Source organism: Blastococcus saxobsidens (assembly GCF_002938435.1).
GTDB lineage: Bacteria > Actinomycetota > Actinomycetes > Mycobacteriales > Geodermatophilaceae > Blastococcus > Blastococcus saxobsidens.
Map to the genome: position 1 here is coordinate 1 of NZ_POQT01000025.1, position 56,841 is coordinate 56,841.

A 56,841-nucleotide genomic window follows, 5' to 3' on the forward strand; every position below is an offset into this window, starting at 1 on the left:
GCCTCCTCTGGTGGCGGAGCGGTTCCTCGACAGCTCCACTCCACACCGGGAGGCCTTCGCCCATCTACAGCTCAGACACTGTGATCGCAGGTCCTCGACCAACGTGCCTGGGCATCACAGCTAGGGCGTGCCTCCCACCGGCGGTCCGGACGGGGTCCGGGCGTGCAGCTGCAGCTTGGCGAACAGGTCCTCGACCATCAGCCGGCAGTCGAGCTGGGTGTAGACGCGCATCGGCCGCGCACCGGGAGCGGGGGTGTACTGCCCGTCCGCGGAGATCCCCGGCGTCTCCCGGACGACGTGCCGGCTCGAGCTGGGATCCGGCTCGAACGCCGACTGCAGCGCGGTGAGCAGCACCAGCGGGTTGTCCCCGAGGATGTAGGTCTCGCCGAGGTCGAACCCATGCCGGAGGGCCTGCGTGCGAAGGCCGTCCAGCGCGGCGAACAGCCGGGCTCCCAGCGGCCCCTGCTCGGCCATCCGCAGCTGCAGCTCGGCGAAGGTGACCAGGGTCTGCCGGTAGGCGTCGCGCGGCACCTGCCAGATCGGGACGGCGGCGTCGCCGAACACGACGGATCCGGCCAGCACGTCGATGAGCAGGTTGTACTCGATCGGCATCGCGCCGGGCGGCGGCTCGGCCAGGCCGGCGTGCTCGGGGCCGCCGATCCAGACCAGCGTGAGCCGCTCGGCGATCCGCGGCTCGATCAGCCAGGCACTGGCGATCTCGGTGAGCCCGGCGCCCGCGCAGACGTACAGCGGGCTGTCGACGTCGGTGCGCATGGCCTCGGCCACCAGCGCCTCGGCGGCCGCGGACCGGATCGGCGTCGCGCGGTCGGCGAGGCCGACGTCGGAGCCGGCGAGGACCGGGACGTCGGTGCGGCCGGCCAGCGCCAGCACCTCGCGGGCGAGCTCGGCGGCGTTGTCGGCGGTGGTGTCGGAGGGGTCGAAGTGGTCGCCGGGCCGCAGGTGCGAGCCGATGACCAGCCGCAGGTCGACCGACGGGGAGAGCGCGTGGTGCGCCAGCTGGACGAGGCCGTCGGGGTCGCCGCTGAAGTCGTTGTCGACGACGACGCGGATCCGGGGTCGGCTCATCGGTCAGTTCTCCTCGGTGGGCAGGGACCGGGCGTAGTGGCGCACCTCGGCGCCTGGTCCCGGGCGCGGGTCGTCCCGGTCGTTCCCCGGCACCACGTCCTCCAGCACCACGGCGTCCTCGACGGTGGCCGCCGGCTTCGACAGCGCGGCCAGCTCCTCCTCGGAGTTGACCGCCTCGCCGCGGGCCACCATGCCGGCGAAGTCGGACAGCGGGATCTCCTTGAGGAACAGCGCCAGCAGCAGGGCGACCGCCAGGATCGGCACCAGGTACCAGAACACCGGGGCCAGGCTGCCGGCGTAGGCGTCGACGATCGCCGACTTCAGCGGGTCGCCGGCCGCCTGCACGGCGGTCGGCACCAGCGTGTCCGGCGAGGTGATGCCCGCCTGGGCCGCCTGCTCGGCGTTGCTGCCCAGGGCGCCGGTGAGGTTCTCGGCCAGCCGGCTGGTGAACAGCGTGCCGAAGACCGCGACGCCCAGGGTGGCGCCGACCTCGCGGAAGTAGTTGTTCGTCGAGGTGGCGGTGCCGATCTGGTCGGCGGGCACGGCGTTCTGCGCCGCGAGGACGACGTTCTGCATGATCAGCCCGAGCCCGGCGCCGAGCAGGAAGAACATCGCGCCGATGGTCCAGAGCGAGGAGGCACCGGTCAGCGACGTCATCCAGATCATCGCGGCCATGATCACCGCGACGCCGGCGACGGTGAAGATCTTGTACCGGCCGGTCCTGGCGATGTAGACCGCCGAGCTCTGGATCGTGACGATGATGCCGGCGGTCATCGGCAGCATGAGCAGCCCCGAGTTGGCCGCCGAGAGCCCGGAGGCCATCTGCAGGAACGTGGGCATGAAGGCGATCGCCGAGAACATGCCCAGGCCCACCGCCATGCCGAGCGCCGTGGCGACGACGAAGGTGGGGTTGCGGAACAGCGTCATCGGGATGATCGGCTCGGCCGCCCGCAGCTCGACGGCCACGAAGGCGACCGCGGAGACGACGAGCGCGGCGAGCAGCGCGAGCGCCTGCCACGAGCCCCAGCCGTCCCGGCCGCCGACGTCGGTGAAGAGGACCAGCGACGTCGTGGCGGCCGACAGGGTGACGATCCCGGCGACGTCGACCGGCGTCGTGCTGCGCTTGCGCGGGAGGGTCAGGGCGAACCAGCCGATGCCCAGGACCGCGATGCCGACCGGGACGTTGATCCAGAACGCCCACTCCCAGCCGAGCGACTCGTGGTCGGTGAAGAAGCCTCCGACCAGCGGGCCGACGATCGCCGCGAGACCGAACAGCGCACCGATCGGGCCCATGTACTTCGCCCGCTCACGGGCCGGGACGATGTCGGCGATGATCGCCTGCGACAGGATCATCAGCCCGCCGCCGCCGAGGCCCTGGATCCCGCGCCAGGCCACGAGCCAGCCGAAGCTCGGGGCCATCGCCGCACCGATGCTCGCGACGGTGAACAGGCCGATGGCGACCAGGAACAGCGTCCGGCGCCCCCACAGGTCGCCGAACTTGCCGTAGATCGGCATGACCAGCGTGGTGGCGAGCAGGTAGGCGGTCGTCATCCACGCCATGTGCGCGACGCCGCCGAGCTCGCCGACGATGGTGGGCATCGCCGTCGAGACGATGGTCTGGTCCAGTGCGGCCATGAGCATGCCGGCCAGCAGGGCGCCGAAGATCGTGTTGATCCGGCGCCGGGTGAGGACGATGGGGGCACTGCCGGAATCGCGGCCGGGACCGGTGGACTCCGCGGTGGGGGCGAGCAACTGCACTCCTCGAGGGCGTTTGACGCTGCGGCTGCAGCGCGGGACGTCCGGACGGCCCGGGGGGCCGTACGGGTGGTTCGTGCGGACGGCGGTGTCCGCCGGGGTCAGGTGGCCGCGCGGGGCGGGGCGGGCAGCCCGGCGGCGAGCGCGTCCCAGGCCTCGTCGACCAGGTCGGGCAGCGATGCGGTGAAGTCGGTGGCCACCCAGCGCTGCAGCGAGATGCGCATCGCACAGCCCTGCACCGCGGCCAGCAGGGTGGGGTAGACGTCGACGCCCACCCGGGTGCCGGTGCGCTCGGCGATGGCCTCGGCCAGGGCGAGCTCGGCCTCGCCGAACGCGGCGATCAGGCGCTGGACCAGCGACGGGTGCGCGTCGATGACGGTCATCCGCAGCGGCCAGAGCTCCTCCTCCTCCGCCATCTCCTGCGCCCGCGCCCGCTGGACGGCCCGCAGGGCCTGCACCGGCGACTCGGTCGCGGGCCGGGCGCTGAAGTCCGAGGACACCTGGAACGGCGTGGTCGGGTCGAGGCCGACGACGGCGTCGACCTTCGAGGGGAAGTAGTTGAAGAACGTCCGGGAGGAGACCTGGGCGCGCTCGGCGATGTCGTCCACCGACACCGCATCCAGCCCTCGCTCGGCGACGAGCTGGAGGGCGGCGAGGTGCAGCGCCTGCCGGGTCGCCAGCTTCTTGCGCTCGCGCAGGCCTTCGGTCACCGGTGCAGCATGGCGGAATGTTGCACGCTCTGCAAGTTTGCATCGAGTGCACGGCGCGTCGGTTCGGGGTGGCGTTACCGTGCCGGCATGACCTCCGCCCCCCGTACGGCAGCCCGCCTGCTCCTCGGCGCGGCCATGGTCGGGGCGGGCGTGCTGCACCTGACGGTCGCCCGGGACGAGTTCCGGGCCCAGGTTCCCGCCTGGTTCCCGCTCGACGAGGACCTCACCGTGCTGGGGTCGGGGGTCGCCGAGATCGCGCTGGGGGCGACCTTCCTCGCGTTGCCGCGGAGGCGACGGCTGGTCGGTGCGCTGCTGGCGGCGTTCTTCGTGGCGATCTTCCCCGGCAACGTCGCCCAGTACGCCGAGGGCGTCGACGCGTTCGGCCTCGACACCGACCGCGAGCGCCTGCTCCGGCTGTTCTTCCAGCCCGTGCTCGTGCTCTGGGCGCTGTACGGCGGCGGCTGGCTGCACCGCACCCGCGCGGCGGAGGTGCCTCCTGCCGTCGGCCGGGGACCCGGCCCGACGGGGCCCCGGTGAGCGCCGCGCCGGCGCAGGACCCCGGACCTCCCGTCCCCTCTGGCTCCGCGTGGCGGCGCGAGCGGCGAGCGGGAGGCGCCGGCCCTACTGACCGGTAGGCGGTGTGACCTGGGACCACGGGATAGGTTCGACCGGACACCGGGTCGTCGGCGCAGGGGAGTGGCACGTGGGCAGATCGGTTCTGGTGACCGGGGGCAACCGGGGGATCGGACTGGCCATCGCCCGCTCGTTCGCCGAGCTGGGTGACTCCGTGGCCGTCACCCACCGTGGCAGCGGTGCTCCTGACGGGCTGTTCGGCGTGCGGTGCGACGTCACCAGCACCGAGGACGTCGACCGCGCGTTCAGCGAGGTGGAGGAGCACCAGGGCCCGGTGGAGGTGCTCGTCAGCAACGCCGGCATCACCCGCGACGGGCTCCTGATGAGGATGAAGGAAGCGGACTTCACCGACGTCGTCGACGCCAACCTCACCGCCGCCTACCGGGTCGCCAAGCGCGCTACGGCGAAGATGGTGCGCGCGCGCACCGGGCGGATGGTCTTCGTCTCCTCGGTCGTGGGCCTGCTGGGCTCCGCGGGCCAGGCGAACTACGCGGCCAGCAAGTCGGGGCTGGTGGGCCTGGCGCGGTCGATCGCCCGCGAGCTGGGCAGCCGGAACATCACCGCGAACGTGGTCGCGCCGGGTTTCGTGACCACGGACATGACCGCGGAGCTGCCGGAGGCGCGGCAGAAGGAGATCCTGGGGCAGGTGCCGCTGGGCCGGTACGCCTCGGCGGAGGAGATCGCCGGCGTCGTGCGCTTCCTGGCGAGCGACGCGGCCGGCTACATCACCGGGGCGGTCGTCCCGGTCGACGGCGGACTGGGGATGGGTCACTGATGAGCGGCATTCTCGAGGGCAAGAAGGTCCTGATCACCGGCGTGCTGACCGAGGCGTCGATCGCCTTCGCCACGGCGCGCCTGGCCCAGGAGCAGGGCGCCACCGTCGTCCTCTCCAACTTCGGCCGCGCCCTGTCGCTGTGCCAGCGGATCGCCAAGCGGCTCCCGCAGGAGGCGGCGGTCGTCGAGCTCGACGTCACGGACACCGGGCACCTGTCGACGCTCGCCGACCGCCTGCGCGAGCAGGGCTTCGACCGCCTCGACGGCGTCGTCCACTCCATCGGGTTCGCTCCGCAGGAGGCGATGGGCGAGGGCTTCCCGGAGGTCGCCTGGGAGCACGCCGCGACCGCGTTCCAGGTGTCGTCCTGGTCCTACGCCTCGTTGACCCAGGCCTGCCGGCCGCTGCTGGCGAACCCGTCGTCGGTCGTCGGGCTGACCTTCGACGCCTCCGTCGCCTGGCCGGTCTACGGCTGGATGGGGGCGGCCAAGGCCGCCCTGGAGTCGGTCAGCCGCTACGTCGCCCGCGAGCTCGGGCCCGACGGCGTGCGGTCCAACATCGTCGCCGCCGGTCCGCTGCGCAGCATGGCCATGAAATCCATCCCCGGCAGCAAGCAGTTCGAGGAGGCCTGGGAGGGCCGCGCCCCGCTGGGCTGGTCGGTCACCGACACCGAGCCCGCCGGCAAGGCCGTGGTCGCCCTGCTGTCGGAGTGGTTCCCCGCCACCACCGGGGAGATCGTCCACGTCGACGGGGGCTTCCACGCCGTAGGCGTGTGAAAGTCATAGAGCCACGCCGTCGGCGTGCGAGTGCATCCGCCGACGCCCCGCAAGAAGAAAGAGCACACGTGCCCCGCGCCATCGTCGACATCACCCCTGCCGGTCAGCGTCCCGACGAGGACCCCTCGCTGGCCGTCCGCAACAACGGCGGCGCGCAGCCGTCGTCCGCTCCGGCCCCGGCCGGCCGCCGGGAGGCGCTGCTGCTGCTCTCCTTCGGCGGCCCCGAGGGCCACGACGACGTGATGCCGTTCCTGGAGAACGTCACCCGTGGTCGCGGCATCCCGCGGGAACGCCTGGAGGAGGTCGCCGAGCACTACCACCACTTCGGCGGCGTCAGCCCGATCAACGACCAGAACAAGGCGCTGATCGCCGCCCTCGAGGGCGGGCTCAGGGCAGCCGGCGTCGACCTGCCGGTCTACTGGGGCAACCGCAACTGGGCGCCCTACGTCGAGGACGTCTGGCAGCAGATGGCCGACGACGGCATCGAGCACGCCTACGTCCTGGCGACGTCGGCGTACGCGTCCTTCTCCGGGTGCCGGCAGTACCACGAGGACATCGCCCGCGCCCGCGCCGCCATGACCGGCGACGCCGCGGCGCCGGGTGGGCCGACGGCGGAGAAGCTGCCGCACTACTTCGATGCCGAGGGCTTCGTGCGGGCGAACGCCGACGCCTTGGCCGCCGCGCTCGCCGAGCTGCCCACCGACGTGCGCGACCCGGCCCGGCTCGTCGCGACGGCGCACAGCATCCCGGACTCCATGGCCGCCGTCGCCGGGCCCGAAGGCCACGCCTACGAGACCGAGCTGCAGGCCGCCGCGCGTCTCGTCGTCGACCTCGTGGCACCCGGCCGGGCCTTCGACCTGGTGTGGCAGAGCCGCAGCGGCCCGCCGTCGGTGCCGTGGCTGGAGCCGGACGTCAACGACCACCTCGAGGCGCTGGCCGGGGCCGGGGAGAAGGCCGTCGTCCTCTTCCCGGTCGGGTTCGTCAGCGACCACCTCGAGGTCATCTGGGACCTGGACAACGAGGCCAGGGAGACCGCCGAGAAGGTGGGCCTGGCCTTCGCCCGCGCGGCGACGGCCGGCACGCACCCGGAGTTCGTGCGGTCGCTGGTCGAGCTGCTGGTGGAGCGCCGGGCCGGGGGAGAGCCGCGGCTGGGCACCAACTGCCCGGCGTCGTGCTGCTTCACCCCGCCACGTCCGGCCCGGCCCACCGCCTGACCCGCGCTCCGGGAGCCGAACCCGTCCTCCGGCCGTCCTGCGGGACTCGCGGAGGGTGCGTCCGGCTCCCGGAGCAGGTGGCGGTACGGCCGGGTCAGCCCGTCCCGGCCGCCTGGTGCGTGGCGACCCCACCGGCCACGGTCCGGACCACCCGCGCCTCCAGCAGGGAGTCCACGCCCTCGGTGAACGGGTCGCGGTCGATCACCGTGAAGTCCGCCAACCGGCCGGGGGAGAGCGCGCCCCGTTCCTCCTCGGCGCAGCACGACCAGGCCGCGTCGTAGGTCGCGTGCTGCAGGGCGTCGGCCAGCGGCAGCGCGAAGGCCGGCACGTTCGCCGGGAGCGAGCGGTCCAGGGCGGACCTGCGGGTCGTCGCCACGTACAGGTTGGGCAGCGGCGAGTGCGGTGCCGTGGGGGCATCGGTGCCGAAGGCGAGCCGCGCGCCCGTCGCGGAGTACTCCGGCCAGGCATAGCCGCGCTCCACCCGCGAGTCGCCCAGCATCGCCCGCCAGTTGTCCTGCACGGCGGGGTCGGCGTGCACCGGCTGCATGGACGCCGTGACCCCCAGGCGACCCAGCCGCGGCACGTCGGCTGGGTCCACGTACTCCAGGTGCTCGATGCGGTGCCGCCGAGGGCGCGGGCCGTTCGTCGCCACCGCGTGCTCGAGGGCGTCGAGCGTGATCCGGGCCGCCTGGTCCCCGATGGCGTGCACGGCGATCTGCAGACCGGCGGCGTCGGCCGCGGCGACCGCCGGTGCCAGGGTGTCGAGGTCCCAGATCGGGCCCGGCAGCGCACCGTTGGCGTACGGCGCCGTCAGGGCGGCCGTGCAGCCGTCGATCACCCCGTCCACCACGAACTTGACGCCCGTCATGCGCAGCCACGGTGAGCGGTGCTCCCGGGCCAGCCGGGCCGCCGTCTCGACCTGCGCCAGGTGGGCCGCGGTGTCCCCGGCGCGCTCCATGAACCAGTGGCCCACGATCCGGACGGGCAGGTCGCCGGCGCGGTGGGCTCGGTCCATCGCGGCCAGGCCGAGCTCGTCCACCGCCATGTCCACGACCCCGGTGATCCCGGCCTCGGCGTACGCCGTGACGGCGGCGGACAGGTGGTGGTCGCGGTCGGCGTCGGTCCGCCGCGCGGCGAGGAACGGCCAGACGATGTCCTGCATGGCCGTCTCGTCGATGAAGCCGGTGGCCTCGCCGGTCCGGGGGTCGCGCGCGATGGTGCCCCCGACCGGGTCCGGGGTGTCGCGGCCGATCCCGAGCTCCTCGAGCGCGCGGCTGTTGACCCACACGGAGTGGTAGTCGTTGGCGTCCAGGTAGACCGGTCGGTCGGGGCAGACGGCGTCGAGCATCTCGCGCGTCGGCCGGCCCCCGGGCACCGCGGAGAAGAGCCACCCCGTCCCCAGGACCCGTGGCGCATCCGGGTGGGCCGTGGTCCAGTCGCGGATCCGGCGCTGGATCTCGCCCAGGTCGCGGGCGTCGCGCAGGTGCACCCGGGTGAGCGCGTCCCCGGTCATGAGCACGTGCGTGTGCGCGTCGACGAAGCCGGGGACCACCAGGCCGCCGTCGAGGTCCACGACGTCGGCACCGCTGCCGGCCACCTCGACCGCCTCGGCGGCGCTGCCGACGTGGACGAGCCGGTCCCCGCGGACGGCCAGCGCCTCCGCGGGAGGGGAGCCGGGACCGGTGAAGACGGCGGCGCCGCGGTACAGCGTCGTCCGGTCAGCGGGCCGCGGGTTCGACATATCCACCCTTTCCGGCAGGGATGACGACCAGGCGCGTCAACACGTAGTAGAGAACGCCGGCCACGAGGAAGGCCGGGAGTGTGGCGGTGGTGTAGCGGAAGAAGGCCGCCGACTCGAAGGTGAGGGGGTCGAGGATGAAGTAGTAGGTCAGGCCACCGGCCGCCACCGAGAGGAAGGCGACGGGGTTGAACCCGCCCCAGAAGCTGTAGCGGGAGACGCCCTCCGGCTCGTAGAGGCCGCGCACGTGCAGTGTCCGCCTCCGCAGCAGGTAGAAGTCGACGAAGTAGACGGCGCACAGGGGCGCCAGGATCAGCGACACCCACGCGAGGAACTTGAAGTAGTTGTCGTAGATCGTCCCCGGCCAGAAGACGACCACCGCGGCGGGCGCGAACAGCAGGGCCGACAGCACCGGCCAGGCCATCCGTCGGGTCGGTGCACCACCCGCGCGCCGGATGGCCAGGCTGCCGGAGTACGTCTGGCCGACCATGCTGGTCACGTTGGCGAATCCGACGAAGACCAGGGCGAGGACGCCCAGCACGGCCCCACCGAGCGGCACCATCCAGACCGTCGGGTCGGCATCAGCCAGGACGAGGGCGGCGAACGAGCCGACGACGCCGGCCACGACGCTGCACAGGAACAGCCCGATCATGTTGGGCCAGAAGGCCGCGCGCTGCGTGGTCGTCAGGCGGGCGAGGTTGCCCATGATCGTCCACCAGGAGAACCCGACGCCGAGGCTCAGCTCGACGGCGATCGCCCAGTCGAGGCCCGGGTCACCGAACGGCGCCAGCGGCTCGGCGGCGAGCAGCTCGGACCAGGAGCGCTCGGTGAAGATCGCGGCCAGCATGACGAGGATGACCACGATCAGCGCGGGAGCCACGAACTTGTTGACCCACTCGATGGACACCGGCCCCTTCACCAGCACGGCCCAGGAGATCAGGATCGCGAACAGCGCCGCGGTGATGACCATCGCGCCGTTCGGGCCGAAGTCCGTGCCCAGCGCGGAGTTGCTGACGTTCACGATGGCCCGGCCGAACATGATGGCGAGGATCGCGTTCCAGCCGGCCGCCGCGAGCGGGAACAGCACGAGGACGAGGGCCCGCGAGCCGTTGCTGCCGAAGACCGTGCGCAGGACGGTGTACTGCTCGACGCCGTACTTCGCCGACGGGATGCACACCGTCAGGGAGACCAGGACGACCCCGAGCAGGTTGCCGATGACGCTGGCGGCGATGGCCGTCTCGGCGCCCACGAACACGGCGAGGACGCCGCCGCTGAGGAAGGCCCAGGTGGCGATCGCCAGGCCGATGTTGACCGACGTGAACGACCAGAAGCCCCAGATGCGCTCGGAGGAGAGGGTGGGCAGGTCGCTGGTCCCGGCGTCACCGGTGGCTCCCGCGGCCGGCGCCGCCGCCGTGCTGCCCGTCAGCTCGCTCATGCCGGGTAGCTCCAGACGATCATCGCGACGATCGTGAGGACGCCGAGGACGGCCAGGACGACCAGGTCCCGCGCCGGCAGGTCCGCGCGGGCCGGGTCGTCGTAGGTCGGGTCCTCGATCACCGCTAGCCGCGCCTGCAGCTCTCGTTCGAAGTCGTCGGGCATCCTGCGTCCTCTCGAAGGGCGGAGCGGCTCCGGCACCGTTAACTAGCAGCGCTAGTTAGGCGGGGAGGTTAGCGTCACATCGGCCTCGGGGGAAGAGGCAGCAGGATGTCGGTGCGGGACGCGGCAGGGGAGGTGGACGTGGGACGGCGGTCGGAGCTCGCGCTGAGCCGCGAGGTCATCGCCCGGACGGCGCTGGCCATCCTGGACGAGGAGGGCGTGCGAGGACTGACCGTGCGAGGCATCGCCGGTCGCCTCGGCGTCCAGTCACCGTCGCTGTACAACCACGTGGCCTCCAAGGACGAGATCCTCGACGCGGTCACCGAGCTGATCGGCCGGGAGATCGACGTCAGCGGTCTCGACGACCCCGACTGGCGACGCGGGATGAGCGCCTTCGCCCGCAGCTACCGCCAGGCCTTCCGCGCCCACCCGGACGCTCTCGCCCTGATCGCTCGCCGCGCGGTCGAGACGCAGCCCGCACTCGCGACGTACGACGCCGCGCTCCGCGCCCTGCTCCGTGCCGGGTGGCCGTCGGCGGAGGCGCTGCAGCTGCTGGCGGCGATCGACTACCTGGTCCTCGGGTCGGTGCTGGTGCCGTTCACCGGCGGCTTCGTGCGCCGGCCGGCCGAGTACGCCGACGGCTACCCCTCGCTGGCGGCGGCCCTGGCCGGAGCCCCGGACCTGGCCGAGCTCGACGACAGCGGCTTCGAGCGCGGCCTGGCCGCCCTGCTGCGCGCGGGCCCCGCGGGCTGAGCGTCGTCGAGCGCGGTTCGTCGCTCAGTCGGTGCCGGCCTCCATCGCGGCGCGGTCGAGCAGCTCGTCGTGCTCGGAGACCGTGCCGCGGGACGCGATCGCCTCGGCGCCGCCGGCCTGGGAGGCGTCGATGAGGCCGGTGGACGCCGCCTGAGCGGCACCGATCGCGGCCTGGGTGGCGCCGCCGACCATGCCGATCCGCGCGTACAGCTCCAGCCGCGCGCGGGAGTCGGCGATGTCGAGGTTGCGCATGGTGAGCTGGCCGATCCGGTCGACCGGGCCGAACGCGGAGTCCTGCGTGCGCTCCATCGACAGCTTGTCCGGGTGGTAGCTGAACGCCGGGCCGGCGGTGTCGAGGATCGAGTAGTCCTCGCCGCGGCGCAGCCTGACGGTCACCTCGCCGGTGACCGCCATGCCCACCCAGCGCTGCAGCGACTCCCTGAGCATGAGCGCCTGGGGGTCCAGCCAGCGGCCCTCGTACATCAGCCGGCCCAGGCGGCGGCCCTCGCTGTGGTAGGACGCGAGGGTGTCCTCGTTGTGGATCGCGTTGACCAGCCGCTCGTAGGCGATGTGCAGCAGCGCCATGCCCGGCGCCTCGTAGATGCCGCGGCTCTTGGCCTCGATGATCCGGTTCTCGATCTGGTCGGACATGCCCAGGCCGTGCCGCCCGCCGATGGCGTTGGCCTCGTTCACCAGCTCGACGGCGGAATCGAACTCCCGGCCGTCGATGCTGACGGGCCGGCCCTGCGAGAAGCCGATGGTCACGTCCTCGGCGGCGATCTCCACCGACGGGTCCCAGAACCGCACGCCCATGATCGGGTCGACGGTCTCGATGCCGGTGTCGAGGTGCTCCAACGTCTTGGCCTCGTGGGTGGCGCCCCAGATGTTGGCGTCGGTGGAGTAGGCCTTCTCGGCGCTGTCGCGGTAGGGGAGGCCGTGGGCGACCAGCCACTCCGACATCTCCTTGCGCCCACCGAGCTCGGTGACGAAGTCGGCGTCCAGCCACGGCTTGTAGATGCGCAGTCCCGGGTTGGCCAGCAGGCCGTACCGGTAGAAGCGCTCGATGTCGTTGCCCTTGTAGGTGGACCCGTCACCCCAGATCTGGACGTCGTCCTCGAGCATCGCCCGCACCAGCAGCGTGCCGGTGACGGCCCGGCCCAGTGGCGTGGTGTTGAAGTAGCTGCGCCCACCGGAACGGATGTGGAAGGCGCCGCACGTCAGTGCGGCGAGGCCCTCCTCGACCAGCGCGGCCCGGCAGTCGACCAGCCGGGCGAGCTCCGCGCCGTAGGCGGTGGCGCGTCCGGGCACCGAGCCGATGTCCGGCTCGTCGTACTGCCCGATGTCAGCGGTGTAGGTGCAGGGCACCGCCCCCTTGTCGCGCATCCACGCGACCGCCACCGACGTGTCGAGACCGCCGGAGAACGCGATGCCGACGCGTTCGCCGACCGGGAGGGAAGTGAGCACCTTGGACACGAGCACAAGTATTCATGACGATGCATGACCATGCAGCACCGGGGTGCGACGCCTCAGCGGGGGACGGCGTTGTACGCCGCCGTCACCGCCTCCCGGACCGCGGTGCCCAGCGGCCGCAGGGCGGCGTCCCGCCGTGCCGCCTGCGCGTGGTTGACCGCTGCGCCCGGCGCGTCGGCCATCGCCAGGTCCAGGACGGCGGCCACGCGCAGCGCCCGGCCGAGGATCGCCAGCGCGGTCGGGTCGTGGTCGTCCGGGAGCCCGGGGGCCGGCCGTGGGCGGGCGAGTCCGGCCAGCAGCTCGGGCACCTCCGGGTGCCAGCGGGCCAGGTCCAGCTCGACCAGGGTGCGGGCGGCGTCGGTGATCGCCAGGTCCAGCGCTCCCGACGCCGCCCGCAGGGTCCCCTCGACCGGCGGCGGCGGGGGCGCGACGCCGTCGAGCGCGACCGCCGTCCACTGCAGCACCTCCGGGCCGAGCGGCTCGGGCACGAGGACCACCCGCTCGCCCACGGCGGCCTGCCCCGCCTCCAGGGCCACCGGCGCCAGCCCGGGGACCGCCGGAAGACCGCGGACGTCGCCGGGCGCGGGCAGCACGAGGCGCAGCCGGCCCTCACCGAGGCCGCGCAGCGCCGCCAGCGCCTCGCCCAGGGGAACGGCGCCGTCGGTGCCCGGCAGCCCGCTCACCCGGTGGGCGGTGTCGCCGGTGATGCCGTCCAGGGCGTCGTCGAAGGAGGCGCGTCCGGTGAGCCAGGCGGTGGCCCAGACCGCGAGCCGGCCGGCGGGGAAGTCGTGCACGGCAGCGAGGCTACGACCGCGCCCTGGGTGCTCGGGGATCTCCGTCACCGTTTCCGCAGGTCGGCGCGCTCCGGGTGAGACGAGGACCACCCGTCTGCCAGACTCCGCGCATGGCTGCCTGGCTGCTCTGGCTGATCGGTGCGGGTCTGCTCGCCGTCGGGGAGGTGCTGACCCTCGACCTGATGCTGCTCATGCTCGCCGGCGGTGCGCTGGGGGGCATGACCGTCGCCCTGCTGGGCGGGGCCGCGATCCTGCAGATCGTCACGTTCATCGTCGTCTCCGGGCTGCTGCTCGTGCTGGTCCGGCCCATCGCCACCAAGCACCTGACCAACCGGACGCCGCTGCAGCTCGACGGCGTCGACACGCTGGTCGGCCGCACGGCGAAGGTCACCCGGGACGTCGACGTGAACGGTGGCCGCATCCAGCTCGGCGCCGATGAGTGGACCGCCCGCAGCCAGCAGGGCGGGGAAACCTTCGCGGTCGGCACGACCGTCCGCATCCTGCAGGTCGACGGCGCGACGGCGGTCGTGGGCGACGCGCTGGAGTGAACGACGGGCGGGGGTGCTGACCGCGGCGGACCCGGCAGGGCAGGATCGGTCCCGACCCTCGAGGAAGGGAGCCTGCCGTGGAACCGGCGCTCATCGCACTGCTCGTCATCGCCGTCCTGGTGATCATCGTGATCGCCAAGAGCGTGACCATCGTTCCCCAGGCCCAGGCGAAGGTCGTGGAACGGCTGGGCCGCTACAGCCGCACGCTGTCGCCGGGCCTGTCGATCCTCGTCCCGTTCATCGACCGCGTGCGCGCGACGATCGACCTGCGCGAGCAGGTCATCTCCTTCCCGCCGCAGCCGGTGATCACCGCCGACAACCTGCAGGTGGGCATCGACACCGTCGTCTACTTCCAGGTGACCGACCCGCGGCTGGCCGTCTACGGCATCGCGAACTACATCACCGGCATGGAGCAGCTGACCACCACGACGCTGCGCAACGTCGTCGGCGGCCTGAACCTGGAGGGTGCGCTCACCGGCCGCGACGGGATCAACAGCCAGCTGCGCTCGGTGCTCGACGGCACCACCGGCCCCTGGGGGTTGCGGGTGGCCCGCGTGGAGATCAAGGCCATCGACCCGCCGCCGTCCATCCAGGACTCGATGGAGAAGCAGATGCGCGCCGACCGCGACAAGCGCGCCATCATCCTGACCGCCGAGGGCGCCCGGCAGTCGGCGATCACCACGGCCGAGGGTGAGAAGGCCGCGGCCATCCTCTCCGCGGAGGGCAAGAAGCAGGCGGCGATCCTCGAGGCGGAGGCGGAGCGGCAGAGCCGGATCCTGCGCGCCGAGGGTGAGCGCGCCGCGCTCTTCCTGCAGGCGCAGGGTCAGGCGAAGTCGATCGAGACCGTCTTCCAGGCGATCCACGACGGCAAGCCCGACCAGGGGCTGCTGGCCTACCAGTACCTGCAGACGCTGCCGCAGATCGCGCAGGGCGACGCCAACAAGATGTGGATCGTGCCCAGCGAGTTCAGCAAGGCGCTGGAAGGGCTGGCCAACCTCGGCGGGGCCGAGGGCGGCAAGTCCTGGATGGACGTCGAGCCCTCCGAGAACGGCCGGACGGGGCCCAGGGACGGCGGGCTGGACACCAGCAGCTGGTTCGAGTCGCAGCTCCCGCGGGCGGCCGACCAGCCGGAGGCCAAGATCGAGCTGTCGAGCATCACCGACACCGCACCGGCGGTCCCGAGCCCGCCGCCGCTCTCGCAGGTCAAGGAGGACGTCCTGGACAGCGGGCCGGCGGCCGATCCGCGCAACCGGTCCGGCAGCGATGACCCGGACGCCCCGGACGGCCCGCGGCAGCTGCCCGCGCAGTAGTGACCGCTGAACGGCGCTGGCCCAGAACCCTCGCGGTTCTGGGCCGGCTCCGTTCAACGGTCCTGCCGGGCCCTACCGCGAGCGTGCGAGCGGTGGGGGCAGGGAGGTCCTTCCTCAGTCCTTGAGCAGGCCCTCGCGCAGCTTGGCCAGCGTCTGGCTGAGCAGGCGGGAGACGTGCATCTGCGAGATGCCGATGTCGGCGGCGATCTGCGACTGGGTCATGTTGCCGAAGAACCGCAGGATGAGGATGCGGCGCTCGCGGGCCGGGATGGTGGCCAGCAGCGGCTGCAGCGACTCGCGGTACTCCACGCCCTCCAGCGCGGCGTCCTCCTCGCCCAGCGTCGCCGCCAGGGTGGGGGAGTCGTCCTCGCCCGAGAGCCGCTCGTCCAGCGAGCTGCTCCGGTAGGCGTTGGCCACGGCCAGGCCCTCGAGCACCTCCGCGCGGGGGATGCCCAGGTGCTCGGCCAGCTCCGACGGGGTCGGCGCGCGGCCGTTCTTCTGGGCCAGCTCACCGACGGCCGCGTTGAGCGACAGGTGCAGCTCCTGCAGCCGCCGCGGCACCCGCACCGACCAGCCCTGGTCGCGGAAGTGCCGCTTGATCTCGCCGGTGATGGTGGGCACGGCGAAGGACAGGAACTCCACGCCCCGGGTCGGGTCGAACCGGTCGATCGCGGCGATCAGGCCGAGCGTGCCCACCTGCAGCAGGTCGTCGAACGGCTCCCCGCGGTTGCTGAACCGGCGGGCGAAGTGCCGCACGAGGGGCAGGTGCTCCTCGACGAGGATCTCGCGCAGCCGCTCCCGCCGGGGGTCGTCCTTCTCCAGCGTCGCCAGCTCGGCGAACAGCGGCGCCGTGCGCTCGGCCCGCTTCCGGTTCTCCGACAGCGGCGGGGCGTCGGGCTCGACCACCGGTGCGGCCGGGGGCGGTACCAGGGGGACGTCGTCGCCGGCTGCTGCCGGCGACGACGGCCCGCCGCCCGCGGGGGCGTCGAGCGGCTCCTCCACCGAGTCGGTGGCAGCCGACCGGCTCACCGGGCCACCGAGAGGTTCTCGTCGGAGCCGCTGCCCACCTCGACCGGGTGCTGGCCGGGGAGGTACTTGGCCATGGAGATGACAGCGACCGGCGCGCCGCTGCCGTCGCCGGCCGGCACCTCGCCCTGCGTCGCGCGGCGGCCCTCGACGGAGTCGACGAGCGCGGCCAGCACCGCCCAGCCGAACCCGTCGGTGGGCACCTCGGTGCCGTCGGAGGTCGGCACCCAGGCGTCGATGTGCAGACCCGATCGGGTGGTCTCGAAGACGACGGTCAGCGGGGCGTCCCCGTCGGCGATCGTCGTCAGCGTCGCGCAGGCCTCGTCGACGGCCAGGCGGAGGTCCTCCACGGCATCGAGGTCGTAGTCCATGCGCATGGCCAGGTCACCGGCCATCGCGCGGACCGCGGGCAGCTGGGTCGCCGTGGTGGGCACGCGCAGCTCCAGTCGTTCCGGCCGTCGCCCGTCCTGCGCGAGGGTGCCCCTCGAGTCGACCATCCGTCGTCCGCTCCTTCGTTGCCGGCGCGCTCGGCTCTCGAGACGCGGCGGTGCTCCGTGTCGGGTGGCCCGGCCACCCGGGCCGGACCCGCCGTGGGCGAGCCCTGCCCAAGGAGGCTGGTTACCCGCCCCGCCCACCTCGGGAAACGTTGGCCGCACCACGGGGCCGACGACCCCGCTGCGCGGTTGCCGCGACCAGGAGCCTGCTGTTTCCTGGCCCGAGATGAGCACCGTTCCCGGCAGTCTGCCACCCGCCCCCGACGGCGCCCTGGACGAGGGTTCCGCCGTCCTCGTGCGTGCGCTGGAGTCGGCACCGCAGGCCATCTTCTGCCTGCAGGTGTCGTCACCGGAGCCCCTGTGGCTCAACGCCCGGGCCCGGGAGCTGCGGGGCGAGGGGCCGGCGCTGCCGGAGGTCGCGGGCCGGCCCCTGGGGGAGCTCGTCGAGACCGCGGTGCGCAGCGGCCGTGCCGAGACGTTGTTCGGCGCCCTCGGCCGCGGCGGCCCGACGACGGCGGCCACCGCGCGCCCGATGACGGTGGGCGGGGAACCCGGGGCGATCGTGGTCGTCGAGGTGGTCGGCGCCGAGGGCGCCGACGACCTGCACCGCGCCCAGCTGGCCCTGCTGCCGGCCTCGCTGCCGATGCTGCCGGACCTGCGGCTGTCGGGCAGTTACCACCGGGCCACGGACGGCTCGGTGGCGGGCGGCGACTGGTACGACGCCGTCCCGCTGGGCAAGGGGCGGCTCGCGCTGGTCGTCGGCGACGCCGTCGGGCACGGCGTGGCGGCGGCCGGCGCCATGAGCCGGCTGCGCGGGGCCATGCGCTCCACGCTGCTGCGGGAGAGCGAGCCCGCGGCCGTGCTCGCCACCCTCGACGCCTTCGCCGCCGAGATGGACGACGTGGAGGGCACGTCGGTCTTCTTCGGCGTGCTGGACGCCGCGACCGGGCGGCTGGTGTACAGCGCTGCCGGGCACCCCGCACCGCTCGTCGTCCGTGCCGACGGGAGCACCGCCTGGCTGCAGGTCACCCCGCGGCCGCCCCTGGGCAGCCTGCCCGGTGCGCCCGCCCCCGTGCACGAGGACGTGCTGCCCGCGGGCGGCACCCTGGTCCTGTTCTCCAACGGGGCGGTCGTCGGTGCCGACGAGGCGCCGTCGGCGTCGCTGGAGCGGCTGGAGGAGGTCTCGCGCTCGGTCCTGGCCGACCCCGCCGGCTCCGACCAGGGGAGCGCCCTCGCCGACGCCGTCGCCGAGGGCGTGCGCCGTCCGCACGGCTGGCTGGACGACGTCGCCGTCCTCGTCGCGCACCGCCGGGCCAGGACCCAGGAGGCGCTGCGGCTGGACCTCACCGCGGTGCCCCAGGCGCTCCCCGGGGTGCGGCGGCGGCTCAACGCCTGGCTGACCGAGCTGGGCATGGGGGAGCAGGACCGCGTCGGCGTCATGGTCGCCGTCGGCGAGGCCTGCGCCAACGCGGCCGAGCACGCCTACCGGGGGACCGAACCCGGGCCGATGTCGGTGACCGCGCAGGTGGACGTCGACGGCGTCCTCACCGTCGCCGTCCACGACCAGGGCACCTGGCGGCCGCCGGACCGCGACCCGGGTGATCGCGGACGGGGCCTGCTCATCATGCGCCAGCTGGTGGACGGCGTGACGCTCCTGGAGGACCACGGCACGACCGTCACGCTCAGCTTCCGGCTCCGGGCGACACCCGACGCCGACCTGGACGCGCCGCGGTCGACCGAGAACGTCGACGTGGTCGTCGACCGGGAGGGTGACCGCCCGGTCGTCCGGGCACGGGGCGCGGTCGACGGGTTGTGCGCCGAGCAGCTGCGGATCCGGCTGCTGGAGGCCAGCCACGGCGGGGCAGCGCCCATGGAGCTGGACCTGGCGGAGGTCAGCCTCTTCAGCAGCGCAGCCGTCCGGGTGGTCCTGGCGATGGCGCGCATCGCCCGGGACGAGAACTGGCGGCTGGTGGTCCACGCGCCCGAGGGGGGCGTGACCCGGCACGTGCTGGAGATCAGCGGGCTCGACGGGCTGGTGGACCTGCGCTGAGGTGTCACCGGGTGCCGCCGAGCGTTTGCGGAACACCCCTGGTGCCCATCCAAGGGCGGTGAGACTGCGGCGGAGCGACGTGCACGGCCCCGGCTACGGGCGGCGGCGGGCCGGACGGGGCTTCGCCTACTACGACCTCGACGGCTCGCTCATCAGGGACGAGCGGCTCGACCGGATCCGGGCGCTCGCCATCCCGCCGGCGTGGAAGGACGTCTGGATCTGCCCCTGGCCGAACGGCCACATCCAGGCCACGGGCGTCGACGCCGCCGGTCGCCGGCAGTACCGCTACCACGACCAGTGGCGGGCACGCCGGGACGCCGAGAAGCACGAGCGCGTGCTGGAGATCGCCCGGCAGCTGCCCGACGTGCGCGACGCGGTCAAGGCCGGGCTGCGGACCCGCGGGCTGAACCGGGACCGGGTGCTCGCCACCGCCATCCGGTTGCTCGACCTCGGTGCTTTCCGCGTCGGCAGCGAGCAGTACGAGGAGGAGAACGGCACGTACGGCCTGGCCACGCTGAAGCGCTCGCACGTCTCGGTGCGCGGCGAGCGGACGTTCTACTCCTACACCGCGAAGGGTGGCATCGAGCGCGAGGTGGAGATCACCGACCGGCCGACGGCGACCGTCGTCCGGCAGCTGCTCGAGCGGCCCGCGGACACCGGCGAGGACCTGCTGGCCTACCAGACCGACGACGGCGAGTGGCGGGACGTGACCAGCACCGAGATCAACGCCTACCTCAAGGAGATCAGCGGGGCGGAGATCTCGGCGAAGGACTTCCGCACCTGGACGGCGACCGTGCTCATGGCCGCCGCGCTGGCCGAGGCGCCCCCGCCGGCGTCGAGGACGGCACGGAAGAGGGTCGTCAGCGCCGCCTACAAGCAGGTGAGCGAGCAGCTCGGCAACACGCCGGCGGTCTGCAAGGCCAGCTACGTCGACCCGCGCGTGGTGGACCGGTTCGAGCACGGGGAGACGGTGGCGCACGTGCTGCGCGACGCCGACGAGGCCGACGCCGACCGGGACACGCAGAAGGTGCTGGAGTCGGCCGTCTGCCGGCTCCTGTCGGCCTGAACGACGACGAAGGCCCCGCCGGGTGACCGGCGAGGCCTTCTGCGTCAGCGACCCCGGAACGGGGCCCGTCCTCAGCGGGCGGGGCTGTCGGCGATCGTGAAGAGATCGATCAGGCCGGTGACCTCCAGCGGCCGGGTGACGGCGCGGGTCGTGGCGATCAGGCGCAGCGCCACCTCGCGGCTGCGGGCGGACTTCTGCGTCTCCACCAGCACGGCGAGGCCGGCCGAGCCCAGGAACTGGACACCGGACAGGTCGATCACGAGCTCGCTCGGCTGCTGCTCGAGCTGGCTGTCGAGCGTCGAACGGAGCACCGGCGCGGTGAAGGTGTCCACCTCGCCGACGACCGTGACCGTGACCGCGCCGTTCTCGCCGGTGGAGGTCGAGAGAGTGATCACGTCGTCGAAGGGTGCCTCAGTGTTCTCGGTCGACACGTCGGGCTGCCCCTCGGCGGGCAAGTCGGAAGTGGTCACGGACAGTGGCTCCTCTCGGCGGCACCCGGACGGCGGGCCGCCCGGTCAATCTACCGCTGGTGCGCTCCGGGGGTTGAGCCCCCGGTGCGCGGGTGGTCGAACGTGTCGCGCGCCGGACCTACCGGTCCAGCACGGTGCGGCTGCCTGCTGAACCGCTGACCCAACGTAGACAACCTCCCGCGCGCGCGCCAACCCGCCCCCCGGACGCCACCCCGGCGGGGGTGTCGTGGGGAGCGGGTCGGTGGCCTGTCCGGCGGTCAGCCGTCGGTGATGTGGACAGCGCTCTCCTCGGGGCCCTCGCCGCCGACCGGCAGGTCGGCGGTGGCCTCGACGTCGTCGGACGTGCGGTTGGTGCCGGAGTCGCTGACCGGGGTGGTGGAGGTGTCCTGCTCCAGCTGGGCGTCGGCCCGCTGCGGGTCCTCCGCCGGCCGGACGTCCGGCGTGTCGTCGGGGAGCTCGCGCTCGAGGCGCCCGGTCAGCGACTCGCCCTCGGACTGCTCGAAGGCGGTCGTGCCGAAGTCGGTGCTGGCGCCGGGCCGCTCGTTGGGCAGGGCCTCGAACTGCGGGTCCTCGGCGCGTTCCATGGTGGGCGAGTCGTCCTGCGCGGTCTCCGGGATGCCCTCGTCCTCGGGGAAGACGTCGCGCGCGGTCTGGCCTTCGGGCTGCGTCATGCGGTGCCTCTCGTCTCTGCGCGTCGTGCGCGTGTGCCGCTCGTGGCGTCCCTTCCGGGGCGCCGGAGCCGGTCGGGGGGACCGGCGTCGGACCACCGCCCTACCCGGGTGCCGCGCTGCCATGCGCCGGTGTGGGTCGCCGCACCCCGGCGTCGCGGCATGGCCGGGCGCTGCGCGGGTAGCGGGGGGCCATGGCGATCGCAGACGAGGTGCAGCGCGTCGGGGCACCCCTCTTCCGGTGGGCTCGGACCCAGAAGCGCGAGTACACGAACGGCGAGGCGCGGCCGCTGGGCAGCGACCTGGGTGCCATGGGGGTGTACTCCAGCCTGGTGGCCGCGGGTGCCGTCGCGGTGCGCGCGTCGGGACGGCAGCTGCCCGAGCGCATCCCGTTCGGCGACGCCGCGCTGCTCACGATCGCCACGTTCCGGTTGGCCCGGCGGCTGGCGAAGGACCCGGTGACCGCGCCCCTGCGGGCGCCGTTCACCTCGTTCCAGGGGCCCTCCGGGCACGCCGAGGTGGCCGAGGAGGTCCGCGAGCACGGCGGCGTCAAGCACGCCGTCGGGGAGCTGCTCACCTGCCCGTTCTGCCTGGCCCAGTGGGTCGGCACCGCGTTCGTCTTCGGCTACGTCTCCGCGCCGCGGGCGACCCGGCTGGCGGCGCTCACGATGACGACGGTGGCGGGCTCCGACGTCCTGCAGTTCGTGTACGACGCGATCCAGAACGGCGCCCTGGTGCCGGCGGAGCCCGCGGAGGACGAGGCGGGCGTGCAGACCTGAGCGCGGGCGCTGTCCTCCCTCGGGGGGACGGGGCGCGTCGTTCCGGCTGCCGCGAGTGCCGCTCCGGACCTATTCTGCGATCTTGGCCCGGCATCGGGTCCGGGACCGCCCGGATGGCCGGGTGCGAGGGAGGAGCGTCATGCGATCGATCTGGCGCGGCGCCGTGTCGTTCGGCCTGGTCAGCATCGGCGTGAAGCTCTACTCCGCGACCGAGGACAAGGACATCCGCTTCCACCAGGTGCACGCCACCGACGGCGGCCGGGTGAAGTACAGGCGGGTCTGCTCGATCGACGGCGAGGAGGTCGAGTACTCCGACATCGCCAAGGGCTACGAGCTGCCCAGCGGTGAGGTGGTCATCCTCACCGACGAGGACTTCGACGAGCTGCCGCTGAGCACGCGCCGGGAGATCGAGGTCCTGGAGTTCGTCGACCAGGACGAGATCGACCCGATCATGTTCGAGAAGACCTACTACCTCGAGCCCGACGGCCCGGCCGCCCGCCCGTACGTCCTGCTCCGCGACGCCCTGGGGAACGCCGGCCAGGTGGCGATCACCAAGATCGCCATCCGGCAGCGCGAGTCCCTGGCCGCGCTGCGGGTCCGCGACGGGGTGCTCGTCCTGCACACGATGCGCTGGCCCGACGAGATCCGCCGGCCCGACTTCGCCTTCCTGGACGAGGACATCTCGGTCCGTCCCCAGGAGCTGAAGATGGCCGAGGCGCTGATCGGCTCGATGACGGCGGAGTTCGACGCCACCCAGTTCACCGACGACTACCGCGAGGCGATGACCGCGCTGCTGGAGGCCAAGCAGAGCGGTGGCGAGGTCCAGCAGGTGCCCGAGGCGCCGGACGACGGGGCCGCCGTGGTGGACCTGATGAGCGCCCTGCGGCGCAGCGTCGAGCGGGCCCGCGGTGGTGCGAGCGGCGCCGCGGCCGACGACGCGGCCGACGACGCCGGTGCGGCGCCCGCGAAGAAGGCCCCCGCCAAGCGGGCGCCGGCGAGGAGGAAGGCGGCCGCCGCCGACGAGCCGGCGGCCACCAAGGCCGCCGCCGAGACGCCCGCCGCCGGTAAGAAGACGACGGCGGCGAAGAAGACGGCGAGCGCCGACAAGCCACCGGCCAAGCGCGCCCGCCGCAGCGCCTGAGGTGGCGGCCCCCGAGCCGGTCGACCTCCCGCTGCCCATGCTGGCGAGCCCCGGGGTGCTGCCCGGTGCCGAGGAGGACGCCGCCTGGGGCTACGAGTTCAAGTGGGACGGTGTGCGGGCCGTCGCCGGTGTGCGCGCCGAGGAGCTGACGCTGACCTCCCGCAAGGGCACCGCGATCACCGTCCGGTACCCCGAGGTGGGCCGGCTGCCCGCGGCGCTGAGCGGGCACGACGCCGTCGTCGACGGCGAGATCGTCCTGCTGGACGCCGCCGGCCGGCCGGACTTCGGCGCGCTGCAGAACCGGATGCACCGCACGGGGCCGGAGGTGCCGCGGATGGCCGCCGCCCGGCCGGTGAGCTACCTCGTCTTCGACCTTCTCTCCTGGGACGGCGAGGACCTGCTCGCCCTGCCCTACGCCGAGCGCCGAGCCCGGTTGGAGACCCTCGGCCTGGCCGGGCACCGGTGGGTGGCGACGCCGTGGTTCCCCGGCGGCGGCGAGCAGGTGCTGGCCGCCAGTGAGGAGAACGGCCTGGAAGGGGTCGTCGCCAAGCGGCTGGACTCCCCGTACCGGCCCGGGTCGCGCAGCCCCGACTGGCGCAAGATCAAGAACATCCGCACGCAGGCCGTCGTCGTCGGCGGCTGGCGGCCCGGCCAGGGGCGGCGCGACGGCGGGATCGGCTCGCTGCTGGTCGGCGTGCCCGACGGCGACGGGCGGCTCGTCTACGTGGGTCACGTCGGCACCGGTTTCAGCGACCAGCACCTGAGGGACCTCCTGCGCGTGCTCACCCCGCGGCGGAACGCGCCGTTCCACGGCGCGCTGCCCCGGGAGGTGACCCGCGACGCGCACTGGGTCGAGCCGGACCTGGTGGGCGAGGTCGCCTACGCCGTGTGGACGGCGGAGAACCGGCTGCGGCACCCGGCGTGGCGTGGTGTCCGCGACGACCTCGAACCCGACGACGTGGTGATCGAGCCGTGACCGGGGCGCCCGGCGGGACCGAGGCATGAGCCCGGCGAGGCAGCGGGTGGAGATCGCCGGACGGCAGCTCGCGGTGTCGAACCTGGAGAAGGTGCTCTTCCCGGAGGTGGGATTCACCAAGGCCCAGGTCATCGACTACTACGTGCGCATCGCGCCGGTGCTGCTGCCGCACGTCGCCGGCCGCCCGGTGACCTTCACCCGCTGGCCCGACGGCGTCGAGGGGCAGACCTTCTTCGAGAAGAACAGCGCACGGCACGCCCCCGAGTGGGTGCGCCGGGTGACCGTCCCCAGCCCGGGCAGCTCGCGCGGGCGCGAGACCCTCGACATGGTGGTGCTGGAGCACGTCGCCGACCTGGCCTGGGCGGCGAACCTCGCCGCGCTGGAGGTGCACGTGCCGCAGTGGCAGGTCGACGAGGACGGCCAGTCGCAGCTGCCCGACCTGCTCGTGCTCGACCTCGATCCCGGGCCGGACACCGGCATCGCCGAGTGCTGCGTCGTCGCCGAGCGGCTGGGGGAGCGGCTGGAGGCCGACGGGCTGGACCCGGTGGTCAAGACGTCGGGCTCCAAGGGCATGCAGGTGTACGCACCGGTCGTGGCCGCCGACCGCGACCACCCCAGCCGGTACGCCAAGAAGCTGGCCCAGGAGCTCGCGGCCGAGACCCCGGACGACGTCGTCTGGCGGATGGAGAAGGCGCTGCGGCCGGGCAAGGTGCTCATCGACTGGAGCCAGAACAACACGGCGAAGACGACGGTGGCGCCCTACTCGCTGCGGGCGCGGGCCGGCGCCACCGTGTCCACCCCCATCGGCTGGGACGAGGTCGACGCGGTGCGCGACGGGTCGCTCGACCCCGCGGCGCTGCGCTTCACCACCGACGACGTGCTGGCCCGCGTGGAGGAGTACGGCGACCTGTTCGACGTCGCGGGCGCCCGGCGCACCCGGCTGCCCGAGGTCTGACGTCGGGCCCCGGGGGAGCCCGGGGTCCGTCCACGGTCCGACGACGGGGGCGCCCGGGCAGTCCGCCTCCGGCCGCCGTGGCGGCGGGCGAGGGAGCCGCGGCGTGCGATCACCGTGGCGCTGCCGGCCGGGGCGCCGGTCGGCGAGAGGGCTCGTGCGGGCGGGCAGTGGTGGCCGTGGGACCCGACGCAGGGGATCCAGCGCCTTCCCGTGCCCTGACCCATGAACTGTCATACCTCGAACGTATGTTCGAGCCATGTCAGCAGCGGCGGCCGAGCGTTCCCCGGTGGAGGGGGCGCTGGTGGGCTGGCTGCAGGGGCGCAAGCCGACGGCGGATCGGCTGCCGGTGGGCGTGCTGAGCGACGCGGAGATCGCCGCGGAGCTGCAGCGGGTGCAGGCCCGGCGGGCGATGGATTCCGCCTACGAGGCGGAGCTGGTGATGGCCCTGGCGGCGCAGCGGCCGGACGTCGATGATCCCCCGCCTGGTCATCCGGGTGCACGGCGTCGCGGGGGTGGGTCGCCGGTGCCGGGATCCTCGGAGTTCCTGCCCGACGAGCTGGCGGAGGTGCTGAACTGTTCGCGGTCGTTCGCCTCCGGCGTGCTGGCCGATGCCCATCAGCTCGTCGAGCGGATGCCGGCGGTGTGGCAGGTCTGCAGCGAGGGCCGGTTGGACTGGTTCCGGGCGCGGGTGTTCGCCGACGTGCTCGGGGACGCCTCCGACGAGGTGGTCGCGGCTGTGGTGGCGCAGGTGCTGCCGGTGGCGGCGGGCTTGTCGTCGGGGCAGTTGCGGAAGCGGTTGGTGGCGGCGGCGATCGCGGCGGACGAGGAGTTCGCCGAGCGGCGCCGACAGGAGGCGCAGCGCCGGGCAGGGGTGCGCACCTATCCGACCGCCGATGGCATGTCGGCGTTGGTGAGCGAGCTGCCGTCGGCGGTGGCGGCCGCGATGTGGTCGGTGATCGACCACGCCGCGCAGCTGGCCCGGACCGCCGGGGACGACCGGCCGATCGGGGTGCTGCGCGCCGAGGCGCACGCCGCCCTCGTTCTCGACCCCGCTGGCGCGGCTGGCGCGGGGTTCACCGGGCACGTCACCGTGCTCGCCCCTCTCCCGGCTGTGCGGAACCCGGGCGCGGGCGTCCGTGGGGGAGCGTCGGAACCGGAGTCAGGGCCGACGGTGGACGGGCACCCGATCACCACCGCTCACCTGCGCGAGCTCCTGGCCCAGATCGGCGCGCTGGGGCTGCAGGTCCCGCTCGGGGGCAGTCTGGCGGTGGCGGTCACCGACGAGCGTGGGGCGCTGCTGGCCACCGCCACTCCGGCCGAGCTGGCCCGCCTGGCCGCTCGTGGCTGCCCTGACCACGGCGCGCAGCCCGACTGCTCCTGCCCGGTGCTCACGATGCCCGCAGAGGTGGCCGGCTACGACCGGACGGCCGCGCAGGAACGGTTCATCCGGCTGCGCGACCGCACCTGCCGCCACCCCGGTTGCTCCCGGCCGGCCGGGCGGACCGATCTGGACCACGTCGTCCCCTACGACTGCGGCGGGCGCACCGGCTGCGACAACCTGTGCTGTCTGTGCCGCACCCATCACCGGCTCAAGACCTTCGCCCGCGGCTGGCGCTTCGTCCTCGCCTCCGACGGAACGCTCACCGTGACCACCCCCTCCGGGATCACCCGCAGCACCCGGCCACCGGGCCTGCGGGACCCGCACGACCAGCCGGCGCTACCCGCGCCCCCGCAACCACCACCGGATGACTCCCCACCGCCGTTCTGACGGGAAGCCGGGATTGCGGGCGGGGGTGGGGCAGCGCACCAGGGTGGCCGCCGGAGGGCGTCGAGGAGTGCGGCGAGGAGTGCGGCGCTGTTCGACGTGGCCGCCCCCCGGCGCAATCCGACCGGTCATGACGCACTGCGTGCCGGACGAGCGCGTGGTCGTCGCCTGACCTGCGCAGAGCACGCCGCCGGCTGACGACCGGCACCGCACCACGCGGCGGGCCGTGACCGGGACTCCCCGCCCACGGCCCGCCATCGTTCCACCCAGCGGATGCCCGACCGGGCCGGGAGGGCGACGGCGCCCTACCGTTCCGGGGCAACCATCGCCGAACCGCAGAGGACCGACGTGAGCTCCACCTCCACCACCGCCGGGAGCACCGGCGTCCGCGCCGCGGGCTGGGTGGCCCCGCTGTGCTGGATCGCCGTCCTGCTGGACGGTTTCGACCTCGTGGTCGTCCCGACCACGCTCAGCGGGCTGTCCGCGGAGTGGGACCTGGACGCCGGAGGTGCCAGCGCCCTGATCACCATCGGCCTGGTCGGCATGATGGTCGGCGCGCTGGGCATCGGCACGCTCACCGACCTGGTGGGCCGCCGCAAGGCGCTGATCGGGGTCGTCGTCGCCTTCTCGGCGCTCACGGCGCTGTGCGCGCTACGCGTTCACTCGCCGGGGCGCCGGCGGTCCTGGTCGGCCAGGAAGCGCTCGAACTCCGCACCGATCTCGTCGGCGCTGGGCACCTCGCCGCCGGAGCCGAGCAGGTCGCTGCCCTCGCGCGCGGCGGTGAAGGAGTCGTACTGCTGCTCCAGGGCGGCGACCACGGCGGTGTTGTCCGACGAGCGGGCGATCTGCTCGTCGATCTCCGTGCGGTTGGCCTCGGCGGCCTCGCGCAGGGCCTCACCCGGCAGGCGCAGCCCGGTCAGCCGCTCCAGGTGCTCGATCAGCGTCAGGGAGGCGGCCGGATAGGTGGCCTGCGCCAGGTAGTGCGGCACGTGCGCGGCCACGCCCAACGCGTCGACGCCGGCTTCGCCCAGGCGCAGCTCCAGCAGCGCCGAGACGCTGCCAGGGATGCGCATCTCGCCCCAGTACACGGGATAGGGCTCGATCAACTGGCGGCGGGTCGCGTGCGCGGTGACGGTGACCGGGCGGGTGTGCGGCACCGGCATCGGGATCGCCTGCAGGGCCACGACGGAGGTGACGCCGAGCCGGTCCACGAGGTGCGCGACGGCGGCCACGAAGCGCTCCCACGCGTAGTCGGGCTCAGTCCCGTGCAGCAGCAGGAACGTCTCGCCGGCGTCGTCCTCCGCGGCGTACAGCTGGAGTTCCGGCGCGGCGAAGGCCTCGTAGTGGTCGCTGTTGAAGGTCATCCGGGGACGCCGGGCCCGGTAGTCCACCAGGCTGTCGACGTCGAAGCGGGCGACCACCTCGTGCGGCAGCGCGGCGAGCAGGTGGGCGCCGGCGAGGCTGCCGGCCGATGCGGCGTCGAAGTCACCGCCGAGGTCGTGCACCAGCACCAGCCCGCGACGCTGCGACGGGTCGGTGACGGCTGATTCCCGGGCGAGGAACGGCTCCGCCGCGGGGAGCAGCTCGACCAGCTCCTCCGGTCGCTGGGCCACGAGGGGACCTCCTGGTTGCTCGGTACTGCCGGACACGTGGTCCAGCGTCCGGGTGCCGGTCCGGCATTCCCGTCGTCCCCCGTGGGGCGGGTTCAGGTGCGGCCGCGCTCCTCGCCCGCCGGGGCGGCCACCTGTTCCCGGGTGACGGTGGTGCCGGACTCGTCGCCGTCGACGCGGGCGCGGGTGCCGTCGTCGGCCACCTCCGGCGCCTTGCCGTCCAGCTCGTCACGCACGTACCGGTAGACGACGGCGATCAGCGCGGCGACGGGGACGCCGAGGAAGGCGCCGATGATCCCGGCCAGGCTGCTGCCCGCGGTCACCGCGAGGATGACCACCGCCGCGTGCAGGTTGAAGCCGCGCCCCTGGATGATCGGCTGCAGCACGTTGCCCTCGAGCTGCTGCACCACCAGCACGATGGCCAGCACGATGAGCGCCGTGGTGAAGCCCTGGTCGACCAGCGCGATCAGGACGGCGAACGCGCCGGCGACGAACGCACCGATGATCGGGATGAACGCGCCGAAGAAGGTCAGCACGGCCAGCGGCAGCACCAGCGGCACGTCGAGGATCCACAGCCCGATGCCGATGAACAGAGCGTCGACGAAACCGACGAGGGCCTGCTGCCGGATGAACTCACCCAGCGTCTCCCACGTCTTGTAGGACAGGGCCGCGACGTGCCGGGCGGCCTTCGGCCCGGTCTGCGCGGCCAGCCACGGCACCCAGCGCGGCCCGTCCTTGAGGAAGAAGAAGACCAGGACGAGGGCGAGGACCAGGGTGACCAGCCCGTTGCCGACGGCGGAGACGCCGGTGACCGCGTACCCGGCGATGTTCTGCGCGTTGCCCTGGATGGAGTCGATGACCGACTCGACGGCGTTGCCGACCTGGTCCTCGCCGAGGTTGAGCGGTGGCCCCTGCACCCACTCCTGCACGTCCTGCAGGCCGGCGGTGGCCTGGTCGGCCAGCTCGGTGACCTGGTTGGCGACCGAGGGGGCGATGGCCGCGATGAGGCCACCGAACAGGGCGAGGAACGTCAGCAGGACGGTCGCCGCGGCCAGCGCCGGCGGCCAGCGGTGGGCCCGCAGGAACCGGGTCGCGGGCCACAGGACCGTGGCGATCAGCAGCCCGAGCACGATCGGCAGCAGGATGACCCAGAGCCTGCCGAGCACGGAGCCGAGCACGTAGAGCGCGGCGAGGACGACCAGCACCTGCGCGGAGGTGATGGCCAGCGCGCGCAGCCCGCGCTGCAGCTTCGGGCCGCGCCCCTCGCTGGGAGCCGGGGTGGCGGAGGTCTCGGGCACCGCGTCGGCGCGGCGGGGCTCCGGTCCGGGCTGCGCATCCGTCCCCGGGTGCGCAGCAGCGGGTGTCCGACCGGGCGGGCGCAACCTCATGGCTGCCGATCCCATCACAGATCCGCGTGGGGGACCGGTCAGGGAACGATCGTCACACCCGCGTCGTAGCGTTCAGGGCATGCCGAAGATCGCCACCGCCGACCGGGTCGACCGCGACGCGCTCCTGGAGTTCCTGCGGCCCCGGCACCGGGCCGTCCTGGTCACCCGCCGCGGGAACGGGGCGCCGCAGCTCTCCCCGGTGGCCTGCGGCGTGGACGCCGAGGGGCGCGTCGTCGTCTCCACGTACCCGCAGCGGGCCAAGGTGGCCAACGCCCGGCGGGCCCCCGCGGTGTCGCTCTGCGTCCTCTCCGACGACTGGGACGGGCCGTGGGTGCAGGTGGACGGGGAGGCGGAGGTGCTCGACCTGCCGGACGCGCTGGAGCCCCTGGTGGAGTACTACCGGTCGATCAGCGGCGAGCACCCCGACTGGGACGAGTACCGCGCCGCGATGACCCGGCAGGGCAAGTCCCTGCTGCGGATCACGATCACCGGCTGGGGGCCGGTGGCCGCCGGCGGTTTCCCGGTCGGCGCTCTCGACAAGCTCTGAGCCTTGCTTTCGCTAGGGAAAGCTGTCAGGCTTGCCCGATGCCGTACGTACTCACCGTCGACCAGCGGGCCAGCCGTCGCAGTGCCGACCGCGTGGGCGAGGCCCTCGCCGAGCTGGACGTCGGCGTCCGCCCGCTGCTCGCCTTCGAGCGCACCGCCGGCGACGAGTTCCAGGGCGTGCTCGGTGAACCCGAGGCCGTGGTCGACGTCGCGATGCGGCTGGTCCGCCTCGGTGGCTGGAGCATCGGGATCGGCGCCGGCCCCGTCCAGCACCCGTTGCCGCCCAGCACGCGGGCGGCCACCGGACCGGCCTTCCTCTGCGCCCGCCGGGCGGTGGACGCCGCCAAGCAGCGCCCCATGCGCCTGGCGGTCCGTGGCACGACGGCGGCCGACGCAGCCGACGCGCAGTCCGTCCTCAGCGCCCTCGCCGTGCTGCTCGGCCGGCGCAGCGACCAGGCGTGGGAGGCGATCGACCTGATCGAGGGTGGCCGGACGCAGGCCGAGGCCGCGACCGAGCTCGGCATCTCCCGGCAGGCCGTGGGTCAGCGGCTCGCCGCCGCCTCCTGGGAGCTGGAACGCGAGCTGCGGCCCACCGCTGCCCGCCTGCTCGCCCGGGCGGCCGGATGACCGCCGCCGCGCTCGTGCTGCTGGGCCTGGTCGCGCTGGCCGGGCTGGCCCTGACCGTGCGGGGGGAACAGCGGCCGGTGGCGTCCATCGGCGCCCTCGCGCTGGTCGGGGCCCTGGCCGTCGGTGCCGCCTTCGCCTGGGCGGAGGACGGCGTCGGGGGAGTGGCGCTGCAGGGAGGCGTCGTGCTGGCGGTGCTGGCGGCGATCACCGGGGGCAGCCCCGTCGCGACGTCGGTGCTGAACGCCGCCGACCCCGCGGCGGCCGGGGTGTCCGGCGGTCCGCAGGACCCCGACATCCTCCGCGGCGGCGCCTGGATCGGCGTGCTGGAACGCGGCGCGATCGCGGCCACCCTCCTGGCGGGCTGGCCGGAAGGTCTGGCCGTCATCCTCGCCGTGAAGGGGCTGGGCCGGTTCTCCGAGCTGCGGACACCGGCGGCGGCCGAGCGCTTCATCGTCGGCACGCTGGCCAGTGGCCTGTGGGCCGCGGCGTGCGCCGGGGTGGCGGTGCTGCTGCGCGGTTGACGGAACGCCGGCCGGGCCCGTCTCCCGGAAGGTGTCGACCAGGCTCGGTCGCCCTGCGCTGTGGCCATGACCGGGCGGCCGGGGACCGAGGACGGACGGCGCGCCCCGGCCGGTCCGCCGGCAGCCACAGTGACACCTGTGCTGCGGCTGACCCGGGCCAGCCGAACTCACCGCGGCTCCCCGGTCTGGGCTCCGCTCGACCTGGCTCTGGCCGCCGGGACGCTCACCGTGGTGACCGGCCGGCGGGAAACAGCGACTGCCGCAGTGCAGTTGCTCGGTCTGCAGGCGTTGGCGCACCGCCGGGTCGGGACCCTGTCGGCCGGCGAGCGGGTACGTGCCGCGCTGGCCGCGGCGGTCGCCTGCCGGCCGGCGCTACTTTGCCTGGACGAGCCCACGGCCGCACTGGACCCCCACGGCACCGAGGATCTCGTGGCCGTCCTCGATGCGGTCCGTGCAGACGGCGGGACGGTCCTGGTCGCCACCCATCAGGTGCGCTCATGCTCGGCGAAGGGTTCGTCCGGCACCGGAGCACACCTCCTCGACGCACGCTGGCCGCCCGGGCGAGGCCGGCGCGCGCCCGGTGGACCGGACCTGGCGATGAGCTCGGTCGGGCGCGGGCGTCGCTGAGTGCCCGGGGGCCTCGTCGGCTCCACTTCCCGGCTCCGTGCAGTCGGGCCTGGTCTCAGGAGCTGACGACGGCGCCCGGGACGCTCGGATCGGTCGCCCGCGCGGCGTGCGCCGGATACGGTCGGACGGCCCCGATACAGGTGGAGGCGGAATGCACGGTGTCCGGTCGGCCGGTGCACGGCGTGGGCCGAGCCCGTCCTCGGTGTGCGCCACGGCGTCCGGCGGCGTCCGGTCCGCTGACGGGGCAGGCCGCCGATGAACGGGTCCAGCAGCGGCAGCCTCGATCCGAAGGGCCCGAGAGCGGAGTCGATCGCGGACACGTGGTGGCTGATGCTCGGGCTCGGTACAGCCGTCTTCGTCCTCTTCGCCGTCCTGCTGGCGGTCGGTCTGTTCCGGCGACGACGCGAAGGGGAGGCGCCGCCCTCGGAGCGGCGCTGGATCCTGGGCGGCGGGGTGGTGCTACCGGTGATCGTCCTGGTCGTCGTGTTCGGTGCGACGATCGCCGCGATGCGGACGCTGGCCGAAGACGCGCCGCCCGGGGCGCTGGTCATCGAGGTCACCGGCCACCAGTGGTACTTCGAGGTCGCCTACCCGGAGGCCGGGGTCACCACGGTGGACGAGCTGCACCTCCCCGTCGGCCGGCCGGTCGAGTTCCACCTGACGTCGGCGGACGTGATCCACGGCTTCTGGGTGCCGGAGCTCGGCGGCAAGATGGACATGCTGCCCGACGGCGTGAACGTCCTCGTGCTGCAGGCCGACGAGCCGGGGGAGTGGGGCGCGCAGTGCGCCGAGTTCTGCGGGCTGGAGCACGCGACGATGCAGGTGCGCGTCGTCGCCGAGAGCCCGGAGGAGTTCGCGGCGTGGATCGAGAGCCAGCGGTGAGCGCCGACACGGGGGCGGTGGACCCCGGGAGGTACACACCCGAGGTCAGCGACCAGGGGACGGCCGAGGAGCTGGACCGCCTCTGGGACGACCCGCCCGGTCTGCGCGGCCAGCTGACCGGCGTCCAGAACGGTTTGGTCGGCAAGCGGTTGGTGCTGACCGGCTTCTTCTTCCTCCTGCTCGGAGGCAGCTTCGACTCGCTGGTGATGCGCCTGCAGCTGGCCTTTCCCGAGCAGGAGCTGGTCAGCCCGCAGTTCTACAACGAGCTGTTCACCAACCACGGCTCGGTGACGATGTTCCTCGTCATCCTGCCGATCTTCGAGGGCTTCGCGATCCTCATCCTGCCCTCCATGCTGGGCAGCCGGGAGATGCCGTTCCCGCGCCTCGGCGCCTTCTCGTACTGGACCTTCCTGTTCGGCGGGCTGCTCTACTACAGCAGCGCGCTGTTCCAGCTGGTGCCCGACGTCGGCTGGTTCGCCTACGTGCCGCTCTCGGGACCGGAGTACTCCCCGGACCTCGCGGTGGACTTCTGGATCCTCGGGCTCGGTGTCGCGGAGGTCGGTGCCATCGCCGCCGGCGTCGAGATCATCATCGGCATCCTGAAGATGCGCGCGCCCGGGATGACGCTCACCCGGATGCCGCTGTTCGCGTGGGCGTTCCTGGTGATGGCGTTCATGATCCTCTTCGCCTTCACGCCGCTGATCATCGGCAGCTTGCTGCTGGAACTGGATCGAGGCTTCGGCACCCAGTTCTTCGATCCCGAACTGGGCGGCAGCTCGCTGCTCTGGCAGCACCTTTTCTGGATCTTCGGGCACCCCGAGGTCTACATCCAGTTCATCCCCGCGGTCGGCGTCGTGGCGATGATCGTCCCCGTCTTCGTCCGCCATCGGCCGGTCGGCTACCTCTGGTTCGTCGCCTCGCTGGTCGGCATCGGGTTCCTCTCGTTCGCGCTGTGGGCGCACCACATGTTCGCCGTCGGGCTGCCCCCGCTGGTGCTCAGCTTCTTCGCCGCCGCCAGCATGGCGATCTCCATCCCCGCGGGTGTCCAGATCTTCTCCTGGCTGGCCACCATCTGGGCCGGCCGGCCGGTGTGGAAGACACCGTTCCTGTTCGTCATCGGCTTCCTGATCATCTTCGTGATCGGTGGCATCACCGGCGTGATGGTGGCCTCCGTGCCCTTCGACCTGCAGGCGCACGACACGTACTTCGTGGTCGCGCACCTGCACTACGTGCTCATCGGCGGCGTCGCCTTCCCGATCTTCGCCGGCGTCTACTACTGGTTCCCCAAGTTCACCGGCAAGCTGCTGGACGAGCGGCTGGGCAAGTGGAACTTCTGGCTGCTGTTCATCGGCGTGAACGTCGCCTTCCTCCCCATGCACCAGGTCGGTCTGATGGGGATGCCGCGCCGGGTCTGGACCTACGAGTCCGGTCAGGGCTGGGACATCTACAACCTGATCTCGACGATCGGGGTGCTCATCATCGTGCCCGGCATCGGGATCTTCGTGTGGAACGTCGTTCGCACGATCCGGCGCGGGGAACGGGCCGATGCCAACCCGTGGGGCGCCGACACCCTGGAGTGGGCGCTGCCGTCGCCGCCCAAGCAGCACAGCTGGACCCAGCCGCCCATCGTGCGCAGCCGGCACCCGCTGTGGGACCAGGAGCGGCTCGACCGGGGCGACCCGCAGCTGATGCACTTCGTGCGCGGGCTCGGGCAGTGGCCGCTGAAGTGGCGGGCGGCGGTGGTCGTGGGGACGGCGGACGGACGTCCCGTGGAGGTCTTCCGCGTCTCGAACCCCTCGATCTGGCCGCTGACCACCGCAGGTGGCGTGGTGCTGATCTTCCTGGCCGAGCTGGTCAAGATCCGGTGGGGCGCAGCCGTCGGTGCGGTGATCATCATCGCCAGCGTCATCGCCTGGAACTGGCCACAACCTCCGCCGATGACCCCGGACGAGGAGGACGAGTTCGAGCGGGAGTACGGCGTCCCGGTCAACGCCCACGGCAGCGTGATCGTCGCCCGGACGGGGACCCTGCTCGCCATCCTCTTCGTCGCCGTCGCCTTCTCCGCCCTGCTGCTCAGCTACTTCTACCTGCGGCTGGAGAACCCGCAGTGGCCGGCGGTGGGCGTCAGCGATCCGCCGCTGGGCCTGGCGGCCGTCGCTGCGGCGCTCGTCGTCCTCGGTGCGGCGGGCGTGCCGTTCGCGCACCGGCAGATCGCCCAGGGCGACATGCGGGGCTTCCGGGGCGGGTTGTACGCCGCCCTGCTGCTGGCCGGGAGCGGGATGGCGGTCCAGGTCGCCGACCTGGTGCGGCTCGACGTGGGGTGGACGGCGCACGCCTACGGCTCGATCTTCTACACCCTCGCCGGTTTCGTGCTCGTGGTCGCGACGGCTGCGCTCATCATGCTGGCGATGGTCGTGTTCTGGGCGTCCCGGGGGACGTACACGTACCGCCGCTACGCCCCGATCGCGAACGTGGCCCGCTTCTGGGTGGCGGTGGCCGTCATCTGGGTCCTGGGCTTCGCCACCCTCTACCTCGGGCCGGTGCTGACATGAGCGCCCCGGACCCCGCGACCCCCCGTCCTCTTCCGCCCGAGGAGACGGCCACGGCCGGCGGCGGCACGCCCGCTCCGGTCGACGTCTCGGTCGACACCCGCGCGGTCACGGCGGTCGTCGTCCTCCTCGCCGGCCCGGTGATCAGCTCCGTCCACTTCCTGCTGGTCTACCTGGTGGTGGAGGCCGGCTGCACCGGCGACGGACCAGGGCTGGACGCCTTCGACCCGCCGGTACCGACCGTCGTCACGCTCGTGACGACCGTGGTGGCCGCGCTCGCCTGCGTGGCGACGGCGTGGTGGGGCTACGCCCGGTGGCGGGCGATCGGCCGGGTGCGCCCGGACGCCGGCACGGAAGAACTCGTCGACCGGCGGCCGCTGGCCTTCGGCGGCTTCCTGCTGTCGCTGCTGGGGCTGGCCACCGTGCTCCTCGTCGGCCTGCCGGCGCTGTTCCTGCAGGCCTGTGCGTGACTCGTCCGATCGAGGCGGTGCTCGCCCACGAGGGCGCCGGCCTGACGCCGCACGAGCTGTGGACGGCCTGGAACGCCGACCCGCTGATCCTCTGCGGGCTGCTGCTGGCGGCCGCGGCGTACCTGCGGGGCCGCAGCCGCGGTCGGGGCCGCGTCGCCGAGAAGTGGCGGGCCCGGTGCTTCGCCGGCGGGCTGCTCGCCGTCGCTGTTGCCGTGCTCTCGCCGCTGGACGCGCTGTCCGATGCGCTGGCGTCCGCCCACATGGTGCAGCACCTGCTGCTCACCCTGGTCGCCGCTCCACTGCTCGTGCTGAGCGTGCCCGCGGCCAGGTTGCTGCGCGGCAGCCCGTCGGTCGTGCGCCGCGCGATGACCCCGTGGCGGCGGCTGGCCCCTGTCGCGCACGCGTTGCGCCACCCGGGGATGGCGTGGCTGCTGCACGTGGGGACGTTCTGGGCGTGGCATGCCGCCGTGCTGTACGACGCCGCCGTGGAGCACCCCCTCGTCCACGCCCTCGAGCACGCCACGTTCTTGCTCACCGGCGTGCTGTTCTGGCGCACCGTTCTCGGCGTCCGCGCGGCGCGGGTCCCGGCGGGCCTCGGTGTCCTCCTCGTCTTCGGGATGTCGATGTCCAGCGCGCTGCTCTCGCTGCTGCTCACGTTCGCCCAGACCCCGTGGTACTCCGGCTACGCGACCACGACCCAGGTGTGGGGCCTCGAACCACTGGCTGACCAGCAGCTGGCCGGTGCTCTCATGTGGGTTCCGGCCGGACTCGTGCACGTCACGGTCGCGCTCGGCCTGCTCATCACGTGGATCCGCGGAACCGAGGACGGCGAGGCCGCCGCCACGCCCGTGGCCACCGGGCTGGTCACCGCGACGGCCGGCCGACCAGCGGACCGGAACGGCGACGATGTCCCTGGGAGACCCCACGGGGGGTGACGGCGGTCAGGTGCGAGCCGGGCGCAGCGTCGGCGCTTCACGGACGCCGAAGACCTCGCGCAGCGCCACCCGCGCGGCGTTGTCCCCGCACATCCCGTGCACCGCAGGCCCCGGCGGGGTCGCCGCGGAGGCCAGGTAGGTGCCGCGGACGGGCGTCTTGTAGGGATTCCACCGCGGCACCGGGCGGGCGAGCATCTGCCACAGCGAGGCCTCCCCGTTGGAGATGTCGCCGCCGACGTCGTTCGGGTTGTACGCCTCGAGCTGGGGTGCGTTCATCGTGTGCCGGTCGAGGACCGTGTCCCGGAAGCCGGGGGCGAACCGTTCGATCTGAGTCTCGATCCGGCCGGTCATGTCGACGGTGGAACCGTGCGGGACGTGGACGTACGCCCAGAGCACGTGCCGGCCGGACGGCGCCCGGGCCGGGTCCACCACGGTGGGCTGGACGACGAGCACGAAAGGTCGCTCGGGATGCCGGCCGGCTGCCGGAGCGGACTCGGCGGTGACGGTCTCGTCCAGCGTGCCGGCCAGGTGCACGGTGCCGGCGCGGCGGACCTGGGGGTTGGTCCAGGGCACCGGTTCGGACAGTGCCCAGTCGACCTTGAACACACCGGGTCCGTGCCGGTAGCGGCCGACCCACCGCCGGTAGCCCCCGTGCACCCGGTCGCCGGCCATCCGGACGAAGCCCGCCGGTGAGGTGTCGAGCAGGACGGCGGGCATGCCGTCGAACTCGCGCAGGTCGGTGACCTCGTGCCCGGTGACCACCTCGCCGCCCTGCTCCTCCAGGGCGGTCACCATCGCATCGGCCATCCGCTGCGACCCGCCCTCGACCAGCGGCCAGCCGCTGTGGTGGGCGAGCATGCCCAGCAGCAGCCCCAGGCCGCCGGTGATCGGCCGGGTCAGCTCCAGCATCCCGTGGGCGGCGGCGCCGGCGAGCAAGGCCCGGGGTCCGTCGGTCGAGAACCAGCGGCGCGTCAGCCAGCCGATGTCCGGCAGCCCGTTCACGGCGAAGGAGGCCAGTGCCGGGACGGCCCGTGTGGGCAGTCGGCGGAAGGCGCTGCCCAGGATGTAGTCGACGACGGCTTCCCCGGACTCGACCAGCGGTCCCATCAGCCGGCGGTAGGCCGGCGCGTCCCGGCCGAGGCCCTCGGCGGTCTCGGCCAACGACCGGTGGGCGACGGCGGCCCGCCCGCCGTCGAGCGGGTGGGCGTAGGGGATGTCCGGGTGGAGGAGGCGCACTCCGCGGCTCGCGAGGTCGAACTCACGGAAGAACGGGGCCGCGGCGGCCATCGGGTGCACCGCCGCGCAGACGTCGTGGGCGAAGCCCGGCCGGGTCAGCTCGGCGGTCCGGATCCCACCGCCGGCCTGCGCGTTCCGCTCGACGACCTGGACCCGCAGCCCGGCGGCCGCCAGGCGCAGGGCCGCCGCCAGGCCGTTCGGCCCGGCTCCGACGACGACGGCATCAGGCTTCCCGTTCATCCGCCCCATGCTCGGCGTTCGACACTCGGCCGGCCACCGGGCGGGCTGAGGAGGTGCGGGCGGCCCGGGCCGTGGCTACGGTCGACGACGTCGGGTCAACGGCGGACCGCTCCGGCCGGGACCGCGCCGGTAGGCGCCTACCGTCCGCCGTCCACGGGCACGAGTGCCACGGGAGGGCTTCATGAAAACCTGGCTGGATGCATGGCCGGTGTTCCGGCAGCTCACCGGATCCGACCCGTCGGGGCGTGGTGAGGCGGTTCGCAGCAAGCGGACCGACACCCTGATCCCGCGGACGGCGACCGCCGACCGGGTCGTGCAGAGCATCTGCCCCTACTGCGCCGTCGGTTGCTCGCAGCGGGTATTCGTCGAGGACGAGCAGGTCGTGCAGATCGAGGGCGACCCGGACTCGCCCATCAGCCGGGGGCGGCTGTGCCCCAAGGGCGCGGCGAGCAAGAGTCTGGTCACCAGCGGGACCCGCCAGACGAAGGTGAAGTACCGCCGTCCCCACGGGACGGAGTGGGAGGACCTCGACCTCGACACGGCGATGGGCATGATCGCCGACCGCGTGATCACAACCCGTCGGGAAACCTGGCAGGACGAGGTCGACGGCAAGCGGGTCAACCGCACGATGGGGATAGCGAGCCTCGGAGGGGCGACCCTCGACAACGAGGAGAACTACCTCATGAAGAAGCTCTACACGGCCCTGGGCGCGGTCCAGGTCGAGAACCAGGCGCGCATATAGCACTCCTCGACGGTCCCCGGTCTGGGGACCTCGTTCGGTCGTGGCGGCGCCACGACGTTCCAGCAGGACCTCGCGAACTCCGATTGCATCATCATCGAGGGCTCGAACATGGCCGAGGCCCACCCGGTGGGCTTCCAGTGGGTCATGGAAGCCAAGGCGCGGGGTGCCACGGTCATCCACGTCGATCCCCGGTTCACCCGCACCAGCGCGCTGGCCGACCTGCACGTGCCGCTGCGCGCGGGGAGCGACATCGCCTTCCTCGGTGGCCTGATCAACTACGTCCTGCAGCACGAGAAGGAGTTCCGCGAGTACGTCGTCGCCTACACCAACGCGGCCGCGATCCTGCGGGAGGATTTCCAGGACACCGAGGACCTCGACGGCCTGTTCTCCGGCTACGACCCGGAGAAGGGGCAGTACGACGAGACCACCTGGCAGTACGAGGGGGTCGAGGTCACCGCTGCGGCCGGCCAGCGCCAGTCGCCCAAGCCGGGGGCCTCCGGCGCCTCGGTCGGTGCCGAGTCCGGCGAGGACTCGGATGCGGAGGAGCACGAGCAGGGCGCCTCGGAACAGTCCGGCAGCGGCGGCCCTCCGGTCGGCGGGAAGCCCCGTCGCGACGAGACGCTGCAGCACCCGCGCTGCGTCTTCCAGGTGCTCAAGCGGCACTACGCCCGCTACACCCCGGAGATGGTGCACGAGGTGTGCGGCGTGGAGCCGCAGCTGTTCCTGAAGGTGGCCGAAGCGCTCACCAGCAACTCCGGCCGCGAACGGACCAGCGCCTTCGTCTACTCGGTGGGCTGGACCCACCACACCGTGGGGGTCCAGTACATCCGGGCCGCCAGTGTCCTGCAGGCGCTGCTGGGCAACATGGGCCGGCCCGGCGGCGGCATCCTGGCGCTGCGCGGGCACGCCAGCATCCAGGGGTCGACCGACATCCCGACGCTGTACAACATCCTCCCCGGTTACATCCCGATGCCCTCGGCCCGGGAGGACGCGAGCCTCGACGACTTCGTCGCCGAGGCGGCCGGCTCCGTCGGCTACTGGGGCAACATGAAGAAGTACGCGGTCAGCTTGCTGAAGGCCTGGTGGGGCGAGGCCGCGCAGCCGGGCAACGACTTCTGCTTCGACTACCTGCCGCGGCTGACCGGCGACCACAGCTCGTACCAGACGGTCGCCCAGCAGATCCAGGGCACCGTCCCCGGCTACTTCCTCGTCGGGGAGAACCCGGCGGTCGGGCACGCCAACGCCAAGATGGCCCGGCTCGGGCTGGCCAACCTCGAGTGGCTCGTCGTCCGGGACCTGCAGCTGATCGAGTCGGCCACCTTCTGGGCGAACGCCCCGGAGATCGAGACCGGTGAGCTGGCGACCGAGGAGATCGGCACCGAGGTCTTCTTCCTCCCGGCCGCGGCGCACGTGGAGAAGGACGGTTCGTTCACCAACACCCAGCGGCTCCTGCAGTGGCACTCCCAGGCGGTGGAGCCTCCCGGCGACTGCCGGAGCGACCTGTGGTTCTACTTCCACCTGGGCCGCATGATCCGGGAGAAGCTCGCCGGGTCCACCGACCCGCGGGACCGGCCGGTCCTGGACCTCACCTGGGACTACCCGACGCACGGACCGGTCGACGAGCCCAGCGCGCACGGCGTGCTGCGCGAGATCAGCGGCACCGGACCGGACGGCACGGCGGTGGACGGCTACACCGCATTGCAGGACGACGGCTCGACCAGCTGCGGCTGCTGGATCTACTCCGGGGTCTTCGCCGACGAGGTGAACCAGGCCAACCGCAAGAAGCCGCACACCGAGCAGGACCTCGTCGCGGCGGAGTGGGGCTGGGCGTGGCCCATGAACCGGCGGATCCTGTACAACCGGGCCTCCGCCGACCCGGACGGCAAGCCGTGGAGCGAGCGGAAGAAGTACGTCTACTGGGACGAGGACGCCGGCAGGTGGAGCGGCCCCGACGTCCCGGACTTCCAGGCCACCAAGCGGCCGGACCACGTGCCGCCGGAGGGCGCCGAGGCCGAGGACGCCCTCGGTGGCACCGACCCGTTCATCATGCAGGGCGACGGCAAGGCCTGGCTGTTCGTGCCGGCGGGCCTGGCCGACGGGCCGATGCCGACCCACTACGAGCCGGCCGAGTCGCCGGTGCCGAACCCGCTGTACTCCCGGCAGGCGAACCCGTCGCGCAAGGAGCTCCGGGGCGCCTGGAACCGGGCCAACCCCGCGATGAGCGACGCGTTCCCGTTCGTCGTCACCACCTACCGGCTGACCGAGCACCACACCGCCGGCGGAATGAGCCGGACCCTGGAGTACCTGGCCGAGCTGCAGCCGGAGTTCTTCTGCGAGGTGAGCCCCCAGCTGGCCGCGGAGCGGGGGCTGGAGCACCTGGGCTGGGCGACGCTGGTGAGCACGCGCAGCGCCATCGAGGCGCGGGTCCTGGTCACCGAGCGGATGCGGCCGCTACGGGTCGCCGGTAGGGAGGTGCACCAGATCGGCCTCCCTTACCACTGGGGCAGGAACGGCATCACGACCGGCGACTCGGCCAACGACCTGCTCGGGGTGGTGATGGACCCGAACGTGCACATCCAGGAGTCCAAGGTCGCCACCTGCGACATCCGGCCCGGCCGGCGGCCGCGGGGTCCCGCGCTGGTGGATTTCGTGGAGGGCTACCGCCGTCGTGCGGGGGTCGAGACCGGGCTGCTGGGACGCAACGGGCGCGCGCCCATCGAGGAGCGATCATGACCGCCATCAGCTCGGCGAGCGCCGCCTTCAGGGGCCAGGATCGAGGGAACCGGCTGTTCGGCCCGGTTCCCGACGTCACCGGCGACCGTGGCTACGCCGACGACCACCCCGCCCGGGTCGGCTTCTTCACCGACACCTCGGTGTGCATCGGCTGCAAGGCCTGCGAGGTCGCCTGCAAGGAGTGGAACCTCCTGCCGATGGACGACGCGGAGGGCACGGTCGACGCCTTGGGCCTGACCGGGGCGTCCTACGACAACACCGGGATGCTGGGGGCGAACAGCTGGCGGCACGTGGCCTTCGTCGAGCAGAGCCGTGCGGTGGACCTGCCGATGCCCACGGTCGGACCTCCGGGCGCCGCCGACGGGCAGCGGCCGCTCGAGGATCCGCCCGTCGTGCACCCGCAGGTGCCCGCATCGGCGACGACGGCGGAGCAGTCGGCGCCGTCGCAGACCGCTTCGGGGGACCGCGAGATCCGCTGGCTGATGTCGTCCGACGTCTGCAAGCACTGCACCCATGCGGCCTGCCTCGACGTCTGCCCGACCGGGTCGCTGTTCCGCACGGAGTTCGGCACCGTGGTCGTGCAGGAGGACATCTGCAACGGCTGCGGCTACTGCGTGCCCGCCTGCCCGTACGGGGTGATCGACCAGCGCCAGGACGACGGCCGGGTGTTCAAGTGCACCCTCTGCTACGACCGGCTGACCGACGGGCTCCAGCCGGCCTGCGCATCGGCCTGCCCCACCGAGTCGATCCAGTTCGGCGATCTCGATGCGTTGCAGGCCCGCGCCGACCAGCGGCTGGCCGCGCTGCAGGAGAAGGGGGTCGAGGGCGCCCGTCTCTACGGGCGGGACGAGACCGACGGGGTCGGCGGGGCGGGCGCGTTCTTCCTGCTGCTGGACGAGCCGGAGGTCTACGGCCTGCCGCCGGACCCGGTGGTCACCACCCGGGACCTGCCGGCCATGTGGAGGTCCGTCGGGGCAGGTGCGGCGATGGTGCTCGGGTTGATCGCCTCGGCCTTCGTGGGACGGCGTCGGTGACCGCGGGGGGAGTGCCGGAGGACGTAGGGGTACCGGGTGCCGGATGGCGGCGGGCCGACGGTCCGCCGGCCCAGGACCGTGAGCAACGGCGTCGCCGAGGAGGCCGCGGGGAGATCCCCATGGTCGACGAGGTCGAGTTCACCTCCTACTACGGCCGGCCGATCATCAAGCCACCGGTGTGGAAGACGCCGGACGTGCCGCTCTACCTGTTCCTCGGGGGCGCCGCCGGGTCCTCCGCCGTCCTGGGCGCACTGGCCGAGGGGACGCGCCGCCCGGCGCTGGCCCGGGTGGCCCACCTCACCGCGGGCGGCGGGGCGCTGGCCTCGGTGGCCTTCCTCATCCACGACCTGGGCCGGCCGAGCCGGTTCCTCAACATGCTGCGGGTGCTCAAGACCACTTCGCCGCTGTCGGTGGGGTCCTGGATCCTCGCGCCGTTCAGCGCGCTGACCACCGCGACGGCCGGCGCCCACCTGCTGGGCAGGTTCCCGTTGCTGCGCCGGTTCACGGGCGCGGGGGCAGCGGTCCTGGGCGGGCCGATGACGACGTACACGGCAGCCCTGCTGGCCGACACAGCCGTCCCCTCGTGGCACGAGGCCCACCGGGAGCTGCCGGTCGTCTTCGCCGGTTCGGCCATGGCCGCGGGCGGGGGGATCACGACGGCCCTCACGCCGCTCGACGAGGCGGGGCCGGCGCGCAGGGTCGCGGCCATGGGCGCGGCGATTGAACTCGCGGCGATGCACCGTGTCGAGCACGGTCACGGGCTGGTCAGCGAGCCTTACCGCACCGGCCGGGCCGGGAAGCTGCTGAAGACGGCACGTGCGTGCACGGCGACGGGGGCAGGACTGACGCTGCTGGCCGGTCGCAGCCGTACGGCCGCGGCCGTGAGCGGAGCCCTGCTGGCGGTCGGGTCGGTGCTCACCCGGTTCGGCGTCTTCGACGCCGGTATGGCCAGCGCGAAGGATCCCCGATACACCGTCGAACCACAGCGAGCCCGTGCCCGCGCAAGTGAGGCGGCCGCATCGCGCGCGGCCGCGGGCAGCCGTAGGGGGTCATGACCTCGTACCGTCCCGGACCGCCGGTACCGACACGTCGACGGGAGGTCTCACGTCCGGAGGAGGAACTGATGGAGAGCACGCCCGACGGATCCGGTCATCGGCGCGAGAACGGCAGGCCGGCCGATCCGGAGCAGCGCAGGCCACGGTCGCTGGGGCGTCTCTTCGCGCTCGTGGTGGGCGTCATCCTGGTGATCGTGGCCATCTGGCTGGTCGTCTACGTCGCCGCACGCGAGCAGGTGGACGCCGGCGGCGGGCTATCGGGTTCCGGGATGACCGCGGTCGCGAGCGGTCTCGCGGCGACCGAACGGGTTCCACCCCTCATCCGGACCTCGGGTCCGACGACCTGATCTCTTCGTCGACGGGTTCCGGCGTCGCGGTGCCCCTATCCGCACAGCTGCCGCCCGCCGGATCGGCGCTGGCGTGCGGTTGCACCCGTTGCCCATGACAATCGGGCCGAATGCCGTCACGACCCAGGGAGATCCCGTGTCCGAGTCCACTCGCGGCGGCATCCGTCATGCCGAGCTGCTGACCATCTACTGCAACGACCACCTGGCTGCCTCCGTCGGCGGCATCGAACTGGTCAAGCGGATGATCGGAGCCCACCGCGGCAGCGTCTACGCGGGGCGACTGCAGCAGTTGCTGGACGAACTGCGCGAGGAGCACGACCTGCTCAGGGGCATCATGGCCGAGCTGGGGCTGTCCATCCGTCGGTACAAGCAGGCCGGGCTCTGGGTGGGGGAGAAGCTGAGCCGGGTCAAGCTCAACGGCCGGCTGCTGAGCCGGTCACCGCTGAGCTCCCTCGTGGAGTTCGAGTTCCTCGCTTCCGCCGTCCGGGCCAAGCGCAGCGGCTTCGAGACGCTGCGCGAGGTGGCGGCGGTCGACGACCGCGTGGACGTGGAGGTCATCGACCGGCTGATCGACCAGGCCAACGAGCAGCACGAATGGCTGACCCATGCCCGCCGTGAGGTCGCCGCCGACGTGTTCGGTGGTCGACCCGAGTCCGCGGACGAGGCTGCCGGGGATTGACACCCTCGGGCGTGCAGGCAGCCGCATCGGGATCGCCGGGCCGGGCGGACCGGATCGACGCCGACCCGGGCCACCTGCTGGTGGTCGCGGCCGACGGCGACGACGTGGTCGGCGCCCTCCAGCTCTCCTTCGTGCCCGGGCTCTCCCGCGGCGGTGCGCTGCGCGGCCAGCTCGAGGGCGTCCGCGTGCGGGCCGACCGGCGCGGGTCGGGGCTCGGCGGCGGGCTGCTGTGGTGGGCGGTCACGGAGTGCCGACGGCACGGGTGCGCTCTGGTCCAGCTCACCACCGATCGGTCACGGGCCGAGGCCCACCGCTTCTACGAGGGCCTGGGCTTCCGCCATCGCACGCCGGCTACGAGCTGCCGCTGTGAGCGACCGGCCCGCACCCGGCCGGGGCGGCTGCGGTCTCCTACGCTGGGGGCCGTGAGCGGCCAGCAGATCGACCCCGGCGTCATCGAGCTCGCCGGCCGGGTCTTCGACCTGGCCCGCGGCGGCCACACCGACGAGCTGGCCGCCTACGTGGACGCCGGTGTCCCCGCGAACCTGACCAACGACAAGGGCGACACTCTGCTGATCCTCGCCGCGTACCACGGGCACCCGGAGACCGTGGCCGCCCTGCTGGCCCGGGGGGCCGACCACGCGCGGGCCAACGACCGCGGGCAGACGGCGCTGGCCGCGGCGGTGTTCAAGCAGTCGGCCGAGGCCGTGCAGGCCCTGCTCCGGGCCGGTGCCGACCCGGACGCCGGCGGCCCCAGCGCCCGCGAGATGGCCCGGTTCTTCGACCTGCCCGCGATGGCGGCGCTGCTGGACGGGGCCGCCTAGCGCGGCCACCGCCGTGCTGCGGCGATCGGTTCGGGACGAAGGGGGCGGCACCGAGGGGGAGGGGCGGAATGGCAGCACGACGGGGCCTGACGGGTCCGGGTCCGCGCGCCCTCACCCGTCCCGAGCAGGCCGTTGCTGCGCCGTCCTCGCCCGATGCCCTGCCGGAGGACCCGGAGCCGGACGCGGCCGCGGCGGCCGAGGTGCCGCTGACGGAGCCGCTCGAGACCGAACCGCCGCAGTCCACCGTGCCGCGGTGGTTGCTGGTCATCGGCGGGGCGGCGGCGGCCACCATCGCGATCGCCGGGCTCCAGGCGGTGGCGTGGCTGGTCGCACCGGTGTTCCTGGCCCTCGTGGTCGTGATCGCCCTGGCCCCCGTGCAGGGCTGGCTGCGGCGGGTGGGCGTGCCGCACTGGCTGGCCACCACCGTCCTGCTGCTCCTGGTCTGGGCCGTCCTGCTGGCCTTCGTCGGGCTCCTCGTGGTGTCGGTGGCGCAGTTCGCCGCCCTGCTCCCGGACTACGCCGACCAGGCGCAGGTGCTCATCAACGACGTCGTCGCCGATCTCAACAACCGGGGCATCGTCTCCGGTCAGGTGTCCGACCTCGTCCAGCAGATCGACTACGGCTCGCTGGTCGGCCTGGCCACCGACCTGCTCAGCCGGCTCACCTCCGCGGCCAGCACGCTGCTGCTCCTGCTGTCGGCGCTGGTGTTCATGGCCATCGAGTCCAGCGGCTTCAGCCGGCGGATGGCCCTGGTCGCCTCCGAGCGGCCGCACCTGCCGGTGGCCCTCACGCTGTTCACCCGCGGCACCCGCAGCTACCTGCTGGTCAGCACGGTGTTCGGCGCGATCGTCGCCGTGGGCGACACCATCGCGCTCGCGATGCTGGACGTGCCGGCCGCGCCGCTGTGGGGACTGCTGGCCTTCATCACCAACTACGTGCCCAACATCGGCTTCGTGCTGGGCGTGGCGCCGCCGGCCGTGCTGGGGCTGCTCGCCGGCGGCTGGGGCGAGTTCGTCGCCATCCTCGTCGTCTACTCGCTGCTGAACTTCGTCGTCCAGACGCTCGTCCAGCCCCGTTTCGTGGGCGACTCGGTCGGGCTGTCGATGACCGTCACTTTCATCGCCCTGCTGTTCTGGAGCTGGGTGCTCGGCGCACTGGGCGCGCTGCTGGCCATCCCGCTCACGCTGCTGGTCAAGGCGCTCCTGGTCGACGTCGACCCGCGCGGTCACTGGCTCGACGCCCTCCTGCGCGAGGAACCCAGGGCCCCGCGAACCATGCGGGCGCGCCGGCGGATGGACGCGCGCCGCGCCGCGCTGGCGTCGATCCGCCGGCTGCCGCACCACCCGCACCGCCGCTCCTCGGCGTCGCAGCCGCCCGAGGGCGCGGGGCAGGGCTGAGCGCACCCGGCGACCGGCAGGAGCTGGTGGTGATGGTCGGGCTGCAGGGCAGCGGCAATCGAAGGGCCCACGTGCCCCCACCGCTCGCAGGCTCGCGGCGGGCCCCTGCACGGGGGCCGAGCCCCGGGCCCGCAGGCGGGAGGCCCGCCAGCGACGGGTGGTCGCCGAGCTCCTGGCGGCGCCGGCGCAGCGTCGTCGTCGACAACCCCAACCCGTCCCCGGAGGACCGGGCAGCGCTGGTCGCCGCGGCGCGCGAGGCCGGCGTCCCCGTCCGCGCGGTCTGGGTCGATGCCCCGGTGGAGGTCTGCCTGGCCCGCAACGAGGCCCGGGCGGGCCAGGCGCGGGTGCCCCTGGTGGGGGTGTTCGCCACCCTCGGCCGGCTGGTGCCGCCCTCGGTGGCCGAGGGGTTCGGCCGGGCCGACGTCGTCGGCCGGCCGCCCGGTGGGGGAGGGTGACCGACCTTGCGACCGGTGCCGCAGGGGGCGGCCGTAACGTGTCGGGCGCAGCTCGCCGCGCGCCGGGCCCACCCGGTGATCGCGGGCATCCGACATGAAGGGAACCCCATGAGCGAGGCAGGCACCACGGCATCCCGCGTGGCCATCGTCACCGGAGCGGCGCGCGGTATCGGCGCGGCCACCGCCCAGCGGCTGGCGAGTGACGGCTTCGCCGTCGCCGTCCTGGACCTCGAGGAGGCCGCGGCCAAGGGCACCGTCGAGGCGATCGAGGCCGCCGGTGGCCGCGCGCTGGCCGTCGGCGCCGACGTCAGCGACTCCGCCCAGGTCGAGGCCGCCGTCGAGCGGATCGCGACCGAGCTCGGCCCGCCGACCGTCCTGGTCAACAACGCCGGGGTGCTCCGCGACAACATGCTCTTCAAGATGTCGGACTCCGACTGGGACATCGTCATGAACGTGCACCTGCGGGGTGCCTTCCTCATGACCCGCGCGGCGCAGAAGCACATGATCGACCAGAAGTGGGGCCGGATCGTGAACCTGTCCAGCACCTCGGCGCTGGGCAACCGCGGTCAGGCCAACTACTCCACGGCCAAGGCCGGGCTGCAGGGCTTCACCAAGACCCTCGCGATCGAGCTGGGCAAGTTCGGCGTCACTGCCAACGCCATCGCCCCCGGGTTCATCCAGACCGAGATGACCAAGGCGACCGCCGACCGCATGGGCGTCCCCTTCGACGACTTCATCAAGGGCGCCGCGTCGATGATCCCGGTGGCCCGCGTCGGCCAGCCCGAGGACATCGCCCACCTGGTGTCGTTCTTCGTCTCCGAGGGTGCCGGCTTCGTGTCCGGCCAGGTCGTCTACGCCGCCGGCGGCCCGAAGGCCTGAAGAAGGACCCCGCGTCCCCCCATCCCTCGCACGCTCGGGACGGGGCCCTGACGCGGGGCCGTTCCAGCACATTGCAGCGCGGGGCCCGGTCGCCGTCGGCGCCGGGCCCCGCGCCGTTTCCCGATCCGAGGAGGGGGTCCGTGGCCGGCAGCGACGACGACCGCAAGGTCCTGGTGGAGCGCCGGGGTGCGGTCCAGGTGGTGACGATCAACCGCCCGGCGGCCCGCAACGCCCTCGACGCCGACGTCGCGCGGGCCGTCGCCGCGGCGATGGACGAGCTCGACGCCGACGACGGGCTGCGCGCCGGTGTGCTCACCGGCGCCGGCGGCATCTTCTCCGCCGGCATGGACCTCAAGGCCTTCCTGCGCGGCGAGAGCCCGGCCATCCCGGGGCGAGGCCTCTGCGGCATCACCCAGACCCCACCGCGCAAGCCGCTGATCGCCGCGGTGGAGGGCTGGGCGCTGGCCGGTGGGTTCGAGCTCGTCCTCGCCTGCGACCTGGTCGTCGCCGCGCGGACGGCGCGGTTCGGCGTCCCCGAGGTCAAGCGGTCGCTGGTCGCCGCGGGCGGGGCGGCGCTGCTGCTACCCCAGCGCGTGCCGCGCGCCGTGGCGCTGGAGATGCTGCTGACCGGTGAGCCGGTGGACGCCGGGCGCGCCGCGGCGGTCGGTCTGGTCAACCGGCTCGTGGACGAGGGCGGCGCCGTCGACGCCGCCGTCGAGCTCGCGACGGCGATCGCGGCCAACGGGCCGCTCGCCGTGGCAGCCACCAAGCAGGTGGTGCTCTCGGCGCCGGCATGGGGCCCGGAGGAGGCGTGGGCGCGGCAGGAGGAGATCGTGCGGCCGGTCTTCGGCTCCGAGGACGCGCGCGAAGGCTCCACCGCCTTCGCCGAGCGGCGCGCCCCCGTCTGGCGCGGCCGCTGAGGCCGGTCCTGTCTCTCCCGTCAGGGGAGTGCCGGGGGCGACGGCGGCGTTGCACAGGGCGTGGCTCGCACCTCCCTCCGCTTCGCCGTCCTGGGTGACTCCCTCGCCTTCGGCACCGGCGCCGGCCGCCCGGTCGACGCCCTCGGCCCCCGGCTGACCCGTGCCCTCTCCGACGCCGGCTTCGACGTCGACCTGCACGTGCTCGCCGTGCCCGGCGCGGTGTCGGCCGATCTGGCCGCCCAGGTCCGCCGGGCGACGGCGCTGGCGCCCGACCTCGCCGTCGTCGTGATCGGCGCCAACGACCTCGCCCGCTTCGTGCCGGCCGAGCAGGCGTCCGCAGCCCTGGCCGCCGCGGTCGGCGCCCTGCGCGCGGTCGGCGCCGACGTCGTCGTGGTCCCGGCACCGGACATGTCGATGGTGCCGTTCGTCCCGCCCGCGCTCCGGCCGCTGGTCCGCGGCGCCTGCGCCGTGCTGCAGCACCGCCAGGCCCAGGTGGCCCAGGACGCGGGAGCGTCCGTCGCGCCGGTGGCCGGCGAGGTGGCCCGCGCATTCGTGGCCGACCCGGCGCTGTTCTCCGCCGACCGGTTCCACCCGTCCTCGGCCGGCTACGCCCGGATCGCGCAGGCCCTCGAGCCGCACGTGCTCGCCGCCGCCCGGGCCCGCCGGGACGACGCCGCTGCCTGAACGGTCAGACCGCTGCCGGCGCGCGCACCAGCCGGGTCGACAGCGGCTCGACGAAGCGGGTGAGCACCGGCCCGGTCACCGCGAGCACGAGCACGTACCCCGTCGCGACGGGTCCCACGGCCGTCAGCCCGGCGCCGACCGCCAGCCCGGCGATGACGATCGAGAACTCCCCGCGGGCCACCAGCGCGGTACCGGCGCGCAGCCGCCCCGGCACGGCGACCCCGTCGCGCGCGGCGGCGAACCAGCCGGTGCCGACCTTCGTGACGGTGGTGACGGCGGCCAGCGCCAGCGCGGCCGGTAGCACCGGGAGGATGGCGCCGGGGTCGGTGGCCAGCCCGAAGGCGACGAAGAAGGTGGCGGCGAAGAGGTCGCGCAGGGGACCGAGGATCGCCCGGGCGCGCTCGGCGAAGGACGCCGGCAGCGCCAGGCCGACGAGGAACGCCCCGACGGCCGCGGAGGCCCCCATCGCCTGCGCGGCCCCGGCGACCAGCAGGGTCAGGCCGATCAGTCGCAGCATGACCTGCTCGTCGTCGTCGTGGCTGAGCAGCCGGCCGAGCCGGTGCCCGTGCCGCTGGGCGGCCATGAGCACGAGCAGGACGGCCCCCACTGCCAGCGCGATGCCGCCGGCGGCCTGCGCGGGCCCCTCGCCGGCCAGGGCCACCACCAGCAGTGGGAGGAAGAGCGCCATGGCGAGGTCCTCGAGCACCAGCACCGAGAGGACTGCCGGCGTCTCGCGGTTGGCCAGCCGCCCCAGATCGCCGAGCAGCCGCGCGACGATCCCCGACGACGAGATGTAGGTGACCCCGCCCAGCGCCAGCGCCCCCTGCCAGGGGAGCCCCAGGAGGAGCCCGGCGACGAAACCGGGTGGGCCGTTGAGCACCAGGTCCACCAGCCCGGACGGCGCGTGCCGGCGGAAGGACGCGAACAGCTCCGTGGCGGAGAACTCCAGACCGAGGGTCAGCAGCAGCAGGACGACGCCGATCTCGGCGGCCGCCTCGAGGAAGGGGGCGGCGTTCTCCACCGGCACCAGCCCGCCCTCACCGAGGGCCAGCGCGGCCAGGAGGATGAACGGGATGGGGGAGAGCCCCAGCCGGCGCGCCAGCAGCCCGAGCAGCGAGAGCCCGAGGAAGAGCAGCCCCAGCTCGACCAGCAGGGCGGCGACGTGGTCCACCGCGGGGCCTACGCCTGGCCGGAGAGCCGCCGGTCCAGCTGCGCCAGCCCGGACGCCGACCCGATCGCGACGAGCACGTCCCCGGCGTACAGCGGGTCCCCGGGTGCGGGGGAGGGGACGACGTCGGCGCCGCGGACGATGGCCACCACCGAGCAGCCGGTCGTCGTGCGGGCACGGGTGTCGCCGAGCGTCCGGCCGGCGAAGGGGGAGCTCTCCCGGACGGTGATCCGCGCCGACTCCAGGCCGGGGACCTCGCGGGAGAGGTCGGCGAACCGCTGGGTCAGCCGCGGGGCGCCCAGGACCTCGGCGAGGGCGTCGACCTCCTCCGCGTCGAGCCGGAAGGTCTCCCGCGCGCGGTCGGGGTCGCGCCGGTCGAAGACGGCGATCTCCGCGCCGCCCTCCCGTTGCACGACGATGCCCAGCAGCTGTCCCGACCGGGTCCTCATCTGGTAGCGGACGCCGACGCCGGGCAGCAGGGTCTCCTCGAGCTCCACGCCGGGCATCGTCGCAGACCCGCGGTCAGCCCAGCCGGTCCGCCAGGAGCTCGGCGAGGTGCTGCCCGCGCCGGCCGGCGAGCTGGTCCAGCTGCGTGCGGCAGGAGAACCCGTCGGCGAGGACGACGGCGTCGGGGCCGAGGTCGCGGACCGCCGGCAGCAGTTGCTGCTCGGCGATGGTCACCGAGACGTCGTGGTGGCCCTTCTCCACGCCCCAGTTCCCGGCCAGCCCGCAGCAGCCGCCCAGCCGGGTGACGGTCGCCCCGGCCCGCTTCAGCAGCGCCGCGTCGGCCGACCAGCCGAGCACCGAGGTGTGGTGGCAGTGCGGCTGCGCCACGACCTCCACGCCGGCCAGCGACGGCGGCGTCCAGCCCGGCGTCGCCGCGAGCAGCTCGGCGAGGGTGCGCGTCCCCGCCGCCACCCGCTGCGCGGCCTCGCCGCCGACCAGCTCCAGCGACTCCCCGCGCAGCGCCGCGGTGCAGGACGGCTCGACGCCGACGATCGGGATGCCCGCCTCGGCCAGCGGCAGGAGCGCCTCGACGGTGGAGGACAGGATCGACCGGGCCTTGTCCAGCTGGCCGGTGGTGATCCAGGTCAGGCCGCAGCAGGTGTCGGCGCCGGGCACCTGCACCGAGTAGCCGGCCGACTCCAGCACGCGCGCGACGGCGTGCGCCACCTCCGGCGCGAAGTGGTCGGTGAAGGAGTCGACCCACAGGGCGACCGGTCGCCCGCCGGCGGGAGCGGGTGCCGTGCGGGCGGCCCACTCCTGGCGGAAGGTGCGCGGCGCGAACGGCGGCACCTCGCGGCGCGGGTCCATGCCCGCGCCCCACTTGGCCAGCCGGCCACCGAGCCGGGAGGCGAGGACGGCGTTGACCAGCTTCGGCGCCCGCGCGGCGAGGTCGGCCCAGAACGGCAGCCGGCCCAGCGTGTAGTGCGACATCGGCCGGAGCCGCCGCCGGTAGGACTGGTGGAGCACCTCGGCCTTGTAGGAGGCCATGTCCACACCCGTCGGGCAGTCGCTCGAGCAGCCCTTGCAGGACAGGCAGAGGTCCAGCGCGTCGTGGACCTCCGGCGAGCGCCAGTCCGTGACCGGCCCGCCGGGCGCGAGCATCTCCTGCAGCACCCGGGCGCGGCCGCGGGTGGTGTCCTTCTCCTCCCGGGTGGCCGGCCACGACGGGCACATGACCGCGCCGGTCGACTGCAGGTCGGCCCGGCACTTGCCGACACCGGTGCAGCGGTGCACGGCCGCGGAGAAGTCCCCGCCGTCGTGCCGGTAGGCCAGCGCGAGGGTGGGCCGCGTGCCGGACGTCACCCGGGGGGCGGCGGCCATGCGGATGTCGTCCTCGACGGGCACCGGGCGCACGAGGACCCCGGGGTTGAGGACGTCGGCCGGGTCGAACAGCCCCTTGACCCGCTCGAAGAGGGAGAGGGCGGCCGGCGAGTACATCAGCGGGAGCAGCGCACTGCGCGCCCGGCCGTCACCGTGCTCGCCGGACAGCGAGCCGCCGTAGCCGGCGACCAGCCGCGCGGCGTCCTCGACGAACGCACGGTAGGCGCTGCGCCCGCCGTCGTCGCCGGTGCCGAGCGGGAAGTCGATGCGCACGTGCACGCACCCGTCGCCGAAGTGCCCGTACGGCACGCCCTGCAGCCGGTGGCCGTCGAGCAGCGCCTCGAAGCCGCGCAGGTAGTCGCCCAGCCGCTCCACCGGCACGGCGGCGTCCTCCCAACCGGCGTGCGCCGGGCGGCCGTCGGACGTGCGCGCCGCCAGCCCGGCGCCGTCCTCGCGGATCCGCCAGATGGCGGCGGCCTGCGCCGGGTCGGTGACGACCAGGGAGTCCAGGGCGCCGGAGTCGGCCAGCACCCCGCGGGCCTTGGCCTGCACCTCGGCCACGGTGTCGCCGGTCAGCTCGACGATCAGCCAGCCGTCGCCGCGCGGCAGCTCCGGGACGGTGGCGGCCGGCACGTCGCGCAGCCGCTGCACGATGCGCTGGTCGAGACCCTCGACCGCGGTGGGCTCGTGCGGGAGCAGGCCGGGCGTGGCGTCGGCGGCGTCGGCCATCGACGGGTAGCCCAGCACCACCAGACCGCGGACCGGGGCGTCGGTGACCAGCCGCACCGTGGCACCGAGGACCACGGCCAGGGTGCCCTCGCTGCCGACCAGCGCGCGGGCGACGTCGAACCCCCGCTCGGGCAGGAGGTGCTCCAGGGAGTAGCCCGACACCTGCCGGCCGAAGCGGCCGAACTCGGTGCGCAGGGTCGCCAGCTCACCGGCCACCAGCGTGCGCAGGTCCTCCAGCACCCCGCCGGCCGCGGCCGACCCGCCCAAGGTCAGCCGCTCGCCCGAGCCCGTGACCACGTCCAGGCCGACGACGTTGTCCGACGTCCGCCCGTAGCCCAGGGCCCGCGAGCCGCACGCGTTGTTGCCGATCATCCCGCCGACCGTGCAGCGGTTGTGCGTGCTCGGGTCGGGGCCGAAGCGCAGGCCGTGCGGCCTGGCCGCCGTCTGCAGGGCCGCCTGCACCACGCCGGGGTCGATCGTGGCGGTCCGGGCCCCGGCGTCGACGGAGTGGACCCGGTGCAGGTAGCGGCTGGTGTCGAGGACGACGCCGGTGCCCACCGCGTTCCCCGCGATCGAGGTGCCGGCACCGCGCGCGGTCAGCGGCACGCCCAGCTCCCGGCAGACCTCGAGCGCGGCGACGATCTCGTCGGGGTGGCGGGGGCGCACGACCGCCCGGGGCAGCACCCGGTACAGGGAGGCGTCCGACGAGTACAGCGCGCGGGCCAGACCCGAGTCGTCGACGTCGGTCAGCCCGGCGCGACGCAGCTCGGTCGCGACGGCGCGGCCGGCGTCCTGCTGCTCGGTCGAGGCGGGGGCGGCGGGTGCGCTCATGCCGTCGAGTCTGGTCCCGGTCCGAGGGCGGGGCGCAACCGGCCTCCGACACAGGTGTGGCCGGGCACGTCCGTGCCCGGCCACACCTCGCTCCGACCGCTGCGGGCGGTCGGCCGTGGATCACTCCGTCGGGGGCTCGTCCTTGCCCTCCTCCTCGAGGCGGTCGGCCTCCTCCTTGGTCTTGTGCACCGCGCCGTCGGCGTGCTCCGGCGGGCCGTAGACGGTGTAGAGGACCAGGGGGTTCTCACCGGTGTTGAGGAAGTTGTGCTTCGTGCCCGCGGGGACGACGACGAGGTCGCCCTGGGCCACGTTCTTCTCCGAGCCGGAGATGACGGCCTTTCCGATGCCGCTGACGAACGTGAGGATCTGGTCGATGTCCTCGTGCGTCTCCTCGCCGATCTCGCCGCCCGGCGGGATGGTCATGATGACGAGCTGGGTCTTCTTGCCGGTCCAGAGCACGCGGCGGAAGTCCGGGCTCTTCTCGGCTTCGGTGGCGATCGTGTAGTGGATGACGGACGCCATGGGGCGGCGCTCCTCTCGTCTCGGCTGGTGCTTCGGTGTGGGCCGGCCGGTGCCGGTCGGCCCACGGACTGCGCTGGTCCTGCCCCCGCTCGCGGCCGAGTAGTCCTCCGTCCACGGCCGGGCGGGCGCCTGGCCGCCGACGGGGCGATCAGCGCGTGCGAGGGGGAGAATGTGACGGGACCGGCACAGGTGGCTCAACTCACCCGTCCGATCCGGAAGGGACGGCGCGACGCGGGCGTCGGAGTAGGGGTGAGCATGCCGACACCCGAGCGGACGACCGCACGCGCGTACGTCGCCTGGACGGTCGGGCTGCTCGCCTACACCGTCGCGGTCTTCCACCGTTCCTCCCTCGGGGTGGCGGCCGTCGACGCGCAGGAGCGGTTCTCCGCCGGTGCGTCCGCCGTCTCGCTGTTCCTGGTGCTGCAGCTGACGGTGTACGCGGGGCTGCAGGTGCCCGTGGGCGTGGCCCTGGACCGGTTCGGTTCGCGGCGGATGATCCTGGCCGGCGCGGTCACGATGGCCGCGGGGCAGCTGGCGCTGGCGCTGGCCGACGGCGTGCCGACCGCCGTGCTCGCCCGGGTGCTGGTCGGCGCCGGGGACGCGATGACGTTCATCAGCGTCCTGCGGGTGGTCTCCCTGTGGTTCCCGGGGCGGACCGTCCCGATGGTCACGCAGCTGACCGGCATCCTCGGTCAGCTCGGGTCGGTCGTGGCCGCCTACCCGCTGGTCGCGCTCCTGCACGGCACCTCGTGGGAGGCGACGTTCCTGGGCGCCTCGGCCACCGGCCTGCTCGTCGCCGTCCTGGTGCTGGTGGCCCTCCGGGACTCGCCGGCCGGCGACGTCCGGGGCCCGGCGATCGGCCTGGCCGCCGTGCGCCGCGGGCTGGCCGACACCTGGCGGGAGCCGGGCACCCGGCTGGGGCTCTACACCCACCTGGTCACGCAGTTCTCCGGCACGGTGTTCGCGCTGCTCTGGGGCTACCCGTTCCTCGTGGTGGGGCAGGGGCTCACGCCGGGGACGGCGGCCGTGCTGCTCACCGTGCTCGTCCTCGTCGGCATGGGCGTGGGGCCGCTGCTCGGAAGGCTCTGCGGGCGGTGGCCGCTGCGCCGGTCGGTGCTGGTCTTCGCCATCCTCGCGGCCACGGTCTCGGTGTGGACGGTCGTACTGCTGTGGCCGGGACCGGCTCCGCTGGCGCTGCTGGTGGCGCTGGTCGTCGTCCTCGGCACCAACGGGCCGGGGTCGATGATCGGCTTCGACTACGCACGCACCGAGAACCCGGTGGAACGGCTGGGCAGTGCCACCGGCGTGGTGAACGTCGGCGGCTTCGTGGCCTCCCTGCTGACGATCCTCGCCATCGGCGCGGTGCTGGACCTGAGCACGCCCGGGCCGTCGGCCGACCACGACCTCGCGGCCTTCCGCGCCGCCTTCGCCGTGCAGTACGTCTTCTGGGCCATCGGCCTGGTCGGCGTGGTGCGGCACCGCCGGCAGCTGCGCGCGCGCCTGGCCCGCGACGGCGTCGTCCTCGCGCCGCTGCACACCGCCGTCCGCGCCCGGCTGCGCGGCGGCTCGGCCTACCGCTGAGCTGCGCGAGCGGCCGCTGCAGGACCGGCCGGGTCGCGGCATAGTGAGGTATGTCGCTTCTCCCGCGGGCGGCCGCGGCCGGCCTGACCGCGCTGGCCGGGATCGCCGTCCGCGATCTGCTGCAACGCGAGCACACGCTGCTGCGCAACTACCCGGTCGTGGGTCGCGCCCGCTACCTGCTGGAGTCGATCGGGCCGGAACTGCGCCAGTACCTGGTGGCCGGCAACAACGAGGAGCGCCCCTTCACCCGCGACCAGCGGC

54 protein-coding genes and 1 pseudogene (1 of these 55 only partly in view) are annotated in these 56,841 nt (G+C 73.6%); 36 read left to right on the top strand and 19 right to left on the bottom strand.

Annotated features, from left to right (window positions below):
* Window positions 1-120: 120 nt before the first annotated feature.
* From C5507_RS14745 to C5507_RS14755, 3 genes are all read right to left on the bottom strand, one after another.
* Window positions 121-1,086 carry a nucleoside hydrolase gene (locus tag C5507_RS14745; RefSeq protein WP_104529279.1) on the bottom strand — a complete coding sequence of 322 codons (966 nt, stop codon included), beginning with the start codon at window positions 1,084-1,086 and terminating at the stop codon, window positions 121-123.
* A gap of 3 nt (window positions 1,087-1,089) precedes the next feature.
* Window positions 1,090-2,838, bottom strand: coding sequence for an MDR family MFS transporter (locus C5507_RS14750; RefSeq protein ID WP_104529280.1), 1,749 nt, complete (start codon window positions 2,836-2,838; stop codon window positions 1,090-1,092).
* 104 nt (window positions 2,839-2,942) lie between these two features.
* A complete protein-coding gene (locus C5507_RS14755; RefSeq protein WP_158657615.1) occupies window positions 2,943-3,551 on the bottom strand; it encodes an acyl-CoA-like ligand-binding transcription factor in 609 nt (202 codons plus the stop codon).
* A gap of 87 nt (window positions 3,552-3,638) precedes the next feature.
* On the opposite strand from C5507_RS14755, the gene C5507_RS14760 reads away from it, so the two are divergent.
* From C5507_RS14760 to C5507_RS14775, 4 genes are all read left to right on the top strand, one after another.
* Window positions 3,639-4,088, top strand: a complete 450-nt coding sequence (locus C5507_RS14760) for a DoxX family protein (RefSeq protein WP_104529282.1) — start codon at window positions 3,639-3,641, stop codon at window positions 4,086-4,088.
* 166 nt (window positions 4,089-4,254) lie between these two features.
* The gene (gene fabG / locus C5507_RS14765) at window positions 4,255-4,959 is read left to right on the top strand and encodes a 3-oxoacyl-ACP reductase FabG (protein WP_104529283.1); all 705 of its coding nucleotides are present in this window, start codon (window positions 4,255-4,257) and stop codon (window positions 4,957-4,959) included.
* Window positions 4,959-5,732: an enoyl-ACP reductase FabI gene (gene fabI / locus C5507_RS14770; RefSeq protein WP_165400445.1), complete on the top strand. Its 774-nt coding sequence runs from the start codon at window positions 4,959-4,961 to the stop codon at window positions 5,730-5,732. Before fabG (C5507_RS14765) ends, fabI begins: the two co-directional genes overlap by 1 nt.
* Before the next feature lie 68 nt (window positions 5,733-5,800).
* Window positions 5,801-6,946 carry a ferrochelatase gene (locus C5507_RS14775; RefSeq protein WP_104529284.1) on the top strand — a complete coding sequence of 382 codons (1,146 nt, stop codon included), beginning with the start codon at window positions 5,801-5,803 and terminating at the stop codon, window positions 6,944-6,946.
* A 94-nt stretch (window positions 6,947-7,040) separates the two neighbouring features.
* Here the strand turns inward: C5507_RS14775 and C5507_RS14780 are convergent, their stop codons facing one another.
* Genes C5507_RS14780 through C5507_RS22705 form a run of 3 tightly spaced genes read right to left on the bottom strand, consistent with a single transcriptional unit; the run spans window position 7,041 to window position 10,283 of the window.
* Window positions 7,041-8,687, bottom strand: coding sequence for an amidohydrolase (locus tag C5507_RS14780; protein WP_104529285.1), 1,647 nt, complete (start codon window positions 8,685-8,687; stop codon window positions 7,041-7,043).
* Window positions 8,665-10,119, bottom strand: a complete 1,455-nt coding sequence (locus C5507_RS14785; RefSeq protein WP_104529286.1) for a purine-cytosine permease family protein — start codon at window positions 10,117-10,119, stop codon at window positions 8,665-8,667. Before C5507_RS14785 ends, C5507_RS14780 begins: the two co-directional genes overlap by 23 nt.
* A complete protein-coding gene (locus tag C5507_RS22705; RefSeq protein WP_165400444.1) occupies window positions 10,116-10,283 on the bottom strand; it encodes a hypothetical protein in 168 nt (55 codons plus the stop codon). The genes C5507_RS14785 and C5507_RS22705 overlap by 4 nt, the downstream gene beginning before the upstream one ends.
* 138 nt (window positions 10,284-10,421) lie before the next feature.
* Between C5507_RS22705 and C5507_RS14790 the strand changes: the two genes are divergently transcribed.
* A complete protein-coding gene (locus C5507_RS14790) occupies window positions 10,422-11,033 on the top strand; it encodes a TetR/AcrR family transcriptional regulator C-terminal domain-containing protein (protein WP_104529336.1) in 612 nt (203 codons plus the stop codon).
* A 24-nt stretch (window positions 11,034-11,057) separates the two neighbouring features.
* On the opposite strand, the gene argG is transcribed toward C5507_RS14790, so the two are convergent.
* A complete protein-coding gene (argG, locus tag C5507_RS14795) occupies window positions 11,058-12,506 on the bottom strand; it encodes an argininosuccinate synthase (protein WP_104529337.1) in 1,449 nt (482 codons plus the stop codon).
* Window positions 12,507-12,559: 53 nt separating this feature from the next.
* Window positions 12,560-13,297, bottom strand: coding sequence for a hypothetical protein (locus C5507_RS14800; RefSeq protein ID WP_104529287.1), 738 nt, complete (start codon window positions 13,295-13,297; stop codon window positions 12,560-12,562).
* A 110-nt stretch (window positions 13,298-13,407) separates the two neighbouring features.
* Here C5507_RS14800 and C5507_RS14805 point away from each other — a divergent pair, with 110 nt between their 5' ends.
* Both C5507_RS14805 and C5507_RS14810 read left to right on the top strand, forming a co-directional pair.
* Window positions 13,408-13,845 (top strand): NfeD family protein, encoded by a 438-nt coding sequence (locus C5507_RS14805; protein ID WP_104529288.1) that lies wholly within the window; start codon window positions 13,408-13,410, stop codon window positions 13,843-13,845.
* 77 nt (window positions 13,846-13,922) lie between these two features.
* Complete coding sequence (locus C5507_RS14810) at window positions 13,923-15,155, top strand: SPFH domain-containing protein (protein ID WP_242611054.1); 1,233 nt, start codon at window positions 13,923-13,925, stop codon at window positions 15,153-15,155.
* Between the two features lie 114 nt (window positions 15,156-15,269).
* Here the strand turns inward: C5507_RS14810 and C5507_RS14815 are convergent, their stop codons facing one another.
* Together C5507_RS14815 and C5507_RS14820 are read right to left on the bottom strand one after the other, a co-directional pair.
* A complete protein-coding gene (locus C5507_RS14815; protein WP_104529289.1) occupies window positions 15,270-16,184 on the bottom strand; it encodes an RNA polymerase sigma factor SigF in 915 nt (304 codons plus the stop codon).
* On the bottom strand, window positions 16,181-16,678 hold the full coding sequence (locus C5507_RS14820; RefSeq protein WP_104529290.1) for an ATP-binding protein: 498 nt from the start codon (window positions 16,676-16,678) through the stop codon (window positions 16,181-16,183). Before C5507_RS14820 ends, C5507_RS14815 begins: the two co-directional genes overlap by 4 nt.
* 223 nt (window positions 16,679-16,901) lie before the next feature.
* On the opposite strand from C5507_RS14820, the gene C5507_RS14825 reads away from it, so the two are divergent.
* Together C5507_RS14825 and C5507_RS14830 are read left to right on the top strand one after the other, a co-directional pair.
* A complete protein-coding gene (locus C5507_RS14825) occupies window positions 16,902-18,725 on the top strand; it encodes a SpoIIE family protein phosphatase (protein ID WP_104529291.1) in 1,824 nt (607 codons plus the stop codon).
* Window positions 18,726-18,783: 58 nt separating this feature from the next.
* A complete protein-coding gene (locus C5507_RS14830; protein ID WP_242611053.1) occupies window positions 18,784-19,791 on the top strand; it encodes a DNA topoisomerase IB in 1,008 nt (335 codons plus the stop codon).
* 71 nt (window positions 19,792-19,862) lie between these two features.
* On the opposite strand, the gene C5507_RS14835 is transcribed toward C5507_RS14830, so the two are convergent.
* Window positions 19,863-20,261, bottom strand: coding sequence for an STAS domain-containing protein (locus C5507_RS14835; RefSeq protein ID WP_104529293.1), 399 nt, complete (start codon window positions 20,259-20,261; stop codon window positions 19,863-19,865).
* Between the two features lie 257 nt (window positions 20,262-20,518).
* Entirely contained in the window at window positions 20,519-20,932 is a 414-nt protein-coding gene (locus C5507_RS14840; protein WP_104529294.1) for a hypothetical protein, read from the bottom strand.
* A 191-nt stretch (window positions 20,933-21,123) separates the two neighbouring features.
* Between C5507_RS14840 and C5507_RS14845 the strand changes: the two genes are divergently transcribed.
* From C5507_RS14845 to C5507_RS14865, 5 genes are all read left to right on the top strand, one after another.
* Window positions 21,124-21,708: a DUF1360 domain-containing protein gene (locus C5507_RS14845; RefSeq protein WP_104529295.1), complete on the top strand. Its 585-nt coding sequence runs from the start codon at window positions 21,124-21,126 to the stop codon at window positions 21,706-21,708.
* Window positions 21,709-21,847: 139 nt separating this feature from the next.
* Entirely contained in the window at window positions 21,848-22,849 is a 1,002-nt protein-coding gene (ku, locus tag C5507_RS14850; protein ID WP_104529296.1) for a non-homologous end joining protein Ku, read from the top strand.
* A gap of 1 nt (window position 22,850) precedes the next feature.
* On the top strand, window positions 22,851-23,825 hold the full coding sequence (ligD, locus tag C5507_RS14855; protein WP_242611052.1) for a non-homologous end-joining DNA ligase: 975 nt from the start codon (window positions 22,851-22,853) through the stop codon (window positions 23,823-23,825).
* Window positions 23,826-23,850: 25 nt separating this feature from the next.
* Window positions 23,851-24,780, top strand: coding sequence for a non-homologous end-joining DNA ligase (gene ligD / locus C5507_RS14860; protein WP_104529297.1), 930 nt, complete (start codon window positions 23,851-23,853; stop codon window positions 24,778-24,780).
* 256 nt (window positions 24,781-25,036) lie between these two features.
* Window positions 25,037-26,548, top strand: coding sequence for an HNH endonuclease signature motif containing protein (locus C5507_RS14865; protein ID WP_104529298.1), 1,512 nt, complete (start codon window positions 25,037-25,039; stop codon window positions 26,546-26,548).
* A 656-nt stretch (window positions 26,549-27,204) separates the two neighbouring features.
* On the opposite strand, the gene C5507_RS14875 is transcribed toward C5507_RS14865, so the two are convergent.
* Window positions 27,205-28,158, bottom strand: coding sequence for a proteasome assembly chaperone family protein (locus C5507_RS14875; protein WP_104529299.1), 954 nt, complete (start codon window positions 28,156-28,158; stop codon window positions 27,205-27,207).
* A 92-nt stretch (window positions 28,159-28,250) separates the two neighbouring features.
* Complete coding sequence (locus C5507_RS14880; RefSeq protein ID WP_242611051.1) at window positions 28,251-29,453, bottom strand: AI-2E family transporter; 1,203 nt, start codon at window positions 29,451-29,453, stop codon at window positions 28,251-28,253.
* Window positions 29,454-29,622: 169 nt separating this feature from the next.
* Here C5507_RS14880 and C5507_RS14885 point away from each other — a divergent pair, with 169 nt between their 5' ends.
* The 8 genes from C5507_RS14885 to C5507_RS14915 all read left to right on the top strand — a co-directional run bounded on the left by C5507_RS14885 (window position 29,623) and on the right by C5507_RS14915 (window position 36,700).
* Entirely contained in the window at window positions 29,623-30,090 is a 468-nt protein-coding gene (locus tag C5507_RS14885; protein ID WP_104529301.1) for a PPOX class F420-dependent oxidoreductase, read from the top strand.
* A gap of 38 nt (window positions 30,091-30,128) precedes the next feature.
* Window positions 30,129-30,716 carry a hypothetical protein gene (locus C5507_RS14890; protein ID WP_104529302.1) on the top strand — a complete coding sequence of 196 codons (588 nt, stop codon included), beginning with the start codon at window positions 30,129-30,131 and terminating at the stop codon, window positions 30,714-30,716.
* Window positions 30,713-31,237: a hypothetical protein gene (locus C5507_RS14895; protein WP_104529303.1), complete on the top strand. Its 525-nt coding sequence runs from the start codon at window positions 30,713-30,715 to the stop codon at window positions 31,235-31,237. The genes C5507_RS14890 and C5507_RS14895 overlap by 4 nt, the downstream gene beginning before the upstream one ends.
* A 138-nt stretch (window positions 31,238-31,375) precedes the next feature.
* Window positions 31,376-31,864, top strand: a complete 489-nt coding sequence (locus C5507_RS14900) for an ATP-binding cassette domain-containing protein (protein WP_158657616.1) — start codon at window positions 31,376-31,378, stop codon at window positions 31,862-31,864.
* 255 nt (window positions 31,865-32,119) lie between these two features.
* Window positions 32,120-32,746, top strand: a complete 627-nt coding sequence (coxB, locus tag C5507_RS14905) for a cytochrome c oxidase subunit II (RefSeq protein ID WP_104529304.1) — start codon at window positions 32,120-32,122, stop codon at window positions 32,744-32,746.
* Window positions 32,725-35,298 (top strand): cbb3-type cytochrome c oxidase subunit I, encoded by a 2,574-nt coding sequence (locus C5507_RS14910; protein ID WP_130504208.1) that lies wholly within the window; start codon window positions 32,725-32,727, stop codon window positions 35,296-35,298. Before coxB ends, C5507_RS14910 begins: the two co-directional genes overlap by 22 nt.
* A complete protein-coding gene (locus tag C5507_RS22385; protein WP_158657617.1) occupies window positions 35,295-35,765 on the top strand; it encodes a hypothetical protein in 471 nt (156 codons plus the stop codon). The genes C5507_RS14910 and C5507_RS22385 overlap by 4 nt, the downstream gene beginning before the upstream one ends.
* A complete protein-coding gene (locus C5507_RS14915; RefSeq protein WP_158657618.1) occupies window positions 35,762-36,700 on the top strand; it encodes a cytochrome c oxidase assembly protein in 939 nt (312 codons plus the stop codon). The genes C5507_RS22385 and C5507_RS14915 overlap by 4 nt, the downstream gene beginning before the upstream one ends.
* A 6-nt stretch (window positions 36,701-36,706) precedes the next feature.
* On the opposite strand, the gene C5507_RS14920 is transcribed toward C5507_RS14915, so the two are convergent.
* Window positions 36,707-38,176 (bottom strand): phytoene desaturase family protein, encoded by a 1,470-nt coding sequence (locus C5507_RS14920; RefSeq protein ID WP_165400443.1) that lies wholly within the window; start codon window positions 38,174-38,176, stop codon window positions 36,707-36,709.
* A 181-nt stretch (window positions 38,177-38,357) separates the two neighbouring features.
* Here C5507_RS14920 and C5507_RS23620 point away from each other — a divergent pair, with 181 nt between their 5' ends.
* The 12 genes and pseudogenes from C5507_RS23620 (at window position 38,358) to C5507_RS14980 (ending at window position 49,922) form a co-directional block, all read left to right on the top strand.
* Entirely contained in the window at window positions 38,358-38,918 is a 561-nt protein-coding gene (locus C5507_RS23620; RefSeq protein WP_104529308.1) for a molybdopterin-binding domain-containing protein, read from the top strand.
* 12 nt (window positions 38,919-38,930) lie between these two features.
* Window positions 38,931-41,651 (top strand): annotated as a pseudogene (fdh, locus tag C5507_RS14930) (formate dehydrogenase); the annotation flags it as partial.
* Window positions 41,648-42,685 (top strand): 4Fe-4S dicluster domain-containing protein, encoded by a 1,038-nt coding sequence (locus C5507_RS14935; RefSeq protein WP_104529310.1) that lies wholly within the window; start codon window positions 41,648-41,650, stop codon window positions 42,683-42,685. The pseudogene fdh and the gene C5507_RS14935, both read left to right, overlap by 4 nt.
* 119 nt (window positions 42,686-42,804) lie before the next feature.
* A complete protein-coding gene (nrfD, locus tag C5507_RS14940; RefSeq protein WP_104529311.1) occupies window positions 42,805-43,740 on the top strand; it encodes an NrfD/PsrC family molybdoenzyme membrane anchor subunit in 936 nt (311 codons plus the stop codon).
* 68 nt (window positions 43,741-43,808) lie between these two features.
* Window positions 43,809-44,087 carry a hypothetical protein gene (locus C5507_RS14945; protein ID WP_104529312.1) on the top strand — a complete coding sequence of 93 codons (279 nt, stop codon included), beginning with the start codon at window positions 43,809-43,811 and terminating at the stop codon, window positions 44,085-44,087.
* Window positions 44,088-44,223: 136 nt separating this feature from the next.
* Window positions 44,224-44,766 (top strand): hypothetical protein, encoded by a 543-nt coding sequence (locus C5507_RS14950; protein WP_104529313.1) that lies wholly within the window; start codon window positions 44,224-44,226, stop codon window positions 44,764-44,766.
* 11 nt (window positions 44,767-44,777) lie between these two features.
* The gene (locus tag C5507_RS22885) at window positions 44,778-45,587 is read left to right on the top strand and encodes a GNAT family N-acetyltransferase (RefSeq protein WP_158657619.1); all 810 of its coding nucleotides are present in this window, start codon (window positions 44,778-44,780) and stop codon (window positions 45,585-45,587) included.
* Between the two features lie 68 nt (window positions 45,588-45,655).
* Window positions 45,656-46,984: an AI-2E family transporter gene (locus tag C5507_RS14960; protein WP_104529315.1), complete on the top strand. Its 1,329-nt coding sequence runs from the start codon at window positions 45,656-45,658 to the stop codon at window positions 46,982-46,984.
* A 32-nt stretch (window positions 46,985-47,016) separates the two neighbouring features.
* Entirely contained in the window at window positions 47,017-47,439 is a 423-nt protein-coding gene (locus C5507_RS14965; protein WP_242611366.1) for an AAA family ATPase, read from the top strand.
* 108 nt (window positions 47,440-47,547) lie between these two features.
* Window positions 47,548-48,318: a 3-oxoacyl-ACP reductase FabG gene (fabG, locus tag C5507_RS14970; RefSeq protein WP_104529316.1), complete on the top strand. Its 771-nt coding sequence runs from the start codon at window positions 47,548-47,550 to the stop codon at window positions 48,316-48,318.
* 140 nt (window positions 48,319-48,458) lie between these two features.
* The gene (locus C5507_RS14975) at window positions 48,459-49,238 is read left to right on the top strand and encodes a crotonase/enoyl-CoA hydratase family protein (RefSeq protein ID WP_104529317.1); all 780 of its coding nucleotides are present in this window, start codon (window positions 48,459-48,461) and stop codon (window positions 49,236-49,238) included.
* A gap of 60 nt (window positions 49,239-49,298) precedes the next feature.
* Window positions 49,299-49,922, top strand: coding sequence for a GDSL-type esterase/lipase family protein (locus C5507_RS14980; RefSeq protein ID WP_104529318.1), 624 nt, complete (start codon window positions 49,299-49,301; stop codon window positions 49,920-49,922).
* 4 nt (window positions 49,923-49,926) lie between these two features.
* On the opposite strand, the gene C5507_RS14985 is transcribed toward C5507_RS14980, so the two are convergent.
* The 4 genes from C5507_RS14985 to C5507_RS15000 all read right to left on the bottom strand — a co-directional run bounded on the left by C5507_RS14985 (window position 49,927) and on the right by C5507_RS15000 (window position 54,999).
* The gene (locus C5507_RS14985) at window positions 49,927-51,093 is read right to left on the bottom strand and encodes a cation:proton antiporter (RefSeq protein WP_104529319.1); all 1,167 of its coding nucleotides are present in this window, start codon (window positions 51,091-51,093) and stop codon (window positions 49,927-49,929) included.
* Between the two features lie 8 nt (window positions 51,094-51,101).
* On the bottom strand, window positions 51,102-51,587 hold the full coding sequence (locus C5507_RS14990) for a cation:proton antiporter regulatory subunit (RefSeq protein ID WP_104529320.1): 486 nt from the start codon (window positions 51,585-51,587) through the stop codon (window positions 51,102-51,104).
* A 25-nt stretch (window positions 51,588-51,612) separates the two neighbouring features.
* On the bottom strand, window positions 51,613-54,477 hold the full coding sequence (locus tag C5507_RS14995; protein ID WP_104529321.1) for an FAD-binding and (Fe-S)-binding domain-containing protein: 2,865 nt from the start codon (window positions 54,475-54,477) through the stop codon (window positions 51,613-51,615).
* Window positions 54,478-54,597: 120 nt separating this feature from the next.
* Complete coding sequence (locus tag C5507_RS15000) at window positions 54,598-54,999, bottom strand: cupin domain-containing protein (protein ID WP_104529322.1); 402 nt, start codon at window positions 54,997-54,999, stop codon at window positions 54,598-54,600.
* Between the two features lie 255 nt (window positions 55,000-55,254).
* Here C5507_RS15000 and C5507_RS15005 point away from each other — a divergent pair, with 255 nt between their 5' ends.
* Complete coding sequence (locus C5507_RS15005; RefSeq protein WP_104529340.1) at window positions 55,255-56,580, top strand: MFS transporter; 1,326 nt, start codon at window positions 55,255-55,257, stop codon at window positions 56,578-56,580.
* 50 nt (window positions 56,581-56,630) lie between these two features.
* On the top strand, window positions 56,631-56,841 hold the start of the coding sequence (locus tag C5507_RS15010) for an FMN-binding glutamate synthase family protein (RefSeq protein WP_104529323.1). The gene runs 1,364 nt beyond the window's last position; only the first 211 of its 1,575 coding nucleotides appear in the window; its start codon is at window positions 56,631-56,633; its stop codon lies off the right edge, out of view.

Coding starts and splice junctions, on each gene's coding strand:
- C5507_RS14995 (WP_104529321.1), bottom strand. CDS start 54,477: ATGAGCGCACCCGCCGCCCCCGCCTCGACCGAGCAGCAGGACGCCGGC.
- ligD (WP_104529297.1), top strand. CDS start 23,851: ATGAGCCCGGCGAGGCAGCGGGTGGAGATCGCCGGACGGCAGCTCGCG.
- C5507_RS14840 (WP_104529294.1), bottom strand. CDS start 20,932: ATGACGCAGCCCGAAGGCCAGACCGCGCGCGACGTCTTCCCCGAGGAC.
- C5507_RS14945 (WP_104529312.1), top strand. CDS start 43,809: ATGGAGAGCACGCCCGACGGATCCGGTCATCGGCGCGAGAACGGCAGG.
- C5507_RS14920 (WP_165400443.1), bottom strand. CDS start 38,176: ATGAACGGGAAGCCTGATGCCGTCGTCGTCGGAGCCGGGCCGAACGGC.
- C5507_RS14895 (WP_104529303.1), top strand. CDS start 30,713: ATGACCGCCGCCGCGCTCGTGCTGCTGGGCCTGGTCGCGCTGGCCGGG.
- C5507_RS14890 (WP_104529302.1), top strand. CDS start 30,129: ATGCCGTACGTACTCACCGTCGACCAGCGGGCCAGCCGTCGCAGTGCC.
- C5507_RS14965 (WP_242611366.1), top strand. CDS start 47,017: ATGGTCGGGCTGCAGGGCAGCGGCAATCGAAGGGCCCACGTGCCCCCA.
- C5507_RS15005 (WP_104529340.1), top strand. CDS start 55,255: ATGCCGACACCCGAGCGGACGACCGCACGCGCGTACGTCGCCTGGACG.
- C5507_RS22705 (WP_165400444.1), bottom strand. CDS start 10,283: ATGCCCGACGACTTCGAACGAGAGCTGCAGGCGCGGCTAGCGGTGATC.
- C5507_RS15000 (WP_104529322.1), bottom strand. CDS start 54,999: ATGGCGTCCGTCATCCACTACACGATCGCCACCGAAGCCGAGAAGAGC.
- C5507_RS14885 (WP_104529301.1), top strand. CDS start 29,623: ATGCCGAAGATCGCCACCGCCGACCGGGTCGACCGCGACGCGCTCCTG.
- coxB (WP_104529304.1), top strand. CDS start 32,120: ATGAACGGGTCCAGCAGCGGCAGCCTCGATCCGAAGGGCCCGAGAGCG.
- C5507_RS14780 (WP_104529285.1), bottom strand. CDS start 8,687: ATGTCGAACCCGCGGCCCGCTGACCGGACGACGCTGTACCGCGGCGCC.
- C5507_RS23620 (WP_104529308.1), top strand. CDS start 38,358: ATGAAAACCTGGCTGGATGCATGGCCGGTGTTCCGGCAGCTCACCGGA.
- C5507_RS22385 (WP_158657617.1), top strand. CDS start 35,295: ATGAGCGCCCCGGACCCCGCGACCCCCCGTCCTCTTCCGCCCGAGGAG.
- nrfD (WP_104529311.1), top strand. CDS start 42,805: ATGGTCGACGAGGTCGAGTTCACCTCCTACTACGGCCGGCCGATCATC.
- C5507_RS14845 (WP_104529295.1), top strand. CDS start 21,124: ATGGCGATCGCAGACGAGGTGCAGCGCGTCGGGGCACCCCTCTTCCGG.
- C5507_RS14760 (WP_104529282.1), top strand. CDS start 3,639: ATGACCTCCGCCCCCCGTACGGCAGCCCGCCTGCTCCTCGGCGCGGCC.
- C5507_RS14960 (WP_104529315.1), top strand. CDS start 45,656: ATGGCAGCACGACGGGGCCTGACGGGTCCGGGTCCGCGCGCCCTCACC.
- C5507_RS14805 (WP_104529288.1), top strand. CDS start 13,408: ATGGCTGCCTGGCTGCTCTGGCTGATCGGTGCGGGTCTGCTCGCCGTC.
- fabG (WP_104529316.1), top strand. CDS start 47,548: ATGAGCGAGGCAGGCACCACGGCATCCCGCGTGGCCATCGTCACCGGA.
- C5507_RS14865 (WP_104529298.1), top strand. CDS start 25,037: ATGTCAGCAGCGGCGGCCGAGCGTTCCCCGGTGGAGGGGGCGCTGGTG.
- C5507_RS14745 (WP_104529279.1), bottom strand. CDS start 1,086: ATGAGCCGACCCCGGATCCGCGTCGTCGTCGACAACGACTTCAGCGGC.
- C5507_RS14935 (WP_104529310.1), top strand. CDS start 41,648: ATGACCGCCATCAGCTCGGCGAGCGCCGCCTTCAGGGGCCAGGATCGA.
- C5507_RS14785 (WP_104529286.1), bottom strand. CDS start 10,119: ATGAGCGAGCTGACGGGCAGCACGGCGGCGGCGCCGGCCGCGGGAGCC.
- C5507_RS14825 (WP_104529291.1), top strand. CDS start 16,902: ATGAGCACCGTTCCCGGCAGTCTGCCACCCGCCCCCGACGGCGCCCTG.
- ku (WP_104529296.1), top strand. CDS start 21,848: ATGCGATCGATCTGGCGCGGCGCCGTGTCGTTCGGCCTGGTCAGCATC.
- fabI (WP_165400445.1), top strand. CDS start 4,959: ATGAGCGGCATTCTCGAGGGCAAGAAGGTCCTGATCACCGGCGTGCTG.
- C5507_RS14820 (WP_104529290.1), bottom strand. CDS start 16,678: ATGGTCGACTCGAGGGGCACCCTCGCGCAGGACGGGCGACGGCCGGAA.